General features: G+C 41.0%; 58 protein-coding genes and 1 pseudogene (1 of these 59 running past the window's edge). 54 read left to right on the top strand and 5 right to left on the bottom strand.

The genetic code is table 11. From position 1 onward, the window contains the following. Both G586_RS0113565 and aat read left to right on the top strand, forming a co-directional pair. Window positions 1-1332 carry the 3' portion of an RsiV family protein gene (locus G586_RS0113565; protein WP_026528198.1) on the top strand. It extends 531 nt beyond the left edge of the window, so 1332 of the gene's 1863 nt are visible here — the last part of the coding sequence; its start codon lies off the left edge, out of view; its stop codon occupies window positions 1330-1332. An 81-nt stretch (window positions 1333-1413) separates the two neighbouring features. Then, on the top strand, window positions 1414-2067 hold the full coding sequence (gene aat / locus G586_RS0113560) for a leucyl/phenylalanyl-tRNA--protein transferase (protein WP_026528197.1): 654 nt from the start codon (window positions 1414-1416) through the stop codon (window positions 2065-2067). A gap of 132 nt (window positions 2068-2199) precedes the next feature. On the opposite strand, the gene G586_RS0113555 is transcribed toward aat, so the two are convergent. After that, the gene (locus G586_RS0113555; protein ID WP_026528196.1) at window positions 2200-2682 is read right to left on the bottom strand and encodes a methylglyoxal synthase; all 483 of its coding nucleotides are present in this window, start codon (window positions 2680-2682) and stop codon (window positions 2200-2202) included. A 137-nt stretch (window positions 2683-2819) separates the two neighbouring features. Here G586_RS0113555 and G586_RS23130 point away from each other — a divergent pair, with 137 nt between their 5' ends. Then, window positions 2820-3710: a putative ABC transporter permease gene (locus G586_RS23130; RefSeq protein ID WP_051204804.1), complete on the top strand. Its 891-nt coding sequence runs from the start codon at window positions 2820-2822 to the stop codon at window positions 3708-3710. Between the two features lie 911 nt (window positions 3711-4621). On the opposite strand, the gene G586_RS26195 is transcribed toward G586_RS23130, so the two are convergent. Next, the gene (locus G586_RS26195) at window positions 4622-4768 is read right to left on the bottom strand and encodes a hypothetical protein (RefSeq protein ID WP_155834174.1); all 147 of its coding nucleotides are present in this window, start codon (window positions 4766-4768) and stop codon (window positions 4622-4624) included. Window positions 4769-5084: 316 nt separating this feature from the next. Between G586_RS26195 and G586_RS0113545 the strand changes: the two genes are divergently transcribed. The 4 genes from G586_RS0113545 to G586_RS0113530 all read left to right on the top strand — a co-directional run bounded on the left by G586_RS0113545 (window position 5085) and on the right by G586_RS0113530 (window position 8310). Continuing rightward, the gene (locus G586_RS0113545) at window positions 5085-5801 is read left to right on the top strand and encodes a DUF554 domain-containing protein (protein ID WP_026528195.1); all 717 of its coding nucleotides are present in this window, start codon (window positions 5085-5087) and stop codon (window positions 5799-5801) included. A gap of 210 nt (window positions 5802-6011) precedes the next feature. Continuing rightward, complete coding sequence (locus G586_RS0113540) at window positions 6012-6821, top strand: methyltransferase domain-containing protein (protein WP_026528194.1); 810 nt, start codon at window positions 6012-6014, stop codon at window positions 6819-6821. 63 nt (window positions 6822-6884) lie between these two features. Continuing rightward, the gene (locus G586_RS0113535) at window positions 6885-7580 is read left to right on the top strand and encodes an HAD family hydrolase (protein ID WP_026528193.1); all 696 of its coding nucleotides are present in this window, start codon (window positions 6885-6887) and stop codon (window positions 7578-7580) included. 175 nt (window positions 7581-7755) lie between these two features. Then, window positions 7756-8310 carry a GNAT family N-acetyltransferase gene (locus tag G586_RS0113530; RefSeq protein WP_051204803.1) on the top strand — a complete coding sequence of 185 codons (555 nt, stop codon included), beginning with the start codon at window positions 7756-7758 and terminating at the stop codon, window positions 8308-8310. On the opposite strand, the gene G586_RS25075 is transcribed toward G586_RS0113530, so the two are convergent. Together G586_RS25075 and G586_RS0113520 are read right to left on the bottom strand one after the other, a co-directional pair. Then, window positions 8311-9429 carry a helix-turn-helix domain-containing protein gene (locus G586_RS25075; protein ID WP_051204802.1) on the bottom strand — a complete coding sequence of 373 codons (1119 nt, stop codon included), beginning with the start codon at window positions 9427-9429 and terminating at the stop codon, window positions 8311-8313. Beyond that, window positions 9419-10765: an MFS transporter gene (locus tag G586_RS0113520; protein ID WP_026528191.1), complete on the bottom strand. Its 1347-nt coding sequence runs from the start codon at window positions 10763-10765 to the stop codon at window positions 9419-9421. Before G586_RS0113520 ends, G586_RS25075 begins: the two co-directional genes overlap by 11 nt. Window positions 10766-10951: 186 nt before the next feature. Between G586_RS0113520 and G586_RS0113515 the strand changes: the two genes are divergently transcribed. From G586_RS0113515 to G586_RS0113415, 21 genes are all read left to right on the top strand, one after another. After that, entirely contained in the window at window positions 10952-11206 is a 255-nt protein-coding gene (locus G586_RS0113515; RefSeq protein WP_026528190.1) for a DUF6465 family protein, read from the top strand. 15 nt (window positions 11207-11221) lie between these two features. Then, entirely contained in the window at window positions 11222-11980 is a 759-nt protein-coding gene (locus G586_RS0113510) for a ParA family protein (RefSeq protein WP_026528189.1), read from the top strand. Between the two features lie 67 nt (window positions 11981-12047). Then, a complete protein-coding gene (locus G586_RS0113505) occupies window positions 12048-12779 on the top strand; it encodes a YjjG family noncanonical pyrimidine nucleotidase (RefSeq protein WP_026528188.1) in 732 nt (243 codons plus the stop codon). Window positions 12780-12880: 101 nt separating this feature from the next. Next, a complete protein-coding gene (locus G586_RS0113500) occupies window positions 12881-13555 on the top strand; it encodes a GDSL-type esterase/lipase family protein (protein WP_242832023.1) in 675 nt (224 codons plus the stop codon). 55 nt (window positions 13556-13610) lie between these two features. After that, the gene (locus tag G586_RS0113495) at window positions 13611-14447 is read left to right on the top strand and encodes a polysaccharide deacetylase family protein (RefSeq protein WP_026528186.1); all 837 of its coding nucleotides are present in this window, start codon (window positions 13611-13613) and stop codon (window positions 14445-14447) included. An 89-nt stretch (window positions 14448-14536) separates the two neighbouring features. Next, complete coding sequence (locus tag G586_RS27240) at window positions 14537-14671, top strand: hypothetical protein (RefSeq protein WP_255346260.1); 135 nt, start codon at window positions 14537-14539, stop codon at window positions 14669-14671. A 653-nt stretch (window positions 14672-15324) separates the two neighbouring features. Then, window positions 15325-15879 (top strand): GNAT family N-acetyltransferase, encoded by a 555-nt coding sequence (locus tag G586_RS0113485; protein WP_026528185.1) that lies wholly within the window; start codon window positions 15325-15327, stop codon window positions 15877-15879. A 219-nt stretch (window positions 15880-16098) separates the two neighbouring features. Continuing rightward, the gene (locus G586_RS0113480) at window positions 16099-16911 is read left to right on the top strand and encodes an ElyC/SanA/YdcF family protein (protein ID WP_051204801.1); all 813 of its coding nucleotides are present in this window, start codon (window positions 16099-16101) and stop codon (window positions 16909-16911) included. A 105-nt stretch (window positions 16912-17016) separates the two neighbouring features. Then, complete coding sequence (locus G586_RS0113475) at window positions 17017-17559, top strand: hypothetical protein (RefSeq protein WP_026528183.1); 543 nt, start codon at window positions 17017-17019, stop codon at window positions 17557-17559. Between the two features lie 75 nt (window positions 17560-17634). Next, window positions 17635-18513, top strand: coding sequence for a GNAT family N-acetyltransferase (locus G586_RS27015; protein WP_242832022.1), 879 nt, complete (start codon window positions 17635-17637; stop codon window positions 18511-18513). A 40-nt stretch (window positions 18514-18553) separates the two neighbouring features. Next, the gene (locus tag G586_RS23120; protein ID WP_051204800.1) at window positions 18554-19072 is read left to right on the top strand and encodes a PhzF family phenazine biosynthesis protein; all 519 of its coding nucleotides are present in this window, start codon (window positions 18554-18556) and stop codon (window positions 19070-19072) included. A gap of 304 nt (window positions 19073-19376) precedes the next feature. Next, a complete protein-coding gene (locus G586_RS0113460) occupies window positions 19377-20030 on the top strand; it encodes a hypothetical protein (RefSeq protein ID WP_026528181.1) in 654 nt (217 codons plus the stop codon). Window positions 20031-20497: 467 nt separating this feature from the next. Next, the gene (locus G586_RS0113455; protein WP_026528180.1) at window positions 20498-20776 is read left to right on the top strand and encodes a hypothetical protein; all 279 of its coding nucleotides are present in this window, start codon (window positions 20498-20500) and stop codon (window positions 20774-20776) included. A 344-nt stretch (window positions 20777-21120) separates the two neighbouring features. Then, a complete protein-coding gene (locus tag G586_RS0113450) occupies window positions 21121-22701 on the top strand; it encodes a cytochrome c biogenesis CcdA family protein (RefSeq protein ID WP_026528179.1) in 1581 nt (526 codons plus the stop codon). Between the two features lie 35 nt (window positions 22702-22736). Then, window positions 22737-25091 carry a glycoside hydrolase family 95 protein gene (locus G586_RS0113445; RefSeq protein ID WP_026528178.1) on the top strand — a complete coding sequence of 785 codons (2355 nt, stop codon included), beginning with the start codon at window positions 22737-22739 and terminating at the stop codon, window positions 25089-25091. Between the two features lie 14 nt (window positions 25092-25105). Then, window positions 25106-27409 carry a glycoside hydrolase family 95 protein gene (locus G586_RS0113440; protein ID WP_026528177.1) on the top strand — a complete coding sequence of 768 codons (2304 nt, stop codon included), beginning with the start codon at window positions 25106-25108 and terminating at the stop codon, window positions 27407-27409. A 124-nt stretch (window positions 27410-27533) separates the two neighbouring features. Continuing rightward, window positions 27534-29849, top strand: coding sequence for a helix-turn-helix domain-containing protein (locus G586_RS0113435; RefSeq protein WP_026528176.1), 2316 nt, complete (start codon window positions 27534-27536; stop codon window positions 29847-29849). Window positions 29850-29880: 31 nt separating this feature from the next. Then, complete coding sequence (locus tag G586_RS0113430; protein WP_026528175.1) at window positions 29881-32343, top strand: glycoside hydrolase family 2 TIM barrel-domain containing protein; 2463 nt, start codon at window positions 29881-29883, stop codon at window positions 32341-32343. A gap of 250 nt (window positions 32344-32593) precedes the next feature. Next, window positions 32594-33550: an ABC transporter permease gene (locus G586_RS0113425; RefSeq protein ID WP_026528174.1), complete on the top strand. Its 957-nt coding sequence runs from the start codon at window positions 32594-32596 to the stop codon at window positions 33548-33550. A gap of 26 nt (window positions 33551-33576) precedes the next feature. Further along, on the top strand, window positions 33577-34467 hold the full coding sequence (locus G586_RS0113420) for a carbohydrate ABC transporter permease (protein WP_051204799.1): 891 nt from the start codon (window positions 33577-33579) through the stop codon (window positions 34465-34467). 60 nt (window positions 34468-34527) lie between these two features. Further along, window positions 34528-36327 carry a DUF3502 domain-containing protein gene (locus tag G586_RS0113415; RefSeq protein WP_026528172.1) on the top strand — a complete coding sequence of 600 codons (1800 nt, stop codon included), beginning with the start codon at window positions 34528-34530 and terminating at the stop codon, window positions 36325-36327. Window positions 36328-36415: 88 nt separating this feature from the next. Here G586_RS0113415 and G586_RS23115 read toward each other — a convergent pair whose 3' ends face one another. Beyond that, entirely contained in the window at window positions 36416-36700 is a 285-nt protein-coding gene (locus G586_RS23115) for a hypothetical protein (protein WP_051204798.1), read from the bottom strand. A gap of 94 nt (window positions 36701-36794) precedes the next feature. Here G586_RS23115 and G586_RS23110 point away from each other — a divergent pair, with 94 nt between their 5' ends. The 26 genes and pseudogenes from G586_RS23110 to G586_RS0113280 all read left to right on the top strand — a co-directional run bounded on the left by G586_RS23110 (window position 36795) and on the right by G586_RS0113280 (window position 57059). Continuing rightward, window positions 36795-37946: a cysteine desulfurase family protein gene (locus G586_RS23110; RefSeq protein ID WP_035773350.1), complete on the top strand. Its 1152-nt coding sequence runs from the start codon at window positions 36795-36797 to the stop codon at window positions 37944-37946. 133 nt (window positions 37947-38079) lie between these two features. Further along, window positions 38080-39114: a hypothetical protein gene (locus G586_RS0113400; protein ID WP_026528171.1), complete on the top strand. Its 1035-nt coding sequence runs from the start codon at window positions 38080-38082 to the stop codon at window positions 39112-39114. Window positions 39115-39215: 101 nt separating this feature from the next. Further along, entirely contained in the window at window positions 39216-39383 is a 168-nt protein-coding gene (locus G586_RS26185; protein ID WP_155834170.1) for a hypothetical protein, read from the top strand. 17 nt (window positions 39384-39400) lie between these two features. Next, window positions 39401-40435, top strand: a pseudogene (locus tag G586_RS23105) (CocE/NonD family hydrolase); the annotation flags it as partial. A 133-nt stretch (window positions 40436-40568) separates the two neighbouring features. After that, the gene (locus G586_RS0113385) at window positions 40569-41150 is read left to right on the top strand and encodes a hypothetical protein (protein ID WP_026528170.1); all 582 of its coding nucleotides are present in this window, start codon (window positions 40569-40571) and stop codon (window positions 41148-41150) included. A gap of 90 nt (window positions 41151-41240) precedes the next feature. Then, complete coding sequence (locus tag G586_RS0113380) at window positions 41241-42449, top strand: hypothetical protein (RefSeq protein WP_026528169.1); 1209 nt, start codon at window positions 41241-41243, stop codon at window positions 42447-42449. 12 nt (window positions 42450-42461) lie between these two features. Beyond that, window positions 42462-42683 (top strand): hypothetical protein, encoded by a 222-nt coding sequence (locus G586_RS0113375; protein ID WP_026528168.1) that lies wholly within the window; start codon window positions 42462-42464, stop codon window positions 42681-42683. Window positions 42684-42918: 235 nt separating this feature from the next. Next, window positions 42919-43116, top strand: a complete 198-nt coding sequence (locus G586_RS0113370; RefSeq protein WP_026528167.1) for a hypothetical protein — start codon at window positions 42919-42921, stop codon at window positions 43114-43116. Window positions 43117-43120: 4 nt separating this feature from the next. Beyond that, window positions 43121-43510 carry a DUF4342 domain-containing protein gene (locus G586_RS23100; RefSeq protein ID WP_051204796.1) on the top strand — a complete coding sequence of 130 codons (390 nt, stop codon included), beginning with the start codon at window positions 43121-43123 and terminating at the stop codon, window positions 43508-43510. Between the two features lie 39 nt (window positions 43511-43549). Beyond that, window positions 43550-43915, top strand: a complete 366-nt coding sequence (locus G586_RS0113360; protein WP_026528166.1) for a hypothetical protein — start codon at window positions 43550-43552, stop codon at window positions 43913-43915. Window positions 43916-44471: 556 nt separating this feature from the next. Then, on the top strand, window positions 44472-44900 hold the full coding sequence (locus G586_RS0113355; RefSeq protein ID WP_026528165.1) for a hypothetical protein: 429 nt from the start codon (window positions 44472-44474) through the stop codon (window positions 44898-44900). Window positions 44901-45249: 349 nt separating this feature from the next. Further along, the gene (locus G586_RS0113350) at window positions 45250-45804 is read left to right on the top strand and encodes an RNA polymerase sigma factor (protein WP_026528164.1); all 555 of its coding nucleotides are present in this window, start codon (window positions 45250-45252) and stop codon (window positions 45802-45804) included. After that, the gene (locus G586_RS0113345) at window positions 45788-46693 is read left to right on the top strand and encodes a DUF4367 domain-containing protein (protein ID WP_026528163.1); all 906 of its coding nucleotides are present in this window, start codon (window positions 45788-45790) and stop codon (window positions 46691-46693) included. Before G586_RS0113350 ends, G586_RS0113345 begins: the two co-directional genes overlap by 17 nt. Before the next feature lie 381 nt (window positions 46694-47074). Next, window positions 47075-47521 carry a hypothetical protein gene (locus G586_RS0113340; RefSeq protein ID WP_026528162.1) on the top strand — a complete coding sequence of 149 codons (447 nt, stop codon included), beginning with the start codon at window positions 47075-47077 and terminating at the stop codon, window positions 47519-47521. 33 nt (window positions 47522-47554) lie between these two features. Next, entirely contained in the window at window positions 47555-47983 is a 429-nt protein-coding gene (locus tag G586_RS0113335; RefSeq protein ID WP_026528161.1) for a hypothetical protein, read from the top strand. Window positions 47984-48005: 22 nt separating this feature from the next. Beyond that, window positions 48006-48230, top strand: coding sequence for a hypothetical protein (locus tag G586_RS0113330; RefSeq protein ID WP_026528160.1), 225 nt, complete (start codon window positions 48006-48008; stop codon window positions 48228-48230). Then, window positions 48227-48901 (top strand): hypothetical protein, encoded by a 675-nt coding sequence (locus G586_RS0113325; RefSeq protein ID WP_026528159.1) that lies wholly within the window; start codon window positions 48227-48229, stop codon window positions 48899-48901. Before G586_RS0113330 ends, G586_RS0113325 begins: the two co-directional genes overlap by 4 nt. A gap of 183 nt (window positions 48902-49084) precedes the next feature. Further along, on the top strand, window positions 49085-49708 hold the full coding sequence (locus G586_RS0113320; protein WP_155834168.1) for a hypothetical protein: 624 nt from the start codon (window positions 49085-49087) through the stop codon (window positions 49706-49708). Window positions 49709-49870: 162 nt separating this feature from the next. Further along, on the top strand, window positions 49871-51304 hold the full coding sequence (locus G586_RS0113315; RefSeq protein WP_026528157.1) for an AAA family ATPase: 1434 nt from the start codon (window positions 49871-49873) through the stop codon (window positions 51302-51304). Between the two features lie 415 nt (window positions 51305-51719). After that, window positions 51720-52388: a helix-turn-helix domain-containing protein gene (locus G586_RS23095; RefSeq protein WP_035773349.1), complete on the top strand. Its 669-nt coding sequence runs from the start codon at window positions 51720-51722 to the stop codon at window positions 52386-52388. Window positions 52389-52418: 30 nt separating this feature from the next. Next, complete coding sequence (locus G586_RS0113305) at window positions 52419-52820, top strand: DUF6483 family protein (protein WP_026528156.1); 402 nt, start codon at window positions 52419-52421, stop codon at window positions 52818-52820. A 193-nt stretch (window positions 52821-53013) separates the two neighbouring features. Continuing rightward, window positions 53014-54060 carry a helix-turn-helix domain-containing protein gene (locus G586_RS0113300; RefSeq protein ID WP_026528155.1) on the top strand — a complete coding sequence of 349 codons (1047 nt, stop codon included), beginning with the start codon at window positions 53014-53016 and terminating at the stop codon, window positions 54058-54060. A gap of 16 nt (window positions 54061-54076) precedes the next feature. After that, window positions 54077-54727 carry a hypothetical protein gene (locus tag G586_RS0113295; protein WP_026528154.1) on the top strand — a complete coding sequence of 217 codons (651 nt, stop codon included), beginning with the start codon at window positions 54077-54079 and terminating at the stop codon, window positions 54725-54727. A gap of 239 nt (window positions 54728-54966) precedes the next feature. Continuing rightward, window positions 54967-55851, top strand: a complete 885-nt coding sequence (locus G586_RS0113290; protein WP_051204795.1) for a DUF6033 family protein — start codon at window positions 54967-54969, stop codon at window positions 55849-55851. Between the two features lie 21 nt (window positions 55852-55872). Beyond that, window positions 55873-56133 carry a hypothetical protein gene (locus tag G586_RS0113285; protein ID WP_026528152.1) on the top strand — a complete coding sequence of 87 codons (261 nt, stop codon included), beginning with the start codon at window positions 55873-55875 and terminating at the stop codon, window positions 56131-56133. Between the two features lie 152 nt (window positions 56134-56285). After that, complete coding sequence (locus tag G586_RS0113280; protein ID WP_026528151.1) at window positions 56286-57059, top strand: hypothetical protein; 774 nt, start codon at window positions 56286-56288, stop codon at window positions 57057-57059. The last annotated feature ends 612 nt before the right edge of the window (window positions 57060-57671 follow it).

Here is a 57671-nt window from a genome sequence, read left to right as displayed (position 1 = left end):
GATCCGTTTTACTACAACGAAGAGATGAAAGTAATCCGCGCGGATAACACGGTTCTTAGCACAATAGCCGATATTGATGAATTTTACGGCGGATTCCACAATCTTTACACAAGACATGGTTGCACCTATGATACCGCGACCGGCAAAGAGCTTAATACAGATGATGTTGTAAAGTGCTCGGAAGAGGAGCTCAACAAGATTCTTGCAGAAGAGCTGCATGCAATAGAAGTGGATGCTACCGAGTTTAAGGGGATTGAGGACACTCTTGCTCACTACAAGTTTAATCCGACGTCTTCCGATACGGACGACTATGAGCATGCAGAGTTTCCCTACAACTGGTACCTTGCAGCTGACGGTATGCATTTTATATTCAATCCCTATGAGATAACCTCATATAACTATGGCGATTCAGATGTAGTCATTGGTTATGACGAGTATGAAGGAGTTATTGATGAGAAATTCACTCCGGACACAAGCAAGGGATATATCATTCCTAGGATTGCATTTATCCATGATGACGTGGATTTCTTAGACAGAGATATCAAGGATGAGCTGATCATAACATATACCGCAGCCGGCGAATATAAGGACGGATATATACCTGCAAAGGCGATTACACTTATTCTTCCGGACAGTTATGCAACAATTGAAAAACCCTGCAATGTAACTGTAAATTATTCGGATTATTATATTGTCCATAAAGCTGATGGCACGGAATTTGTATATGTTATCCTGTCTGAGCCTGACGACTGCTATGATCTGTTTGTCTTCGAGACAACAGGTGGCACTGTGAAGGCAGTACGCGCAGAGACATACAAGAGAAATATGATAGAGCTTGATGGCGGTTTCAAGGGTCGCTATGTATATACAAATCCGGAAGCTGAATATAATGAGCAGATGGGCGATGCCGTCACAGACTCTGTGAATGTAGACGTAGCATCTGATAAAGGCGGAGTGATTATTACAAAAGACTACGATCCTGCAGATGTTACCACCCTGCCTGATGGTTCATACTACACATCTCTTTCAACAGATACTACATTTTCTGAGGAATATGTAAACAGTGTTGAATTCATCGATGAGGGCTTATTAATTGACGGTAGCATCGCACTTAAAGAGGACGACATCAACTTTAAGCATCTCGGATCTGCCACCTACCTCATTACTACTGATTCATCCACAGAATACGTATCCGGAGGCGGAGATGAGGATAACATCCATATGAGCAGAGATGAGTTTAAGGACTATATCAGCCAGCTCATGGAATCCATGCTGGGACTTCAGTTTACTATAGAGAATGGCGTGGTTAAGACGATTGGGATATTCTCGTAAAGCGATTGGAAATTTTCTTAACACAATGTATGGGGCAAAATTAGTTTTGCCCCTTTTTCTTAATTTTTATGGCTAATAATTATGGCGGTTTATCGATTAAATAGAAACGAAATAATATTTCCGGATCCTACCCTGGCTGATGATGACGGTCTTCTCGCTATTGGCGGAGACCTCAGCCTTAAGCGTCTTCTCCTTGCGTACAGCAACGGAATCTTTCCCTGGTACAGCGAGGGTGACCCTATATTATGGTGGGCACCAAAGGATCGCTTCATCATAAAACCGGGCGATATTCACATTTCTCATTCCATGAGGAAGTTCTTCAAAAAGCATGAGGTTTTCATTAGGATTAACAGGGACTTTTCAGATACCATGCACAGATGCAGACTGAAGCGCGAAAACGAAGAGGGCACCTGGATAGACGATGACATGGAAGAAGCCTACAAAAGACTTGCCGACAACGGATTTGCCATAAGCGTGGAAGCCTTCATTGACGGCGAGCTCGCAGGCGGGCTCTACGGCGTCAGCCTTGGCCGCTGTTTCTTTGGCGAGAGCATGTTTTCCGATTTGCCAAACGGTTCCAAAGTGGCTCTAATCCTCTTTTCAAAAGTCCTCGAAGAGAATGGCTATGTCATGATCGACTGCCAGTTTGAAACCGAGCACCTCAAAAGCATGGGCGGCATCCCTATAAGTTTTGATGAGTATAGGCGGCTGCTTGATGAAGGACTAAAGATGTAAAAAAAGGTCTAATAAGGTTCAAATAAATGAAACGGCAACAAATGAATGGAAAAGACTAGCTTTGTAAAAAACCTCCGGGCAATTAAAAAAATACCCCAGGACAATTGATGCCCTGAGGTTTTATTTTTATCCTCAATTAATCTCAGTCGGTAATGTCTCCGCTCTATTAGCGATATTCTGCTTGAAATTGATGATTTCGTGGTTGTACTCTTCATCCATATAAGAAGAGTGGAGCAGGAAATCTGCTGTGGCCTTGTTGTTTGCGAAGGGAATGTCATAAACCTGCGCAATTCTCATAAGAGCCTTAACATCAGGGTCATGAGGTGCTGCTGTGAGGGGATCTGAAAAGAAAATTACAAAGTCGATCTTGCCCTCAACAATTTTTGCGCCAATCTGCTGATCACCACCGAGGGGACCTGAATTGTAGCCTCTTACCGGAAGGTTTGTTGCATCAGTGATCATGCGGGCTGTTGTTCCTGTTCCGCAAAGGAAATGATTCTTAAGTGTTTCTGCATTATCCTTGCACCACTGTATAAGCTCAGCCTTTTTGCCATCATGGGCAATAAGCGCTATATTCTTTTGTTTTCCTATGGTTAATGTAATTGTATCTGTCATTGCTATACTCCTCCTGATTTTTTGATATTATAGTCCAATTTTATGCATTTTTTCAATCAATACTTATATGATAAGATACTTATAGAGACTTATATCATCGTGATCAAACGTGAACCGGAAAAAGAGACGGAGGTCATATGCTCATAACTCAATATTTTGTCGAATTCATTTTCTATAGTTTTCTCGGATGGGTATGGGAGTCCATATATTGCACCGCGAAGGAAAAAAAGTGGGCTGACAGAGGATTTTTGTTTGGTCCTATATGCCCGATATATGGTTCCTGCGTAGTTGTCGCTTCCTTTGTGTTCAATAATATACCCGTACTTTCTGAACCGGACTTCCCCATTTGGGCTATTTTCATCATATGCTGCATTGGCAGCGCAGTTGCGGAATTTGGCACTTCATGGGTCTTGGAAAAAAGATTCCATGCGCGCTGGTGGGATTACAGCAACGTGCCCCTAAACATTCAGGGAAGAATCTGCGTGCCTGTCAGCATTGCCTTTGGGCTCGCAGGAATTCTGGTCGTGAAATTTCTTATCCCAAACATAAATAATATACATGAAGTAATACCCGCGATAGTTTATGAAATATCCGGAATTGTGCTGGCGATGCTGTTTGGCGCAGATTTTGCCCTCACAGAAGCGAGCCTTTCCGCTCTTCTTAAGGATGTTGAATCCATGCACGAGGAATTCAACATACAGGCGCAGCAGAATTATGAGAAGATCACCGCTGCTCAAAGTGCTGTTAGCGAGCGCATCCGCGCAGAAGTGACCTCCATCGAAACCAAGGTGAACATGGAAAAGGAAACCATGGAAGCCCGCATCCTCGCCACAAGAAAGAGAATTTCAGAGATTCACGCCGGCGGGCTGTCATTTAACCAGAAACGTATCCTGACAAGTATTAAGAAGTTTACATCTGAGAAGAATAAGACACTTAAGCAAAATACAGATAAACAGGCACTTATTGCAAACTTGAAGGAAGCACTTGTGAATAAGGCACAGTGCAAGAAAGAGCCGGAAGAGGAGTGATGGGCAGTGTTATTGCCTTTTCACTTTCTGGTGAGCATTTTCTCCATAGCACTGAACTCTTTCTGGTGAGCATTTTCGATAGAGTACTAAATTCCCTCGAGTGAGCAATTCTCCATATAACACTAAATTCCCTCGAGTGAGCAATTCTCCATATAACACTAAACTTCCTCGGGTGAGCAATTCTACATATAACACTCAACTCCCTCGGGTGAGCAATTTTTCAAATAAGACTAACTTTTCGGGTGACCAAACAGAGTCAGGTAAAGGGAACAGATAAAAAGGGGTCAAATAATTGAGACGGCAACAAATTTGTTTGTGAGCAAACATTTTGTTGCTGTTTTTTTGTTGTAGGCACTGAATTTTTTACTTCAAAAAATAGAATGGCAACAAGCAAGTCGCTTTGTGATGCTTTTGTTGTTTGAGAAGCAATAATTCAAGAAAAGCTTTCTTAGTTTGTTGCCATCGTAATAAACTTGAAACTCTTAATGGCAACAATTCCACATAACACACACTGGTTTGTTGCCAACAGCGCTTCTAAGAGAAACCTGAAATCGGTCCAATCGTCTCTGTTGGCAACAAACTAGCCTAAAAAAGAAATCTTGTTGCAGATTTGTTCAAATAGTTTAGTTTTGAGAGATTTCTAGTCTGCTACTATTGGGGAGATGTGGATTTTCGGCATGTGATTTAGATCCTGTTCACATGCTGTTATTTAGAAAAATGTGAATTAAGGCAGACAATCTTGATGTATCTCGTCTGCTATTATTAGAGTAAACGAGAATTGTAGCAGTCATTTTAAGTCGAATTCGCCTGCTACTAATTTGAAAATTAGAAATCAAGGCATGCGACCTATGCCGAATTCAACTGCTGTCATTTTAGAAAACAAAAATTATAGCATGTCAATTACGTTTAAACTACCTGCTGCGATCCACATATCTGCCCAAAAGAGCAGGCAGATAAACACCTGCGGGAAGAGTCTTATGGTTTGAAGCACTGGTTGGCGCGAACAAGCCTTCTCTAGTTACAAGTTTTCTATAGTTACAAGCCTTCTCTCGTTGCATGTCTTCTCTAGTTACGAGCCTTCCCTTGTTGCATGTCTTCTCCAGTTACTGGACTTCCCACGTTACTAACCTTCCCAAGTTTCAAATAGAATTATATCAAGATTAACCAAAAATTCCCCAAAACCCAAAACGCCCTGAAACAAGGCATACATTGTTTTTCACAACAAACCGAGATATCATAGCAGTTGCGAGGACAAGATACATTCCTGAAGTTACATTCCTAAAATCATTGCCATAAATATCAATGATTCAAGGATCCCTAATAAAACAAACAGTCAAGAATTCCTGATAAAACACACATTCAAGGAGAAAAGGTATGTTGGGGACGATAATAAATAGTATAGCTATCATCATTGCAGGGCTATTGGGCAATATCACAGGGAAGCTATTTTCACAGGAACAGCAGGATGCACTGTGCAAGGTATGCGGAATAAGTACGCTTTTCATAGCGATATCCGGAGCCATTGAAGAAATGATGAAGATAGAGAATAATGCTCTTGTCGGAAGCGGGTCGATGCTGATAGTTATCAGCCTTGCCGTTGGAACCATCATAGGAGAGCTTGTAGGAATAGAGGCTGCTTTTGAGCGATTTGGGGAATGGCTTAAGATAAAATCCGGTAATGGCAAGGATGCTGAATTTGTAAATGCATTTGTGACTGCTTCACTTACGGTTTGTATCGGCGCAATGGCGATTGTAGGAGCAATTCAGGATGGAATTAGCGGTGATTATTCCACGCTTGCAGTCAAGGCGGTTCTGGACTTCATCATCGTTGCCATAATGACGGCATCTATGGGAAAAGGTTGCGCATTTTCTGTAATTCCCGTGTTCATTTTGGAAGGAACGATAACCCTTCTGGCAAAGCTTGTATCTCCGATAATGACCGATGCGGCGATTTCCAATCTATCACTTATCGGATCAGTGCTGATCTTTTGCGTAGGCGTAAATCTTGTTTGGGGCAAAAAAGTAAGAGTTGCAAATATGCTCCCGGCACTGATTGTCGCAGTAATTGCAGCGTATATTCCATTTTTGTGACGGCCCCCAAGGGACGAGGTTTGCGGTTCATTTTTCAATAGCCCCAGAAACTTGGGTTTGCGGTTCATTTTCATTATGACCCACTATCCCCGTCCTTAGGACTATTTTTTAACTCAACTACTGGTAGAATTTGCAAGCGAAACTAAGCAAGCAAGTTATAGGAATCGCATAATCGTATGCTTAGAATATATTCATGGAGGAAAAAGACTTATGAATATAGGGAATGTAATCGTTACAAAAAGAAAAGAACTGGGGTTAACGCAACAGGGGTTAGCTGATAAGCTTCATGTGAGTTATCAGGCTGTTTCAAAATGGGAAAATGAATCCAGTTGTCCGGAAGTATATTTATTGCCACAGATTGCAGATATATTGCATACTTCCGTTGATGCGCTGCTTGGATATGAATTTAAAACCCATGGTTATTATGATGACAGGTACAAAGAAGAAGAGTACTTCTGGGGATTGCAGCCTAATGAAACCTGCTATGAGATCATGAAACTTAAAGCTCCAACTAAGCCATTGAAGGTACTTGATATTGGATGTGGCGAAGGAAAAGATGCAGTATTTTTTGCCAAAAATGGTTACCAGGTGACAGCATTTGATCTATCAGCTGATGGTATCGAAAAAGGAAAACGGTTATCTGAAAAAGCCGGAGTACATGTGGATTTTTTCCAAGCAGACTTAAATGACTACAGACTTCAGGATAACTATGACATCATTTTCAGCAGTGGTGTATTTGACTATATGAAGCCGGACTTAAGAGAGGGCATCATTGACCATTTAAAAGAGCACACCAATGAAAATGGCCTAAATGCAATTAAGGTATTTGTTGATAAGCCTTTTATTGAGGTGAGCGATAAAAAGAAAAAGTCTTATAGATACTCCTGGAAATCAGGAGAGATTTTCACTTATTATCACGATTGGGTAATATCTCAAATGAATGAGGTCATATATGATTGCAATAGCGGTGGTGTACCGCATAAACACTGTATAGATATTATGATTGCTACAAAACCATGAAAATATCAAAATATACAATATCCCAGGCCGAATTATGAGAAGTAATATGCTTTCACGAAAGCTATGATGGAACAAAGGATGAAAATGGGACCAATAAAAGCAATAGTATTTGATGCATTTGGAACTCTCTTTAAATTCACAAGGGGAGGTTCCGCCAGAACAATTATGAAGTATATAACAGATCTTGGAATAGAGGTCGATGAAGAGGCATTCCTGAAAGAGTGGAAACCTTTTTATGTTGCCCATACTGTGGGCTATGATACGTTTATGACTGAACGGGAGATATTTACTGCCAGAAATCAGATGCTTTATGACAGATATAGCGTGGATAGGGACGCCAGAGCAGACGCAGACGAGCTCTTATCAGAGGCTTCAAACCGTATAGCTTTTCCGGAGGTCACAAGTGTGCTTGATGAGTTAAAAAATCACTACAAGGTCTTTATTGGCTCGAATACAGATGATGATGTCCTTGAAAGCGTAATGAAAAAGAATAATGTTTCTGTAGGTAAAATCTATACTTCAGAAAATCAACGATGCTATAAACCTGAACTCCGCTTCTATGAGAGAATTGTAGCGGATAATGATTTCTTGCCGGAGGAATTTTTGTTTGTAGGCGACACAGGAAATGATGATATCATTGGCCCCAAGACAGCAGGCATGAAGACGGCCTTTGTCGACAGGGAGGGCGCCGGCACTGATTGCTGGCAGGATTATACCATTGCTGATTTATCAGAACTTCTAACACTATTGAAGAAATAAAAACATAAGAGGAAATGAAAAATGAGTTTTGTTTTAGTGGCGCTTGGAGGCGCACTTGGAGCAGTAGGCAGATATGCGTGAAGGGGATTCGGATATAACAGAGTGAAATTTGCCTGCCTATTCAATAGCGGATATAATACTTGAAAATCCAAACTATTTTACCCGGGAGACATCAATGATTAAGCTTGAAACAGAAAGATTATGCCTTAGAGACTATGTGGAATCTGACTTTGAAGCATATTACAAATTGAAAACCGATGATGAAACTATGTACTATATGCAGGACATCAAGCTCGATGATCGCGAGTCGGCCAAGGCTGAGTTCGAGGATGTGCTTGCTGACATGAAGAGTGATCATCGGCAATTTTATTTTCTTAACATGGAATTAAAAGATACTCATGAGCAGGTGGGAAGCATAGGCTATACACTAGTTGACGATACACCTGTAGGAAAAATTGTTCATTTGGGGTACTTCACTTACCCAAAATTCTGGGGAAATGGATATACTTCTGAGGCGCTACAGAAGGTTTTGGAATTTGCATTTACTGATAACAACGTGTACAGGATTACAACCGGATGCCTTAAAGAAAACTCCCGCTCCGAGCGCGTCATGCAAAAGAACGGCCTGATAAAAGAAGCGGAGCATATCGATTACGAATGGCACGATGGTCGTATGAAAACACGCATCGAATACAGACTTCTGAAAAATGAATGGAAGCCAGGTCTCTGATCATTTTTTCACCTCATTCCAGTATTTTTCAGCAGGTTCCATCATCTTAATAATCTTATCAGGCATAGGGCTGATGGGATGCGGAGCCTGCGTGAATAAAGAGTCTATACTCTGAACTGCCCCGGAACCGAGTTCATCGTATATAAGGGGCTTGTAATCATCTGCAGCATGCCAGAATCTGATTTTTCCGGCAATGCCGTTGGCAGGGGATTTATCAAACTTAAGTGCAAGCTTGTAGGCGTCATCTATGCACAGACGCATGTTTTCATAATCTCTGAGGCATGAAAAAATCATACCCTTCAGAACAAGTAAAACAGCAATCATCTTTGTGAGATAGCTCACATTTTTGTCAGCTGTTGCTTTATAAAGCTTGATGCACCAGTCCACGATATCACGGGCCTCCATGAGGTTGGCCTTTTTACCTGTCTTAACAAGGGCGATAGCTACACTGCTTGAATACTGCAGGCTTTTTATGAGGATAGACACCAGGACTCTTGTGAATCTGTCCATGCCCTCATCATAGCTGCCTGTCTCCATCAGAATCTTTGCGATATTTATGTCTGCAATTCCCATGTAGTTGATTTTTTTGAATTCCTCGAGAGCCTCTTTAGGGTCATTCTGGCTCTTTAATTCAGCTATGCATAATCTTATTGAAAACTCATCAATGTCAGGATTCGTGTTTTGAGATATCAGGCGAAGTGCTGATTCATACAGTTCGATTGTCTTATTCAGGTACTTTTTATATCCGCACGCAGCAGTGACTACGTTGTAGGTTTTGGCGCCTTCAATGATGATATTAAAGTTCGCGGGATATCTGACCAGCGCCTTGTCCGTTTCGGAGATCGCCTCATCATACTTATTTTCCTTGAGAAGCGTATTTATCTTTTTGGTTATGTCGTCTATGCTTTTCGAGGAAATGCTGCAACCGAGCAGGACATCGACAGATATATTGAAAAAATCGGCCAATTCCACAAGAGTCATTATGTCGGGGATAGTGCTTCTGCTTTCCCATTTTGACACCGCACCTACCGTAATTCCGAAGGCTTCAGCAAGCTCCTCCTGAGTAAGTCCCATTTCTTTGCGATATTTCTTTATGTTTTCACTTAAATTAAGCTGCATGAGTTATTTCCTCTCTTTTCTCCAGAACCGGTCGTGAGATCAGCGTTACAGCTAAAACAATTCCGGCAAATATTGATCCGAATAGCATAAGCCTGTCCGTTGCTATACGTGACACCAGAACGCTGACGAGAAGTGATCCTATCGGCATCGCCGCCGTTGAAAATGCATTGAATACTGCGGATGCCCTCGCCATATATTCGCTGTCGACCGATTTCATAAATTGAATTCCTATGATGCCTCCAATAAGCGTAGCTGCAAGTGTCATGCCAAAAAAGCATGCGCTGACAACAATGTAGCATAGGATGGCTTTACCGCTTACTATACTTCCCATGGCAATTCCCATAAGTCCCATACCCAGGACACTTGTTCCGCGACAGACTACCTGTAAAGGTGAGAGCTTTTTCGAAAGCGCCGGTAGAAGAGCAGCTCCTGCGATTCCTCCAAGCGAAGCAAATATGCCGCCAAAGCTAAGGAGTTCTCCGCCCATCCTGAAGATTTCTTCAGCCATAGGCGCCTGAAGAGCATTTATCGGAACCAACATGAAGTTTAGGGCAACGCACAGTATGCAGAAATTCCTGACGATCGGAGTTTTTGCTACATATCTTATTCCGTCTGTAAATAGAGCAATGAATTTTTCGGAGGAATTGTCTCTTGATTCGGTTTCCTCATAGTTGTCCTTTGCTTCAGCTTCCTCTGAAAACATACCTACTTCAATTTCATCTGTGACCCTGGCATCCGAGGCCTTTTCATTTTTCATCAACAAAATAAACATCGCAGCAATGATAAAAGTAGATATATCAATGAGCATGGCAGGAACGGCGCCCCACGCGGCAATGATCACACCGGCGATTCCTGTACCTATCATGGTCGCTGCACTTGTCAGCATTTTTGAAAGACTAAGTCCACAGGTCAGATGTTCTTTCCGGATAACCTGCGCGGTGAAGGCGGAGTTCGCAGGAAGACTGAAGGATTCAATTGTTGTGATAAGGAGCGTTAAAACCGCCATTACCGGTGCATTTACGCGCCCAAGCACATACAAAACTGCGAATAGCGAGATCACTATAGCTCTTAGTATGTATGTGAGGATTATTACCTTCTTTTTGTCCTGTCTCTCAACTATGGCTCCGGCAAAGGGCTGCACTATTACATTTGGAAGCATGTTAAGTGCAAACACAATCGCAGACCACATGGCGCTTCCGGTTATCTGATACACAAGCCATGTAAATGCCAGAGCATCCACTGAATCACCAAAGCGGTCGATCATCTCTGAGAGTAGAAGATTCCTGTAGTTGCTGTCACTAAAAATGTTTTTATATGTAATGCTGTTCTGTTCCATATGAAGCCTCCTTAATATCTCTATCTGGCTTCATTTTATATGGGACCTTTACTAATTATAATACACTGATAGTACCACTGGTAAAATAAAATCTTTCCTGTTAAGAAAGTATTTGAATGAAAGCTTTTTTTCAAGCAATCTGAGTGCTAAAATAGACAGAAAATAATGTTTTTGAGGGAGGACATGATGGCTAGAAAAAGTAGTGTTGAAAGAGCAAATGAAATCATTGGCGGTTTTGCTACTGCCCAAAAGAATGTTGTGATTCAGTTTGGCGATAAAGAGCGCAGAACGAATGACCTTCTGAATTGCATTAAAGAGGATCTTTTGTCAAAAGGCGTAGCCGATTCAGATATTGAAAAGGTTGATGTTTATGTAAAGCCTGAGGAGCATAAGGTATTCTATGTTGTTAATGAGAAAATAAATGGCAGCGTAGAATTTTAATGGGGGAGGAAAAAAATGGCAACTGTATTCGTTGTAGCTAATCAAAAGGGAGGAATCGGCAAGAGCACTACAGCAACCAATCTTGCAGGAATTCTTGGACAGAAGGCTAAAACACTTTTAATAGATGCGGATCCGCAGGGGAACAGCTCAAGCACCTATGATGCTAAGATCGACGACGCAGCAACACTTTATGATGTAATGATCGACTCAGAAAAGCTGCCAATTTCCGAAGCTATCCAGCACACTGAAAACGGCGATATTGTAGCGTCCGATCCGCTTCTTGTTAAAGCGGAAAAAATGCTTGATGGGGATGTCGAAGGCTTTTACAGACTCAAGGATGCGCTTGAAGGACTTGAGGGCTATAAATATGTCGTGATCGATACTGCGCCATCCTTGAATATCATTCTATACAACTGCCTTATCGCAGCAGACAAGGTGATCATTCCCGTTACCGCAGACGCATACGCACTTCAGGGTATTTCCCAGCTTTATGACACCATTATGGCTGTAAAACGCAGACAAAATAAGGATCTTTCAATCGCGGGACTTCTTCTCGTGAGATACGCAGGCAGATCCAATCTTGAGCGCGATACCAGAGAGGACATCGAGAAGACAGCTAAGCAGATGGGAACAAAGCTCTTTAAGACCGTCATAAGGGAATGTGTTAAGACCAAAGAGGCCCAGGAAAATAAGAGACTTCTGATAGATTATGCACCTAAGTGCAATACTTGCCTGGATTATATCGATTTTTCAAAGGAACTTCTGAGAAAGTAAAACTTATAAATGCAAAAGACGCTGAAACTGCATTTGCAGAATCAGCGTCTTTTAAGATGGAGTACAAATGCATAACAATTTCCTTTTTGACTTAGATCAGACTTTACTTGATTTTCATGCATCAGAGTACATAGCCCTTGGAAAAGTGCTTCAGGAAAATGGCTTATCCTATTCAGAGGATATTTATAAGCTTTTCAAGGCATATAACAAATCACTTTGGATGGAGCTGGAAAAGGGCCATATTACGCGGACTGAGCTCTTTACAATGAGGTTCAACTATATATTTGAAAAGTGCGAAGGCGATTCAACAGGCTTGGATCCCCTTAAGCTCAACAGCGATTTCATAAGGACTATGTCGGAAAACGGCGTGCTTCTTGATGGGGCGCTGGAATTTTTGGAAAAATTGAAGGCGCAAATCAAGGATGCAAGAATATATGTGATCACTAACGGCGTTACCATAAACGCCAGGGGAAGGATTGAATCCACCGGCATGGACAAATATTTAGACGGTTTATTCGTTAGCGAGGACATGGGCGTGAACAAGCCTTCAGTTGAGTATTTTGACATGGTCCTTGATAAAATTATGGAGCCAAAGGAATCCTGCATTGTTATAGGGGACTCACTTTCTTCAGATATGCTTGGAGCTAAAAATGCCGGCATGGCTTCGATGTGGTTTATGCCGGAGGGAGATGTTGAAACGGCGATGAATGAGTATGCTATAGACTATACCGCAGCGTCATTTGATGAGCTGCTACAGATATTGGAAAAGTGGGCTAAGGAACATACTGCAGGAATCTAAGGAGAAATAAGCAATTAGGATGAGTGGGCCAAGGATTACATTGCAGAAGTCTAAATAGAAATAATCAATTAAGAAGTTAAAAAGGAATGGAGGATAATTATATGAGCAATATGAAACCGGAGGATATAATTTTTGAGTTTTTCCAAAAAGAAAAGATGGATAAGCTTGAGAGGTACAGACATCTCAATAAATATGTTAAGAAGGGACAGATTCTTTTTACAGGTTCATCCCTTATGGAGCAGTTTCCGATTAATGAGATTGCCATTACCGATGGCGTTAACGCTGTCATCTATAACCGAGGTATTGGTGGTTATACAATTCCTGAGATGCTTGATGCTATGGACGAGCAGATATTTGCCCTTGATCCCTCAAAGATTTTCATCAATATCGGCACAAATGATATCAGCCGAGAGGATGAAACTCTTGAAATGCTGATAAAGGACTATAGAAAGGTGCTGTCGCAGGTTAAAGAAAGACTCCCTGAAGCCAGGGTATATCTGATGGCATATTACCCTGTTAACGTAAGCGTCGCGGAAAACCAGCCCTGGGAAGGTGCTAAGAGAGCAGCAGAGTTAAGGCTTGAGAGACTTGAAAAGGCCAATGCGGCCGTAAAAGAGCTCGCTGCCGAGTTTGGCTATTTTTTCATAGATGTAAACGAAGGCCTTACCAATGAGAGCGGACAGACCAAGGAAGAGTTTTCAATAGACGGAATCCATATGTGGTCCGATGCTTATGAGATCATTTTTAAGAACATGAAGAAATACATACTCGAATGAAGAGGTCGAGTACTGAGATACTAACTTAAACATAACACAGGAGATACAAAGAAATATGGCAAACATGATAATGCGTTTCCCGGGAGGTCTTCCCAAGGCGCTTACTTTAAGTTATGACGATGGCGTTGAGCAGGACGAGAGACTTATTGAAATCGCGGAGAGAAACGGCATAAAGGGAACCTTTAACCTGAACAGTGGCCTTTTTGCAAAAGAGGGCTTTAAATATGAACCCGACACAATACACAGGCGTATGTCGCTAAGTCATGCCAGGGAAGTATATAAAAAGAGCAGCTGGGAGATAGCGGCACATGCCTATACCCATGCTTCTCTTGTCGGACTCCCGGGAAATATCGCTACTAAAGAGATATTCCAGGACAGGAAAGAACTGGAGGAGACTTTCGAAACATTTGTGAGAGGATTCGCTTATCCTTATGGCGCGTTTGATGATGCAAGTGTAGAAATCCTTAAAAATTGCGGAATCTGCTATGCAAGAACCGTGCATTCAACGCACGACTTCCATCTTCCAACTGACTGGTTACGACTTCCGGCCACATGTCATCATGCAGATCCGCAGCTTATGGATCTGGCAAAAAGATTTGTTGAAACGGAGAATTGGTGGGATCCCATGCTGTTTTATGTTTGGGGCCACAGCTACGAATTTGAGCAGTTCGATAACTGGGGAGTGATAGAAGAGTTTTGCGAGTATATGGCAAAGAGAGATGACATCTGGTACGCCACAAATATTGAAATATACGATTATTGTAAAGCCTTTTCAGAGCTCATTTTTAATACAGATATGACCGCGTGCAAGAACCCTACTTCAAGGGAATTGTGGTTTACATATGGTGAAAAGGATGTTTATGTTCCATCAGGAAACACCGTGACATTTTAAGATACGACAAAAAATGATAATGCCTATTCCAAAGTCTAAGAGGATATAACTGAAAAAAGTTGTTAGCATCGGGTTACAGTTATATTTACATGGCAAAGGAAGAGGATATCCCGAAGCTTGTTGATGTGCTTTGCAGAGGAGATGGAAGAGACGGCACAATTTCAGGATTCGTGACACTTAATGAAGATGACTGCACAAAGATTTACAAGATGATGTGCGAGTGAAATAGTCAACGAAATTGAAATCAATGATTTGCTAGTAAAAGCGATGTGAATCGATGATTTTCTAGTAGAAAAAGCGATGGAATTGATGATTTTTCCTGCTTGAAAGTTATAGATTCAGCATAAAGGTAAGTAGTCCCGGCTAAAATGAACCCCATAAAGTGGGCACAAAGAATAATACACGGCATAAAGCTAAAATCCAAAAAGATCGTGTATCATTGAGCCATTCCGGAAGGAAGTACGGCACGTCATATGGCTGAATTCCATAAAATGCCGTGTATTCTAGGCTCATCCTAAATTTCCCTACTACACGTCATAAGCCATAAATCCGCAAAATGCCGTGTATTCTGGGTTCATCCTAAAGGCCACTACTACACGTCATATAGCCGAATTCCATAAAATGCCGTGTATTCTAGGCTTATCCTAAATTTCCCTACTACACGTCATATGGCCGAATTCCACAAGATGCCGTGTATTCTAGGCTCAAATCCATAAAAGTCGTGTTGTTTTAACAAAAGCAGCCCATATTCGTTGTATTTTTGACATCGCTGATTTATATTTGAAGCTAACGATGCAGAATAGTTCTAAGACTCGGACAAACAATATAGAAGAAGTAGTATGAAACATTGTGGGACATACGATATGGGAGAAGTGGTATGAAACATTGCGGGACAAGGACAATTGAAACTGAAAGACTCATTTTGAGAAGATTTACGATAGAAGATGCAGCCTGCATGTATAAAAACTGGGCTTCTGATGAAGCTGTCGTAAAATACCTCACATGGCCGGTGCATGAAAATGAAAATGCAACCAAGGAAATTCTCAAGCCCTGGGTGGAGTCTTACAAAGAAGATAATTACTATCAATGGGCGATTGTCCTTAAGGAGATAGATGAGCCTATCGGAAGCATCTCTGCAGTAGGAATGAAAGAAAGCATCGATATGGTTCACATCGGATACTGTATCGGAAGTCCCTGGTGGCATCAGGGAATTACATCGGAATCTCTGAAAGCCATTATTGAGTTTTTCTTTGATAAAGTTGGGGTAAATCGTATCGAAGCAAGGCATGATCCCAGAAATCCACACTCCGGTATGGTCATGAAAAAGTGTGGGATGAAGTATGAAGGCACGATGCGAAGCGCGGATAAAAACAATCAGGGAATCTGTGATGCCTGTTGGTATTCCATATTGAAATCTGACATTACTGACTGACAAATAATGAAATATCTGTATAGAAAAAGATGTAAACGCTATTATTGAAGTTGACTAGTGGTAAACTTTGTCATTGATGTTTGCAAAAAGCTGGCTTAGTTCAACACATCCCAAAAATAAAGAGTGAAAAACAGGTCTATATCTGTGTAGGATAAGGCCTGTTTTTGTTTTGTGATATTTTATTATAAAAACAAGCTCTTATACTTCAGGAGGTTGAAGGTGGAAAACAGAACCGAAGGTGACATTCAGACAGCAATCAATACGCTTGGCCGATTTTGCGGAAAAAGAGATATCCGCACTCTTGACCGTGACCAACTATATGATACTTATGGAATTTACAAGGCAGATGTGATGGTTCTTTTTGGAGGAAGCATACTGGCGGGAGGAGATGTGTTTGCCAAGGCTATCAAGGATGAGCTTGCAGAGACATTCATTATTGTCGGAGGCGCCGGACACACTACCGATACGCTGCGGAATCGTGTGCACTCTGAATATCCGTTTATCAAAACAGCCGGGCTGACTGAGGCGGAGATTTTTCAGCAGTATCTGCAAAAAGTCCATAACTGTCAGGCTGACTTGTTGGAAACCGAGTCTACAAATTGCGGAAACAATATCACAAATCTTCTTTCTTTGCTGAATGAAAAGCATATCCATTTCCAAAATATCATCCTTTGCCAGGACGAGACTATGCAGGCGAGAATGGATGCCGTGCTTCGTAAATACACATCCGACTCAGTAAAAATCATCAACTATGCCGCGTATGCAGCAACGGTTTGCGCATCTCAATCCGGATTAACCTATACAGAAGATATCCATGGGATGTGGGACATAGACCGCTATATAGAACTGCTCATGGGCGAAATCCCAAGACTGACAGACGATGAAAACGGATACGGACCAAACGGTAAGAGGTTCCTTGCTCATGTTGAAATCCCGGATAAAGTAAGGCTTGCTTTTGAAAAATTGAAGACAACCTACGGTAAACAAGTAAGAGAAGCAAATCCCTTGTTTGCCTCAAAAGAAACAGTTTGAAGAATGTATTCAAAATTTAATAAGGCGCAATTATTGAGTATTTAATGCTATTCTCTTCTGATATGATTATGCTAGGGAACATGATAAATAGGAGGAGAGACCATCATGATAGCTGAAGTCAAAAATTATATAAAACAGATAGAGAAAAATGAAAGCCTCAGTGAATATCTTGAATCTGAATGCGATTTTTATTTAGAGGATGAAGCTCAGCTCAAAGACGATCTTGAGGCATTACTTGTAGGCGGAGAGTCCAATTACAACTTAGTTCCTTTTGCCTGCGATGGCGGTGGCGGGATTTATGCACTATTGGACAATGGATGCGTGGGCTTTATAGATTCTGAGGGCTCTGCGGGAATCGTAGGTAACTCGGTAAAGAATTTCTTTAGTATTATACTGAGCTGCGGTTATATCACAGATTTTGGGAAGTTCGGAGCACTTGAGAGCAAGGAAGCTTTTTTGAATTATTACAACGAACTGGAAATGCCAAGAGACGAGGCATCCGTGAATGATTTTATCAGGAAAAATGATCTCGTAACGGATCCGGAGCAAATATATACCATATTCAAGGATTCAGTCATGGCGGAGCCGCGACTAACCATCAAAGCCACCAGCGACGAATATGTAGATTCAGAACAGTTCTTCATTTAGGCTGCCCTATTTTTGGGCCGACTTGTTTTGAATCATTGTTGAAGGAGAAATTTAGCGCAATAAACACAAAATAGTATGAATATAAGACGAATGACAGAATCGGATCTGATGGACCTATACGGAACTGTATCTGATCCGGAAGTAATGAAATTTATTGAAGATCCATATGATTTAGATAAGACTAAGGCATTTCTGAATAAGGCTGCACTAACAGAGACACCTCTGATATACGCTGCCGAAGACGATTTGGGCAATTATATAGGTTATGTTATTTATCATGAATATGAACAGGATTCTATGGAAATAGGATGGGTTCTGAATAAATCTGCCTGGGGTAAAGGCTATACCAGCAAACTGACAGAAGAATTAGTTAAAAAAGTAAGACTACAAGGGAAGAACGCCGTTATTGAATGCAGTCCAAATCAAAAGATAACAAAACATATAGCTGAAAAAATCGGGTTTGAATATGCAGGAAAAAGGGATGAACTCGATGTTTATCGGCTTGAATGTTATAGGATAATTGACGATGACGTAGTACTCATTCCGTACTATCGAAATGATGAGGAGTCCTTTCCCTGGTATCAAGACCAGGATGTTTGTAAGCAGGTGGATAATATAGACCATGTTTATGATATAGATACACTTCATGAGATGTACGATTTTCTTAGCAGTAGAGGCAATTGCTACTACATTCAATATCAAGGAAAACTTGTAGGAGATGTATCTCTCCGGGATAATGCTGAGCTTGCAATTGTTATCTGCAAAGAGTATCAGAACAAACATATAGGCAGAAAATGCATCCTTGATATGATAGCTCTCGCCAAAGAAAAGGGAATGGATAAGATCAAAGCCAATATCTATTCCTTTAATACGCAGAGCCAGCGGATGTTTCAGTCTGTGGGATTTGTGAAAACGGATGATGAATGGTTTGAATACTGTATTAAGGGTGTTTAATGGCTTGCAGTAGTATTTGTGACGATAGTATTAGCTTATTATGAAAACCAGGTTTGATACGCGAAGCGGAAATTTGACTGTCGTAAGAAAAGATAATCTATATGAGATGAATTTTCCTATACATGAGCAGCATGAAGTTCCGGTGACAGATGATATGGAGAGTGCATTTGGCATAAGACCTGTAAAGGCTATCCTTGGAACCGATTTGGTCTGTGTATTTGAATCTGGGGAGCAGATTCGGAAAATGAAACCTGATCAGAATAAGTTAACTCACCTTCCGGGGCGTGGTCAAAACGTTACCGCGAAGGGAACAGCTGTAGATTGTGTATCTAGAAGTTTCCTTCCGGAACTAATGGTTCCCGAAGATCCTGTTTGTGGTTCTGCTCACTGTCAGATAGCTGATTACTGGTCAAGGGAGCTTGGGAAAAATACGATTCATGCTTACCAGGCATCAAAAAGAGGCGGACATCTTTACTGCGAATTGCTTGGTAATGGGCGTATAAGTATAAGCGGAGAGGCCACACTGGTAGCCATCTCAGATGTTGTTGTGGAGTTTTGATATTAAGGAAGTCTAGAAACTTAAGCGGTTTGATATTATTATATTTCAAGAAAAATACATACATCAAATAATCGTAATTATTACGTATTTTATAACGATCTCATCTGATAAAATTATGTAAGAGGAACATAATAAACAGGGGACGATATTTGGGGATGAAAACATTATATTGGTTATATTTATTCTGATTTACACAGGCTGCCAAATCTGTTTTGGCTGTCTTGTTTTGATTAATACGCAACAATTGATTACATACATATAAGCAGAAAAATTGAATGAATAACAAACACCGGAGAATAGGTATATGGAAGTTGAAGATACAGGAATCATAGGTGGGGCCGATGGCCCTACAGCCATATTTTTTGCGAATGAAACATATAAGCCGGCGCTAACGCAGAGAATACAGCGATTTATCAACAAGACAAAAAGACATTTCATAGAGAAAACAATAGTGCCGGGAACGCATACTATTGAAGAAGTCGAGGAGTATCTGAAAATCAGGTACGGTTTTGTTGAAGCGGACAGGACAGCTCCGGATTTTATCGTACAGTATGAGCAGATGCGCACAAGTTCACTTTTCGAGCACAGACCTGATCTGGTAGAAGGACAGGAAATCGATTTTGATATCGATCCATCTGAGGACCATGAGGTGATTTTAAGAAAACTCCGTGAGAAAACTGATAAAGAGCGTGAAATCGCTGCGAGTATACCGAGGGAAATATTTGATATAGATTACCATGAGTATATCAAGACAGGAAAAGACATCAATGATTCTATGAGTATCATCATTGAGCGAAACTACGCCTATTTTGGCGGTGGTGCCCAAGGCAGTAAGTTGTCTATCAGGAAGTGGAACAAAATCTTTAAGGATGTCTATCGATTCTATGGCGTTTCAGAAGAAGACATCAAAAATAAAACTGAGAGATATAAGGATCTGGTCTTTGAGCTTAGTTTGTAAGGAAAATGGTAAATCACTAAAAAGACGTGTAGTAATGACTAGAGCCTAATATAACGGTACTACATGTCAAATGCCATATTTTTCAGAAAGACATGTAGCAATGACTTAGCAAAAAAAGAATCCTACTTGTCAAAAGGTCAATTCAATAAAAAGACTAGTAACAATTACAGACCCCAAGGCAGAATCCTACTTGTCAAATAAAGCAATTTAAATAAAGACAAGTAGAGAAGTCTTTTTCACAGAATAACGACGCTAACGTTTTACCATTTCCATAGATTAGTTAACTTCAACAGCAAACATCACATCCATACAAACCGCACAGCGCCTAAAAATGACATTTCAGCCGCCAATCTGCATATTTAAAGAAAAATGCATTCCTTTTAACAGATAAAGCTTTATCATTTTCTTTAGAAGGTAGTCATAAAACTCTTCATAAGCCACAAAGATTACAGCCGGAGGAAAACTACATGCTAATGCCCTGGAACAAGACAAAACTTATTACAGATTCATCATCTATGGAAATAGCAAGAGTCACTGAAATTCTAAAACAGAACAGTATAGAGTATGAGTGCGTTACCAAGAAGAACGAGTCAACGCTGGGCAACCTGATACACGGTTCAATGGGAGCCAGTGTAGGCGGAGGCGGTGCATTTACTTATTCTCAGTCCGCAGGGCCTATCACTTATGTTTACCATGTTTTTGTTAGTAAAAAGAATCTTGAACTGGCAAAAAATCTGATCGATTAGTCAATTTGAAAATTTCCATGCAATTAGATTTCTTGAACTATTCAATATCTTCTAGAATTCTCCAAGAATCTCTTTAGGGTTATCCTGCCCCTTTATTCAGCTACACATAACCTCAAATGACAAATAATGATAATTATCATTCCAAAGTCTAAGATGTTTACCTAGTAATAAATTGATAATATTCAATATAGTAACTACAGGTCTGTTTCCGTGCAGGAGAAGACCTGTTTTATTCGGCCATCTTAAGAAATGAATAATTATAAAAAAGCAAGTGGTGATTTACTTCTTTATTTGGATATGTGAAATTGAAAAGGACAGAAGAAGTATGAGTGGTGAGGATAGATATGAGTATGAAAAAAGGGCAGATAAAGGTTTTCCTTGTCATAGCACTTATTGTTGTTGGGCTTACAGTGATAGGCGGCATATCCAATAAAGTGATGAAGACAACAAGGCTCTCTGCAAAAGAGCGCGCGGCAAATACGACTATAGAGTTATATGTTATTGCCCCTTGCGAGAGCTGCCATGAAGAAGATAAGTTTCGTCGGGAAATATCAAACCAGCTGACGCTTGCAGGGTATGAAAGCAATAAAATCACCGTGAATAATGTCTATAAAGAAAGTGGAGCAACGCATTTCTCGGATACGGTGGACAAGTATCAGCTTGATATTACAATGATGGATCTGCCGGCGGCCATCGTTGATGGAGTGGTATATCAGGGAACCTATCAGGAGATTGGCAGGGCTCTGGTCAGCCATTTTGAGAATGGGGCAAAAAACGAGGGAAAGAGCCTTGTTCCAGGTAATCATGCGGATGATTCCGCAAGTAGCAGTAATGATCAGGCGGCAGATTCTGAATTCTATCGTGCTGTCCTTGATGTCGGAAAAGATGATACGGCGCTGGTTTTGTTTGTGACTAGTGCATGTGACAGCTGTCATGATGCGCAGACTTTTCTGGAAGAAATCCTGACGGATCGATCCAAATTGTATGTTTACAATATTTTAGATGATGGAAATATCACCCTGTATCAAAGTCTCGTCAGACTTTATGGCGTGCCGGAAGCAAAACAGAAGGTTCCGATTCTATTTACCAAAGCAGATTACCTTCCAGGAGATGAGGCAATAATAAATGGCGCGGAAGAAGCAATTGAAAATGTAGAGGCAAGGGGACCGTGGGATAAGAAGGTACAAGGTCTCTCAACGAAAAAAGAAAATCATTCGATATCAAAACTTCAGCTTATTCTAACGGGATTAATCAATGGTCTTAATCCCTGCGGAATTTCCATGCTCCTTATGGTCTTGTCTGTCTTACTTGTGTCAGACTGCAATTTCTTTGGTGGGAGCTTCATTTTTATATTAGGAAAATTCCTGACGTATCTGCTACTTGGATTTATGATAGAAACATTTATTGGCGCGATTGAGAGTACTACCTTTGGAGCGGTGCAAAGAGTGTTAAAAATTGCTTTTGCATTGCTGGCGTTTGCTTTTGGAACCTTTTACCTCATTGATTTCATTCATGTTGTAAAGAAGGATTACGGAAAAGTAAGATTGCAGCTTCCGGAACGCCTTCGCAGATGGAATCATGAAATGATAGGTAAACTCACCAATATCCCCGTAAGACTCTGGTATCCTGTACTGTTTCTTTTGGGAATCGTGATTTCCGCAGGAGAATTTCTTTGTACAGGACAGATCTACCTGGCAGAGCTTTTGTATATGGCAAGACATAATCCAGGTATAGGACCAGAGCTTACCCTAAATCTGACACTTTATCTGGCAGCGATGTGTATACCGATGATATTGCTCGTTTTATTGGTATCCAGAGGGAAAACTGTCATGTCGGCATCTCATCTGTCGGTAAAGGCACTTCCTGCCATCAAGCTGATATATAGTATCTTTTTCTTCGCTTTATTCATCACATTATTCTTTTGATATATGAAAAAAGGAATGTTGAAGGGGGAATAATTATGACGCAGAAAAATCATCTACTTTATTACAGCCCTGCATCCAGATGGGGAGATGCGCTGCCACTTGGAAACGGAAGACTTGGTGCCATGGTCTATGGCGAGACAGACATGGAGCGTATAACGTTAAACGACGACTCTCTTTGGAATGGTCTTTCGATGGACCGCAATAATCCGGCATATCGGGAGAAACTTCCGGAGATACGAAAACTGATATTTGATGGAAAAATGCATGAGGCGGAGGTTCTTATCGCACAGTACATGGCCGGTGTTCCGTACTCACAGCGCCCATATTCCTTTGTTGGACAACTGAACATGGCATTAAATCAGAAAATGCCATTTGCCATGGGCGGAAGAGAGGACTCTAAGGAGTGCGAAAAATATGAAATGGATCTGGATCTGATGACAGGTATCCTAAGGGTGGATCACAAGATGGACGGGATTTCCTATCACAGGGAGATGTTCATCAGTAATCCGGCACAGATTTTATGCATCAGGCTTACTGCAGATACCTCAAAAGCAATTCGCTTGGAACTAAAGCTGGACCGAGTCACGGTATCCGATACCTTCATAGAGGATGATCGCCGTCCCGGAATGAAAGCAAGAGGCGGCGGATGGCCGGGAACAAAAGTGGATTTTTCAAGAACAGTAGATAAAAACACCTATCTGATGGCAGGAAATGACTCCGGCGTACAGTTTGCGGCGGCATTTCGCGTAGAATGTGACGGAGAACTTATCAATCCTATATCCCAGCTGACGGCTTCAGATAGCAGTGATGTGACTATATATTTGACATGCGCTACATCGAATCGGTTCGAGAATCCAAAAGAAGAAGTGCTTAGGGTTCTGGATGAGGCGCAGAAAAAGGGATATCAAACCCTTAAAGAAGAGCATATCAAGGACTTTTCTTCACTTATGGAGAGATGTCAGCTTGATCTTGGGGAACCCGCTGAGGGAAGTATAGAGCAAAGACTAAATGCCTTCCGCGAGGGAGCAAAGGATCCTGATCTGGCAGCGCTGTATTTTCAGTTTGGCCGCTACCTTATAGTTTCAGGAAGTAGGCCCGGCAGCGCGCCACTTAATCTTCAGGGAATCTGGAACGCTGAGTTTATGCCAATGTGGGACAGCAAATATACCATCAATATAAATCTTCAGATGAATTATTGGCTTGCCTTAATCGGAAATCTTACGGATCTCCAGGAGCCATTGTTTGACCTCCTTGAGACTATGCATGAACCGGGAAAAAAGACAGCAGAGGTAATGTATGGCATGAGAGGCATGGTATGCCATCACAATACAGATTATTACGGTGACTGCGCACCACAGGACATCTATATGGCGTCCACTCCATGGGTAACAGGAGGAGCATGGCTTGGAATGCATGTGTGGGAACAGTATCTTTACACCGGAGAAACGAGCATATTGGAGCGCATGTATCCGATACTGAAGGATATGGCTCTGTTTTATCAGGACTTTTTGATTGAGGTGGATGGGCAGCTCCTTACCTGTCCATCGGTTTCACCGGAGAACCGATATTATCTTCCGGATAGCTCTGATACGCCGCTTTGTTTCAGTCCTGCGATGGACAATCAGATTCTTCGTGAATTCTTCGGGGCATTACTTGAGATACAAAAGCTTCTTGATATGGATTTAGAGTATGGAGAAACGCTGAAATCCATGATAGAAAAGCTTCCAAAGGATAGAATTGGCTCGAAGGGACAGCTGATGGAGTGGCATGAAGATTTTTCCGAGCAGTGTCCCGGCATGGGGCACGTCTCCCATCTATATGCGGTTTATCCCGGATGCTCCATAAATTGGCGAGATACGCAGGAGCTCATGAAGGCAGCCGAGGTTTCGCTAAAACGCCGTAAGGCCCACGGAGCCGGAGAAAATGCATGGCCGCTTGCCTGGTATATTTGCCTGGATGCGAGATTTAAAAATGGTAGGAATGCGGATGAAGAAATCGCACGTATGCTTAAGAATTCTGCTTCCCGTAGTTTATTGAACGCAGGATTTGTTTTTCAGATAGATGGGAATCTCGGAGCCGCGGCAGGAATTGCGGAATGCCTTCTGCAAAGCCATTTGGGTCTTGATTTTCTACCGGCACTTCCGACCTCCTGGGAAAATGGCAGCTGCAAGGGACTTCTTGCAAGAGGTGGACATGAGATTGATTTGTATTGGGAAAACGGAAAGCTAACACGTGCAGTTGTAAGACCGAAGACAAACGGCGTAATCTCCGTAATTGGGCAGGAATACGTTGTTACCTGTAAAGGAAAGTCCGTTGATAAAAACAAAACAGAAACAGGATTTTCATTCATGGGGCTTGCGAACGAAGAATATGAAATCAAACCGGAATAAAAGGATAAAAATCTATGAGCAGATTATGGTATAAACAGCCGGCCTGGATATTTAATTGGGAAGAGGCGCTTCCTGTGGGGAACGGACGTCTCGGAGGCATGGTTTTTGGCAGAACCGACTATGAACGGATACAGTTAAATGAAGAAAGCATCTGGTACGGCAAGCCGATCGATCGTACTAATCCGGATGCACTTAAAAATCTTGACAAAGTAAGAGAGCTGATATTTGAAGGAGAACTTGAAAAGGCAGAGAAGCTGATGACAACAGCGTTTTCCGGCTGCCCCAATACTCAGCGAACCTACCAGACACTGGGCGATCTGTACATCATATCGGATCTGGATAAGGAACTTGAATGTAAGGATTATATGCGGGAGCTGGATCTTGATAATGCTATATGCCGTGTTTCATTTACTCAGGGAGATGTCCTATATTCACGGGAAGTCTTTGTTTCAAAACCGGAAGACTGCATGGTTATCAGATTATCCTCCGATAAAAAGGGAATGATCAGCTTATGTGCAAGGCTTGAGAGAGATCGTTTTTTGGATGGAGTTAAAAAGCTCTCCGAGAATACTATTTCTTTGTATGGAAATTTAGGTGAGGGTGCTACGCACTTTGTAACTGTTCTAAAAGCGATTTCAAAAGGTGGCAGTATATCCGTGACAGGAGAACATATCTGCATTGAAGGAGCAGATGAGGCCATACTGTATCTTACGACCTGTACGGATTTTTATGACATAAAGAGCGGAGTAACTACTCATGGCACGGGAGCTTTGATCTACGATAAGCTATCTGAAGAAGCCGCTACCATTCTTCAAAAAGCAATAATGGATGATTATGAAGAAATAAAGAAAAGGCACTGTGAGGATTATCATTCTCTATATGGGAAGGTATCCCTGCAGCTTGGATCAGAGGCGTTTGATAAGCTTCCTACAAATGAGAGGTTAAAGGCAGCGAAAAAGGATATCGGTCTTTCAAAGCTTTTATTCGATTACGGAAGGTTTCTTTTGATCTCATGCAGCAGAAAGGGTGGTCTTCCGGCGAACCTGCAGGGAATCTGGAATAAAGAGTATCTACCGCCCTGGGATTCTAAATACACGGTGAATATCAATGCCGAAATGAATTACTGGCCGGCAGAGACATGCGGATTATCAGAATGTCATGAGACACTCCTTGATTTTATCGGCACTCTTGTCAAAAATGGCAGGCAGACCGCAAGAAAGATGTACGGCTGCAGAGGCTGGGTGATGCATCACAACACGGATGCTTTTGGAGATACCAACCCGCAGGATATCTGTATTACTGCCTCCTATTGGGTTATGGGTGCCGCCTGGATGTGTACGCATTATTGGGCGCATTATGAATACACATGTGATAAGGAGTTTTTGAAAAAGGTATTCCCTGTCATGCTGGAAGCTGCACTGTTCTTTTTGGATTTTATGGTGGAAAAAGACGGATTTCTTGTGGTATGTCCCACTGTTTCACCTGAAAATTCTTACCGCCTCCCAAACGGGCATAAAGGTGCTGTAAGCTACGGCGTTACAATGGACAACCAGATTCTAAGGGATCTGTTTTCACAGTGCATAAGGGCAGGAGAGATTTTAAAAGAAACCGACTTTTCAAAACAGCTATCTGAGATGGAGTATTCGAAAAGTCTGCAAGATTTACTTGGAGAAATCAAAGAAGCTTGCGACAGGCTTGCACCTACAAGGGTAGGAAGCGATGGGCGGATCATGGAGTGGCTGGAGGAATACGAGGAATGTGAACCCGGGCACAGGCATATGTCTCATTTGTATGGGTTATTTCCATCACGACAGATTTCCTTTGATAAAACACCACTTCTTGCGGGGGCTGCCAGGAAGACACTGGAGGCGAGATTACGCTCAGGTGGTGGACATACAGGCTGGAGCAGAGCCTGGATTATAAATTTCTATGCAAGGCTGCACGATGGAGACGAAGCCTACCACAACATAGAACAGATGCTTGATATTTCCACCTATACCAATCTTTTTGATAAGCATCCGCCATTTCAGATTGACGGTAATTTCGGGGTAGTATCCGGTATTGCGGAAATGCTATTGCAATCTGATGAGGATACTATCTGTTTGCTTCCCGCGCTTCCAACGGCGTGGAAGGATGGCAGAGTGGAAGGGTTGCGGGTTGTCGGAGGAGGCACTGTTTCCATGGAATGGAAGGATGGTCATCTTTGCTACTGTCAGCTTGATGCAACGAATCCAATGAAACGTATCATGCGTTATGGAAATACTTCAAAAGAGGTGGTGCTGGAAGCCGGAAAAATGCATATTTTGTTCTCGGAATAACAGATGAAATCTATGACATGTTAAAAAATGAATATCGTGATAAAATGATTGAATATATATCATAGGTGGACATTCTGCCATACTGATAATTAGTAAGAGGGTTAATTGGGGAGGCATCAATAATATGTGGGGAAAAAACGAGGATAGAATTTTCAAACGTTATTTCAGCATGTATTTCATTGCAATTCTTGTCCCAATGATCATCTGCTGTATTTATTATTCTTATGTTCTACTTGTGATCAATTCTGATGATATTTCCGAGCGAAAAACCGATCTGGTTCATGCGGCCTCAAGATTTGATGTCGTAACCTCCGAAATTGAATATCTTGGAGACTGTCTTGAATCCAATGCCGAAGTGAATATATTCAAGAATCTGGAAAATGTGATGGTTTATCCTAATACGCACCGAATTCATGAGCTGCAGACATCTCTTCCGAATCTGCATCTTGTGAACCAGGCTGTGTATGATTATTTCATTTTCTTTGACAATTCGGAGGTTGTAATCAACCCGTCGATAGCATACACATATGAGCAGTTTTACTCATTATATATGCGCAAGCAGGATATGAGTGGTTTTGATGAGTGGAAAGCGGAATTGGTTGAAGACGGAAAGTGCGACGGTTTTATTCCGATGGAAGAATATGATATGCACAAATTCCGTGCCAGTACTCCCAAGAAGAATCTTATTGCCTATACCAGGCCTCTATCTGTATATGGTTCTGCAAAGTCAGGCTATATATACATTTTCATAGATGACAGCCTTATTGAATCTACCATGCCAATTCCTGAGGAAAACAGCATTCAGGTGATTCAGGATTTTAATGGAAATATTTTGTATTGCAGGGGATATGACAGCCCTGAGGGAGAGATGACAAAGCTCCTTGAAGATTTGGATTTTAAGCAGTCTCCGCTCCAGAAAAAGGTAAGGCTCAATGGAATGAAGTATATGCTGATATCCTACAGATCGGAATCTTCAGGTCTATGCTATTCCTATTTCATTCCAAATAACATTATCAATGAGAGACTGATGAACTGCATCTATCTACTGGCACTGTTTATTATTCTCGGCCTGTTTGCGAATGTGGTCGTAAGCTATTACATATCAAAAGAAAATGCTGTTCCGATCAATGATATTTTGAATAAGATGTCTATCAGTACGGAGTCTTTAGATGTTCATGGAAATGTTTTTTCCAGCATAGTAAATACAGTAAATGACCTTGTTGAGAACAATGAGGATTTGTCCAATGCTATCAGCATGCAAAAGCCTTATTTAAAAACCGCATTTACGAACAGACTCTTGTATTCCGGATATCAAAATGACAAAGAAATTGCAGGTATAGCCGATTATCTTAAGTGGCCATGGGAAAACAGGCTGTTCTGTGTCCTGATTTTCAGACTTCATATGATGACGGACTGGTCAGAAGAACCGGAGCAAAGATTTTGGGGTACATTTGCAGCATCGCTTTCTGAGCTGATAGAAAAAAAAATGCCGGGCAGTTTACTGACGGATATCGGAGACGGACAGATTGCGCTTATCATGAACATCCCCGATGATGACCCGAAGGGGGTACAGGCAAGGGCAGAGGAACTGGTTTACTTTATTAAATCGGAAATGACTGATGTTATCGCCAGAAAAGTGCTTGTATTTGGCGGAAGTATTGAGAAAAAAGCAGACCGGATTGTAGATTCATACAAGAACGTATCGTACCTTTGCTACAGCGATGCCAAGGAGATCGAAAATGAGATTATCTGGTACAGCAAGGATAATCATCATTCAATAGACTATCCTACAGGTGATATGCAGGTAAAACTGACTCATTTTGTTACTTCCGGTGATGAAAAGGGCCTTCATGACTACCTGGAAAGTATTGTCAGAGAGTTCTTTGTGGAAAAAGATTTGCCTGTTTACATGCAGCATATCCTGATAACGGAGCTTCAGATTATTTTGTTCAGGCTCCTTGGAATCATTAAATTGGAAGAGAGTGAATACGCGGCATATTACGCACAGCTTGAGAAAAACGTCAACATGCCTGTATTAAGCCAGATTACGATTACGCTGAATCTTTTCCGGGAAATATGCGGATATATGAACAGACAAAAAAATATGCGTGATGTGGATATGATCGCAAACGGAATCATTTCCTACATTGATGCAAGGTATGGTGATCCCAATCTGTCGCTTGCCCTCTTGGCAGATCAGTTCGATATCAGCCATCCATACTTGTCCAGTCTGTTTAAACAGACGCAGGGAATCAATCTATCGACTTATATTGAAAATATTCGCATAGAGAAGGCAAAAGATTTTCTTAATTCGACTGACCTGACAATAAGCAAGATAAGTGAGATGGTCGGTTATGGTTCTACCAACTCATTTTGCCGTGCATTTAAGAGAGTAACCGGTGTCAGCACATCAGAATATCGCAAAAAAGAAGCTATTTGACAGAAATTTTAGTAAAGGGGAGACAAGTCACATGCAGCAGGTAAATATTAATGATAAGTGGACTTTTCGAAGAGGTGTGCTTGATTCAATCGGAATGTTAAAGACTGATCCGGGTGTCACCGTTGATCTGCCACACGATGGAATGATCAGTACAAAGGTCAGTAAAGATGCTCCCGCAGGTTTTGATTCCGGGTATTTCGGGGGCGATATATGTAACTATTCAAAGAACGTCTTTATTCCCATGGAATGGATGGATGAGTCTGTAAAACTCCAGTTTGACGGGGCGATGATGCACACATCTGTGGATATTAACGGATGTAAGGTTGGTGAACACCATTATGGGTATTCTCCCTTCGTAATCGATATCACAGATGTCGTGACTTTTGGCGAGGAAAATCGCATCACTGTTAACCTGAATACAGGCACACAGCCAAGCTCCAGATGGTACACAGGTTCAGGTCTTTTCAGAGAATTAAAGCTGCTTCACGGGCCTCTGGTGCATATTGTACCTGATGGAATCTATGTTTATACGAAAGAGATTACAGAAGATACCGCTTTTTTACAGGCAGAGATAGATGTCGAGAATAAATCTCTGCAGAATAAAATTGTTGAAGTTAGCTGCTCGTTTGTAAAAGAAGGAGAGAAAGAAGAAGCTGCTTTTTCAAAGCAGGTGATACAGATAAATCCGGGAAAGAGTGAGACCGCCAGAATGGTAGTTACTGTGAAAAAACCGGGGCTTTGGAGTATCGACAATCCCAATCTTTATACAGTTAAGACGTCGGCGAAGGTGCTTGGATCCTTCCGCTCGCATTTCATCCCGGATGAGGTTATTGCAGAGGATGAGCAGTGTGCGCTGTTTGGAATCCGTACCATCACTACTGATGCCATCCATGGACTTCGCATAAATGGTAAGATGGAAAAGCTTAAAGGCGGATGCTTACACCATGACAATGGGCTTCTCGGCGCAGTAAGCATCTATGAGACTGAGGCAAGAAAAATTAAAAAGCTAAAGGAAGTCGGATTTAACGCGATCAGAACCGCACACAATCCACCCTCTGCAGCTCTTGTTGAAGCTTGTGACAGACTTGGTATGTATATATTTGACGAGGCCTTCGATGCCTGGGGAATGTCAAAGAGGGCAGGCGATTACAGCCAGTATTTTGTATCAGAGTGGGAAAAGGATCTTACAGCTTTCGTGAGGAGAGACCGCATCCATCCATCCGTTATCATGTGGTCAACCGGAAATGAGATTCCGGAACGCGGCGGCTTGAACAATGGATATACCCTGGCTACGAGACTTGCAGACAAGATACGTTTCCTTGACAGATCAAGACCCATCAGCAATGGAATCTGTTCTTTCTGGAGCGGACTTGATGATAAGATGGCTCAGAATGCTGATCAGAATCAAAATGCCAAAGAAGCTTCAGATTCCACCCTTTGGGAGAGATATACGGAACCCTTTACCAACGGCCTTGACGTAGTGGGCTACAACTACATGGAAGATATTTATGAAAAGGATCACGAGATGTTTCCTAATCGCGTCATCTTAGGATCCGAGAACTTCCCGCAGGAGATTGGATTCCGCTGGCCTATGGTGGAAGCACTACCTTATGTAATCGGTGATTTTACCTGGACAGCTTGGGACTATATCGGAGAAGCTGGTATCGGCAAGGCGCTATATGTAGACAAAGATGATTTCCTTGCAGACAAGGGACCATGGTTTATCATGCCGCCTTCCACCACATACTATCCCTGGAGACTTGCAAATGACGCTGACTTCGACATCACGGGTCGCATGCTTCCGCAGGGAGCCTATAGAAGCGTGGTTTGGGGGAGTGATGAAACATTTATCTACAGCCTGCATCCTGATCATTTTGGCAAGATTGAGAAGACGAGTATGTGGGGCTTCCCGGGCGTAGTTTCTAATTGGAACTATGAAGGATATGAAGGAAAAAGTGTGCAGCTTGTGGTTTTCTCAAGGGCTGACGAAGTGGAAATCGTATGTAACGGATCGTCTATAGGGAAAAAGGCCGTAGTTAAGGACGGCAAGCTTCCAAACAGTGTTCGTTTCGACACAGTGTATACACCGGGAAAAGTGGAAGCGATAAGCTATAAGGACGGCATGGAAATAAGCAGAGCAGCGCTCATTACTTCCGGAAAACCCGCAAAACTTATTGTGACACCTGAAGAGTCCAAAATGAATTCAGACGGACGCGAAATTGCTTATATAAATATTGATATTGTTGATGCTGACGGTCTTGTGGTGAACGATGCCAAAATAGCGCTTAAGGCTGAGGTATCAGGATGCGGTTATCTGGCAGGTTTTGGAACAGGAAATCCCATTACTGAAGAAGATTATACAGACGATCTGACCGTAACCTTTAGGGGACATGCGCAGGCGATTATCCGAAGCACTCACGAGAGCGGAAAATCATCCCTTATGGTTTGCGGTGAAGGACTTGAACCGGTTACTGTAACAGTAGACTTAGACTAATCATATTAGAGTGAAAAAGAGCTCGGCGATATGTCGGGCTCTTTGTAATTTCAAAGGGAAACATCCATAATTCTCATTTCTGAAATATTGATAATTTGCAAATAAGAAATGAATACACGCTGATTTTCCGCCCTTTATGGCTCTTAAAAAAATGAATAGCAAAGTAAGGGAACTGTATATTTACTTTGCATTTTGGGTGAGAGTAAAGTGAGTTACAAGAAAACACAAACAACAAGGAGGATCTTTAGAAATGTCAAACAAGTCTAAGGTTCCCAAAATTTCAACCGGGCATAGAAAGACATTTCGCCAGTATTTTAGAGCACACTGGCAACTGTATGCGATGATGGTACCGCCTATCGTAATGCTTCTTATCTTTGCTTACGCACCAATGTATGGAGTGATTCTTGCATTTAAGGATTACAAGGTGAGTTTGGGAATATGGAACAGCCCCTGGGCGGATAATTACGGCTTCAAGAACTTTATAAGGTTTTTTAACAATTACAATTTTAAAGAGTGTCTTCGCAATACGATTGTTCTTTCTATTTATTCGATGTTAGTCAGTATGCCGTGTTCAATATTATTGGCTCTGTCACTGAACTATGCGAAGAACGTTGTTTATAAGAAGTTTGTACAGATGATAAGCTATTGCCCGTACTTTATTTCTACCATTGTATTTGTTGGAATCATCAATATGATTTTTGATAATCGTTCGGGTGCTATTGGAAGCTTTCTTTTCAATAATTTTGGCATTAACGTGCTTGGTAATTCCAGCCTGTTTGCATCACTGTATGTCTGGTCAGGCGTTTGGCAGGGCGTCGGATTCGGAGCGATCATTTATATAGCAGCCCTTGCCGGAGTGGATCAGGAGCAGCATGAAGCAGCTATAATTGACGGCGCAACGCTTTTGCAAAGAATCTGGTATGTGGACATCCCGGCTATTATTCCTACAGCGGTGATCATGCTCATATTAAATATGGGCGGTACCCTGAATATTGGTTACGAAAAGATCCTGGCGATGCAGAACCAGAATAATGTAGCGATGTCGGAAGTTATTAACACCTATGCCTATAAGGTGTCGCTGGTTTCCACCTTCCCGGATTTTGCATATTCCACGGCAATTAGTCTTTTTCAGTCACTGGTTGGACTCATTTTGATTCTGATTACAAACAAAATCGTGGATAAAATCTCAGGAAAAGGATTCATGTAAAAAAGCAGAATCAGAAAGGAGAGACAGTGAATTCTAAGAAGATATCGCAGGATACAGTAGTTTATTTTATAAACTATGTTTTGCTTACAGTTTTTTTGATCATAGTGCTATATCCTATCATTTATATCATCAGCTGTTCGTTCAGCTCAGGAGATGCACTTATGAGCGGTAAGGTGAGATTATTACCGGTCGATCCCACACTGCAGAGCTATCGTGCAGTATTTAAGTACAGCAGCATATGGGTAGGATATAAGAATTCTATTATTTATGCATTTGTCGGAACGGTGATCAGCATGGTACTTACCCTGTTTGCGGCTTACCCGCTTTCACGAAGTGACTTCAGGGGAAAGAAAATATTTATGGTGCTTATCCTCTTTACCATGATGTTTTCAGGGGGACTTATTCCTAACTATTTGCTTATTAAAAATCTCCACCTGTTAAATACCATGTGGGCGGTAGTCCTTCCGGGTGCAGTAAGTGCCTACAACATTATCGTGGCGCGGACCTTTTTTGATAATACTATTCCAAAAGAATTGCAGGAAGCAGCAGAAATGGATGGATGCTCGGATTTTAAATTTTTCCTTATGGTTGTAATTCCGTTATCTGCTCCGATCATTGCCGTGCTGTCATTATGGGTAATCGTCGGACTTTGGAATTCCTATTTCGTACCAATGATTTATCTGGATTCACAGGAAAAGTACCCGTTACAGCTGGTACTAAGAAGAATCCTGCTCCTTTCCCAGATCAATCTGAACCAGACTAATATTGATCCTGAAATGATCCGAAGAAATCAGTATTTGGGAGAGATGCTAAAATATGGAACCATAATTGTCAGTACATTGCCACTGATGATCGTGTATCCGTTTGTACAGAAGTATTTCGTAAAGGGCGTAATGATCGGCTCGGTGAAGGGCTGATCTTATAGAAAAATGAAATGCAGTAAAGATATAAAACAATGAAAAAGAAAGGGGAAATGTATGAGAAGAAGTATGTTACAAAAGTCAGTAGCAGTAATGGCTACATTGACACTCCTGACAACCTCATTAACCGGTTGTGGATCAGGATCTCAGCAAGGTGATACGGTACAGAGCGGTACCGAGGAAGGCCAAGGTGCAGAAGTAGCGGGGGCGAATCGGGATGATTCATCAGATCCTTTTAAGTTTGCATCCCCGAAGGATGTGACATTCCCTTTAAAGGAAAAGCTGACCCTCACTGTATTTGTTAATAACCCTGATCAGGGTGTAACAAGCTACAAGGATAACTGGGTTACCGACTGGATCGAGGAACAGACCAACATTCATCTTGATTATATCTATGATCTAACCGGAGATGAGGCCACACAAAAACTGAATCTTATCATGACAGATCCCGATTCAATGCCTGACTTCTTTTTACGTACCGGATGGTCTAAGGCTGAGACTCTGTCATATGGAACACAGGGGCTTATAATTCCTCTCGAGGATATGCTTTCTCAGATGGATAACTGGAATAAAATGAATGAAGAAAGCCCCATGAGAAAAGCAGATCTTACTATGGGTGACGGTCACATTTATACATATGGCGGACAGAACGAATGCTTCCACTGCATGTATCAGCATCGTATGTACATTTATAAGCCCTGGGTTGAGAAATACTTAGGTGGTAAGAACCCTGAGACCACAGAAGAGCTTTACGAATTCCTGAAGAAGGTAAAAGAGGATGATGCCAACGGAAACGGCATAGCAGATGAGGTTCCCATGACAGGTTTCATCGGCGGTTGGGCGAGTGATCCCACTGTATGGATGATGAACTCCTTTACACAGTGCGTGAATCCTATCAGCAACACCAATCCTACCGTAGCAGGCGGACTTGTAGTTAATAACGGCAAGATTGAATATGCTGTTATGAAGGATGAATACAGAGAAGGTCTTAGATACATGCATAAGCTGTTTAAGGAAGGCCTTTTGGATAATCAGACTTTCTTACAGGACAACACGCAGTTTTCAGCGACTATGGATCCTACCGAGGGCAATAAGGTTGCTGTTTATGCAAATGGTGGCGTAGAGAATTCAGAGTTCTGGCAGCAAGTAGATGGCGAGTGGCAGAACTGGGAAATCCTTGCTCCTGTTGCAGGTCCTGACGGTGTCAGATATTCAGGACGCTGCATCCAGACATATTTTGAAGGCTGCCTTGGAACAATATCTTCAACATGTAAGTATCCTGAGGTTGTAGTTGCACTGTTTGACTGGATGACATCTGAAGATGCAGTTCACCACATCGGTGGCGGCCCTGAGGGCATTGGCTGGAATTATACAAGCGAAGGTGTTTCACTTAGTGGCGGAACACCCACATACGAGCAGTATGCTATTCCTGAAGATTATGACTATGTAAAAGATGGTGGTTTGTCAAAGACATATGCAAACTACAGGTACACACCTGATGCAATGCTTCAGCGTGGTTCAGCTGAGTATAGAGGAAACCTTAGAGTTGAAGATCCTGATCACTCTACTGAGTACTTCTTCCAGCAGTGTGCAGAAGTGTACGATAAGTATTCTCCGCCAATCGAGACATTGGTTCCCAATATGTCCTTTGAGGAAGATGATGCAAGGGTCGTTACAGAATCTACATTAACTATCGGCGGTTATGTTAACCAGGCTTTAGTACAGTTTATCGATGGCAGCATGGATATTGAGAAGGATTGGGATTCCTATATTGAAAAGCTAAGAAGCATGGGCGTGGACGAATATATCGCAGCATATCAGCGTGCCTATGACGCATATATGGAAGCAGCTAAATAATTAAACATACAAACAGAGGCCGGTACGATCTGTAAAATGATCGGCCGACCTCTTTTTATTTAATTAAGAAAATCCGCTTGAGTTCTCATTATTTTTCTGAGAATTCTGTTTCGCAATCTTTTGGAAAATTAGTGTAAAGGCAAAAAAGATCCTGAAAATCCGGCGTAGAAAACAGCCCCTCAAGCTCTGCTAAAAGGCGCATATGCACAGCACCTCTATGAATTGCACAGGGTTCATTGTCATTAAAGAATTCAATGCTTTTTTTTATGATGATTTCTTCAGCAAACGGAGTATCAGCCCAATAGCCTTCATAAAGAGTAGAACCATCATGTTTTACGGTAAGATATCGTTTCTTTTTTGCATTAAAAAACATAGCATGTCCTTTTAAATCAGGTTTATTTGCGATACGATTAACGCATCTATAGATAGCATATCATTGATTAACTGTATAGAAAACAGGAGAGTGTATGGAAAAGATATATGCAGACCATGCTGCAACAACACCAATATCAGACTCTGCACTTAAAGTGATGGTGGATTGCATGAGGAATTTTTACGGCAATCCTTCAAGTGCACATCAGCATGGGCGGGAAGCAGCACACATTTTGGAAGACTCCAGGGAGAAAATTGCAGCATGCATTGGTGCAGACAGTGAAGAAATCTATTTTACATCCGGAGGAACTGAGGCCGATAATCAGGCTATTTTTTCTGCGGCTGCTTTCGGCAAATCAGTTGGAAAAAAGCATATGATCTTTTCAAAAATAGAGCATCATGCTGTTCTTAATTGTATACCTGCGTTGGAAAAAGCAGGCTTTGAGATTACACTCATTGGAGTTGATAGCAGAGGGAGAGTTTCCCTAGAGGAGATAGAAGAGGCCCTAAGAAAAGATACTGTTCTTGTGGCTGTAATGTATGTGAACAATGAAGTGGGAACAATAGAGCCCATTGCAGAGATTGGGAAGCTATGCAAGGATCGGAACATCCTGTTTCATGTAGACGGTGTTGCAGCAGCCGGTCATGTTCCGATTGATGTAAAAAAACTTGGAGTAAGTACCCTTGCCATATCCGGTCATAAGTTCCATGGACCCAGGGGAATCGGAGCTTTGTACGTCGACAAAAATGTTCCGGTTACAAATCTTATGTATGGCGGAAGTCAGGAGAGGAACAAGCGTCCCGGCACGCAGAATGTCCCTGGCGCATCCGCTATGGCAAAAGCACTAAGCGACGCGATGATGACATTAGATGAGCAAATGAATAAGCTTGAGCAGCTTCGCACGCGTCTTTTGGAGGGACTTAAAGATCTTGATGGAATGTGGGTAAATGGCGATCCTGAAAACAGAGTGCCGGGAATCGTGAATCTTGGATTTAGAGATGTATCAGGCGAAACGCTTTTGTTACTGCTTGACCTTAGAGGATTATCCGTTTCTACAGGCTCTGCCTGCAATACCCATTCAGTGGAACCAAGCCATGTCCTTACTGCAATGGGCCTTCCAAGAAAGGATGCAGGGGGCTGCATACGCCTTTCATTTTCTGCTGACAATACGGAAGAAGAAATTGATGAGATATGCACTATTTTGTATGAGGAAGTAGAAAGAGCCCGTGGATCCGGAGCTTCTTAATGAGGCTGCGCAGGAGGCAATCAGCAGATTCCCGTATTTTGCAGTGAAGGTTTGAGTAGATAACGGCGGCAATTATGTACTGGATCATAACGACAATCCGATTTCGGTCCTTCCGGAAGAGAATAAGAGAATAATGCTGGGGTCTGCTAAAACCGGAGGGCATCTGTATGTCATAACCTATAGGGGTAACTGTGTATGGTTCAATTTTTCCCATTCACCAAGTGGTGCACCGGGCGCATTGTTCTGGGTAAAAACCACTTTATATCAGTACCTTACAAAAAAGTATGGGCCTATTAAGGCTCCGGCAGACATTAAACTGCCGGGCACACCGGTATCCCAGAAGGAGACAGATCTTCCGGATGCATCAAAGCTGCCGGATGATGAACCTTTAAAGCGCTATGACGGTCAAAGCACAAAGATCGGACTTGGAAGATTCCTGGCTTACCTGCTCAATCCCTTTGTCAAAGATAATTACTATTATGAGATTACAATTCCGTCTGACAGCTTCATGGAATATGCAAAGAAGGTTGATGGAAGTCCCAATACAGTGTTTGCAGCATTTTTGTATAAGGCAATTGCCGGATATTTCCCATCAAAGGGAGATGACCAGTTATCCGGAAGAATCGCGGACGATTACAGAAATGATATAGGTGCCCAGGAGTCCTACCGCGATTTCACCAGATTATTGCATGTTAAATTCACCAGAAGTATGGAAAATGATTCGATAGAAAAGCTGATTCGTATAGCGAGAGGTGCAGTCATCCTTCAGATGCAGCCTGAACTCAGCTGCGAAAGGTTCAGACAGATTGAAGAAATACACCGGGGAATCGATGCTCAGCCGGATTTAAAGAGCAAAAAGAAATATGCCGCTTCCCATAGCCTTTTCAGATCTGATGCAAGAGATGTTTTCAATGTAAGCTATGCGGGTCAGACTGACTGGGGACAAATGACAGATTATATCGATGAGGTTCATAGCATAACTGACGGCGATTTTATGCTGGAAGTAAATGCACTTCCCGATAAGTTCTGCCTGACATTCCAACTGATAAATAGGGATCGCAAACCTCTTGACCTCTTCTGCAAGGTTATTGATGAGGAAGGCTTGCCATACACTGTATCAGAAATGAAAACCAGATATTTACCTGATATTGAACTGCCCAATGGGTGATATTAATACTTATAAAAACATCATTCAGATATTTTTATATCATAGGATTAAAAGAGCCCCAGATTCTGGGGCTTTTGTGGTAGGAGGTATAACTAACTTATATGAGTGACAAAAAACCAGACATGGAACAGCTGTACAAAGCATATATGGAACACATGAAGAAGATACTCAGTGAACAGCCGCTCCCTGATGTTGCGGAAGAGGGTGAGATGGAAGAAATCATGCTTTCCTCCGAAGACGGCGTTAAGCTGAAAAGCTCTGGGGCGTAAAGCTTCCCTGGTACAGAGACTGGATAACACATACAGATGCTGACGATCCCTACTGGGATGAAGGCTTCTGGGGACAGCTCAAGGAAATCCCGAAAAAGGTCAATATTCCTGTTTTCGTGAAGGAAGGCTGGTACGATCATCATCTTGGAAGCGCCATAAGAACCTGGGAGATTCTTCCCGAAGCCACCAAGCAGAAGAGTGTATTTGAGATAGGACCCTGGAATCATGCCTACATGCCCTGCATAGATCATCAGTGCACAGACAGCCTCAAGGATACTTCCATGTCCACACCGCTTTTATGGTTCGACAAAGTACTCAGAAAGGAGAAAGTGCCTGAGGGTGAGGTGCGACTTTACCGCATCGGAGCTGATAAATGGGATATTTTGAAGGAATTTCCTTATAAAAGCGACAATGCTCTGAAATTCTACCTCGACAGCAGAGAAGTTGCAGGCGAAAATAAGAAACAGTTGTTATTAAATCCCTCGTCAGTAGGCGGAAATGCAGTATTTACCTATGATCCCGAGGATCCACTTTTCTCAAAAGGTGCTGAGTCAACTTTTCATTCAATGTCTGAAAATGGCTCTCACCTGCAGGAAGGTGCGGACTATCGCCCGGATGTCCTTACCTTTATATCTGAGCCATTAACCGAGAATGTTAAGGTTTGCGGAAAAATCAAAGCAAAACTCTTTGTTTCATCAGACTGCGAGGATACTGCATTTTCCGTCAAAATCTGTGAAGTGTTCGCGGATGGAGAGGCCTATAACGTAAGAGGCAGCATTACAACTTTGGCCTACAGGAATGACACTCCTCACAGGATTACCTATAATCCCGGCGAAAAGGTTGAAATTGAAATAAACACATGGGATATCGACTGGGAATTCAAGGCCGGAAGCAAAATAAGGCTTGATATCAGCTCCTCCGATTTCCCGCAGTACAGCGCACATTCCAACTATCCCGGCGTTTGGGCTCTTCAGGAAAAAACGAAGAAAGCACATCAGACGATATTTACCGGTGGGGACTACAGCTCTTACATAGTTTTTCCCAGGTTCTGATGCTCAAACAGAGCATGAACAGCGCATTCTCAGGGCGAAGTTAAAGAAAAAATGATATACTTATGGAAATGATAGGTAAATCCATCATATAAGTTAAAAACATCGAAGAAATAGCGGGAGCTGCGGAGATTCTATGGGAATTGATTTAAAAGAACTTGAAGAGAAATATTCGAAGAATAAGCCAACTTTTTCACCTAAGGAGTTATTGATATGCATAGCTCTGATAGTTGGTGGATGCGTTATTTTTTCTTTTATGCCTGCAAAAATGGGGATTTTCGGCTGGATATTGTTTGCAATAGGCGCTTTCCTTAATATTGTTGGAATATTCAGACTTGCTGCGATGACCTCGGAGGTAAAGGATGAGCCCGGCAAGAGAATAGTATTGATGATATCGCTTGTTGCTGCATTTATTATACAGTTTATCGGATTATTATATCTATACACCAGCCGCGGAACAGGAAAAGCAATGGCTATTACTACATTCACTTTATGTGTCAGCCTTGGTCTTGTAGTATATGCGGTTGATTTTGATGATGAGAATATGAAGAAAAAGATAGTAATAGCATCCAGAATAATCACTGTTTGCCTTATTGCAATCGCCATACTTCTCAATGTCATCAATGGCTTTTCCAAACCCAGTGTTTATGTGGGAACAATATTAGTGATAGAAGCCGTGATCACCGGACGAATTGGATTTAGGACATCCAATAAATAAAATGGCTTTCTAAGTTAAAATAGATTTGACCTGGCCCCTGGGGCTTAGATTATCATGATGATGGCATAGGAAATAGAGGAGAAGCGGAGAATGCCGGAATTCTACGAACCAATCTTGAATCTGTCTGATGCTGAAAATCACAATACCATGGGCGTAAACGTGACCTTAAAAGAGCCTGTGGATGGCGATATTCTTCGGGATACGGTGGAAAAACTTCGCGTGCGCTTCCCTTATTTTTACATAAAGGCAGCACGCAAAGGCAACGATCTGATCACCGTCCCGAACGAACTTCCCATGACTGTACGGAATACCTGGGAGCCGATCAATTTTAACTCTGAAGCTTCCAATTATCACCTTGCGGCCTGGAAGTACGAGGGCAATAAACTTGCATTTGAGCTTGCGCATTCCCTTACAGACGGAGCAGGACTTCTTCCCTATATCAAAAGTGCGATGTATCTGTATTTGTCAAAGGCTACAGGCAAAACCTTTGATTCAACAGGATTCAGACTTCCGGGAGACGTTATTCCGGAATCAGAGTCAGGGAATCCTTTTAAAGATATTGATTTCGATGCTATAGAGTCTCCGCTCTACCAAAAGAAACCAATCGATGATTTTTTCAGACTGGTCAGAGGAACATATGGCGATAAAAAAGTGTTCTACCTGAAGTTTTCAGAATCACAGATAATGCAGTATTGCAGAGATAAAGATGGCAGTCCTAATGCGATCATGGCGGTACTGTCTGCGAGAGCAGCGAGACGTTATGATCCGGATAGCACGAAAACCGTTACTGTTTCAATCTGCACTGATAACAAAGCGATTCTTGGCAACCATGACAATTACCGCATGTTCGCGGGTGCCGTAACTCTTGATTTTCCAAAGGATCGATGCCTTGATGATATAGGAAAAGCTTGTACCATCGCCCGCGGGCAGATAATGCTGCAGATTCAGAAAGAGAATTCTCTCTGGGATATAAAGAAGCTAAAGGACGGAGAGCCTCTTCCGGATCCTAATATTGCGCTTGCGAGCATCTGCGTATCTTACCCCAACAGTAGGAGTTTTGGCCCATTAGATCCATATATCGAAGAATTGTTTTACGTAACTTCCTTGTCAAAGATAACAGATGTATTTTTTATAATAGCGTGCATCAATCACAGCCTTTTCATATCATTTCTTCAGCCGTTTTCCTCGGATGAATACTTCCGGTGCTTTCTGGAGGAACTGCATTATGCAGGGATTGATTACGAGGAAATGGGCAGTGAACCAATTCGCATGTGCGGAATTGACGTGACCACTTTTTAAAAGGAGGCGCCCATGAAATCGATTCTGATCAAGGACACAACAAAGGAAGAACGTGAGCAGATCATAAAGTCCTCACTTGACTGTGGCGGTGGCTGCGAAAACTGCTCATCGTGTTGGCTTGGCGGCGGTAGCCCCTGGGATATTTATCAGGACTTCATAGACGGCAAGAAGGAAATCCGTGAGATAAATCAGGAATACATGGAAAAATATCGCCAGGACAGGCAGATACATTAAAAACAAAGGACAGAAGAAGCAACTGTGAACTTCTTCTGTCCTTTTTCACATCTGTATGAATGTTTTTTCGTTTTAAAACGCCGAGAATGGAAAATACAGTCATGTTTTTTGCTCTACTTGATATGTAACAGATGGAACTTTTTGCATACAATATGATCATAGACAAGCAACAGATGTTGGTACATATAGAAGGATGGTGATGATAATGTTACTGACAATGTTATTTATGATTTGTATGTTTGGTTTTGTAGGAAAACTGATAGGATTTGCTTTTGAGTTTTCATGGAGCATGATCAAGGTGCTATTTAGCGTTGTGTTCCTTCCGATCATTCTTATCGCATTGGTATTCGGAGGACTTCTTTCCATAGCATTCCCGATACTCATCGTAGCAATCATTATTAGTTTGATAGCAAAAGAAGGTAAGGAGGTTTAATACTATGAAAATCACACTTGAAGAAATTGAAAAGGTAATGAATCAGGCAGGAGTTGATTATGCAGCTGCTAAGGAAGCACTTTTAAAGGCAAGCGGCGATGTAGAGAAGGCGATCAAGGATCTCCAGCCGAAGGTTTGCGAGCTAGAAGATGATATCGAAAAGCTTGCCAACAAGGTTAAAGAAACAGTAAAGGACGGAAATGTTGACAGGATCCAGGTAAAGAAGGGCGATGAGGTACTCATCAGCATACCTGTAAATGTCGGACTCATCGGTGGTGTCCTTGGTTTTGCAGTCGCACCCAGTGTTCTTATCGTAGCTTGTGCAGCAGCTTTCGGACTTGGATGCAGACTCGAAGTAGTAAAAAAGGACGGCACTACTGACGAGGTTAAGTAAATAGTAGATCCCGGATATTCGCATGGAGGATGACTAATTATGAAAGGCTTGGATGGGGAAAATAAAAAGCTATTGCTACTTAATTTATTACCAATCCTGTTCTGGATGTCATCCGACGATATATTCGTATTACTGCCATTAGTTGTATTATCTATAATGCTTGTTGTAGCAAATGTACGTGCAAGCACAAGTTTGAGGAAATACTTATCCTTAAGTGCAGTTAATCTGATTTCGAATATCCTTGGCGGGATCATCTCAACTATGATCTTACAAAATAGCAGCCAGGAATGGCTGGATGCTATATATGCAATGTTTTTTGCAATAGTATGTGTTGGCGGATACTTAATATTTTTAGTATTCGCCATACTAATTGGATTTGGAGCAACAGCTTCCAAAGTTTTGTAATTAAGGGGAAAATATTGCCACGGGAACGGGGTTATAGAGGCGAGAGGATTTCATGGTCAACTACCCATCACCTAAAGGTAATGGGCTTGCATCTACCCTGTAGTTTGTTGCAATAACTCCTACATTTTAGCGGTGTGACTTCCGTGGTGATGCATCATAGGGTGGTTGACAACACCCTTTACAGACAAGATATGCTCATCTGTAACTGTATCAGGTACTCTGTATGTAAACCTCACGGATTACATATTCCCATGCCATACAGTATACGCAAACGCTTGAGTATATTTTACGCCGTTGCAAGTCTTATAACGGCAACCTCATATATACTTGCCAATGTACGAAAGAGTGCCTTTGGCGAACAGCGCGCCTAACGGTTTTCTCTTGGAACTTGCTGTTATGTATATTATAGCACATATGTTCTTGGATAACAATTTACAAGGCTCCTCCCACCACGCAAGCGTAGTGGGTTTCCGCCTACGATAAACGAAAGGATTTTATTTATGAAGATATTCTGGAACAACAAAAAAAGTATGATATACAGTACCATCATTTAGTTATGGAAAATAGCAATGAATCACTTTCCGCATCATTAAACGATTATGAATATGAGAAATGGCAATATGAAGACTTTGATGGTCGAACAGTATATAGTCGCTGCGTTTTTAGACAAGCTGAAATAGACGAGAACGGAACTATTATCAACAAAAAAGAATATACACCTTCACCCAAAGACAGCGTAAAAATACAAAAGAAAGATGATCGTTACATATTTGAAATGGATGAATCTGAAGAGTTATATTTTATTCTCTATGTACCTGAAGGTGACGAGTTACTAAAACATAATTATTTAGAAAACGACCCTTCAGGTAAAATGTCGGATGAGGAGTTATTCTGGCAAGAAACAGAACATGGGTGGACACTGGTAGATGATATGGGAAACAATTGCATGTATTATAGAACCACTGAGTTGGTAATAAATGACTAAAATGAATGTCAGATTAACCTAAAAGTGTAAAATAAGAAATTCGTGGAAAGCCCATGTTTCAGGGCTTTCTTTTTTTGTCTTTTTACAAAAAATGTTATTTAGCTTAAATTATTTAAGCTAGAAAGTGTAAACTATATTTACAATATCAATTATTCAAAAAGTTAAAATTCCTCAAAAATCATGTCCCTAAATGAATCCTTCAAACGTTATATAGTTGTAATGATAATTCTTAAAGCAGAAAATGGCTTGGAGGACTGCAAAAAATGCGAAAGGACATGCTTCTGAATAATGGTTTACATAAGCTTAATTATGTTATGATAAATCAAAAAAGCAGGGGATATTATACGATATGCTTTTCCTGGTTCTATCTGTTCTTGAAGACGATCAGCGGAGATTAGTCGAAAAAATCTATAGGGATAATCATCAGCTTTTCCTGAAAATAGCCAATAGAATAACCGGTTCTGAAAGAAGTGCTGAAGAAGCTTTAAGCGAGGCGCTATTAAAGATTTCGCTGAATATACAGAGAATATCAGAATTACAGAGAAATGAGCTGACAGCATTCTGTGTGACCATAGTAAAAAACTGTGCCTATGACCTGCTTAGAAAAAGAAGTCACTTGGTACCAGCGCCTGATGAAAGTATGCAGGATGTAAAATCTCATGAGCCTACACCGGAGGAAACGGTGATACAGGCTGAAGAAAAGGCTTCTATAAGAAAACTGCTTGAGACATTGTCCCTTGAAGAAAAGGAACTGCTGGAAATGCGCTATACATATGAAATGCAGTACTCTGAAATTGCCAGAAGATTATCTATTACGGAAGAAGCAGCAAAGAAACGAGGACAACGAGTAATCCAGAAACTGAGAAAGATATATGAGGATAAATCAGATGAATACAACGTTTGAAGAAATGCTTTCATATACTGTACGTGAAGAGATGATATCCATACTTGCACCGGATATCGAAAAATGGACAGGTTCTGTGCATGAAAAAGTTCTAAGAAGAGCAGAAATAAAAAAGCTTGCGGACATTATCCTGAACCTTCCACAAAAGGGGCAGGAGATACTTCTTGGAAGATATGCCTTTGATCTGACTCCCGAAAATGTTGAAATAATCTACGGAATCTCTGAGGCGGATATACGTAGGGAATTTTTTGAAAGACAGCTTGCACATGAGATGGGACTTGAAGCAGGAGAACGTATTGCAGAAAATTCCCTGTATGAAGCTTGTAGAAAGGCAATGCGTAGCTTAACAGAAGATATATTAGAGCATAAAAAACAGAAGAATATCATTTTGATGTTCGCTAAGACAGCAGCTGCAATACTTGTTGTGGGGCTTCTGGCATTTGGAACAGCTATGGGTGTTAATGCAGAATTCCGAAATAGTGTAGTTAGTTGGTTAATGGAGAGCACGAAAGCATATACCCTTTTCCACATTGAGGAAAGTGAAGATGCGCAGTCTAGCAATCTTGGTGATTATGAACCAACATATATTCCTCAGGGATATCATTCATATAGCAAAGATGTTTTGACAGGGTTTGCCACATATACCTATGAGGATGAGAATGGAGATTTGCTGGATATTAGCATCTGCATGCCAGAAGCTAATGCATACCTGAATACTGAAGGAATGAAGAAAGAAGTCATTACAATAAATGGTCAGCAGGCATTTTTATATCATGACGGAGTACATGGAAGCCTTGCCACAAGTATTGATGGTTATGCACTTTATGTGACTGGAAAAGCCAACAGGGATGACTTTATAAAAATTGCTGAGAATGTTGTAAAAAAATAGAAAAAATATGTCCCGAAAAGGGAGGGGTCAGCGTTATTAATATGTAACATGTATTAAGCCTTAACTTATGGAGGTCATTTGAAGGTGAAAAGAGTATTTGGAACAGTAATATTTCTTTATTTTTGCTGGGGCTGGCGCTTTTATGTGGTGTATGTGCAAGGAAGGATGATGTTATTCTAAAACAGAATACAATAGAGCTTTCATAGGAGGAATAGTTTATGCACTTTGTTTCTTGGTGTATGGAATTGGCACAGACTTACTTGATGATGGAAGAATAATTTGTATTTTATTGCCACCGTTTTATGGATTTATTATTACTGCGATTTTGCTTACTATTAAATTTCGTTTGGCTTAATTTGAAAAGATTAAAGAGACAGAAAAATGATTATAGATTTCAATGGGACAGTTGTAGATATTGATGTAAAAAGAACCAGGAAATTTTACTATTCAGACAATTCCGTGGAGATAGACTGTATGTGTGATGGATGCAGAAACTTTATAAAATTTTGTGATGCAATGCCACAAGAAGTCGCTGCATTTTTCGAGAAGATAGGGGTAGTTCCTAAGAAAGTATGCGAAACATATTGGTTTTGCCAAAAGAATGGAGGAAAAAGTATTTTTGGTGGAGGCTTTTTCCATGTATGTGGGGGAATAATTGAGAGGGACAAGGAGCAGAAAGGAATAGAACTGGCTCCGGACTTTAATGTATATGTGGAAGGGGAAGTTGATCTTGTTGAAGATGGGTTCCCTGATCCTATAGTACAGATAGGAATGGTTTTTATACTTCCGTGGCTGCTTGATACCGAGAATACATATCAGGCTGAATAAAGTACTTGTGAAATGCGGATGGAGAAAATCACAGTGTTTAAGCCAGATCTTGCAAGATTTGCAGCTTCCCTAATAAGCGGAGTATATAGCTCTCTTATGTTTGGCTGGTGCATCTTAAAGATCATGCATGGTGTGATGCCTTTTGGTATGGAGCCTGTGCAGGTTGGGCCATTTATTGAAAAACAGTTTCTTGTAGTTTTTCTATTGAATCTTCTGATCATTTCAATTGAGATTTTCAGGAGCATAAAGGATGACGTGAGCTTTCCGGTTACTGCATATGCCTCACTCGTAGTACTTAACCTGGAGCTGGTATATGAGGCGCTACTTAGTGAGCTGACTACTGGGGACGTATTTATTTATGTTTTTGCCAAGTATACAGCGTTTCTATATTGTGGGTTTATATTAGTAGTGGTGGTTCTAATGGTCTTGGATAAAAGAAATATAAGTAAAACTGATCGATAATTTGAATGTAAAGGAGAATGAAATGAAAAAGAGAAAAATATTTAATACTATAGTGCTATCATTATCCATTTTAATTATATCTGGATGTGGCTCCAAAATGGATAATAGCACGTCAAACATTATTGGCTTGCAAGTTCATAAATCTGAATTGCCTAGTATTAAACAAAAAAAATTGAAGGGCTTGAGGATGCCGAAGGATATGGGCATGGTATATATACTCGCCAAGGCGAGTGCTTACATGACATGATCAATTATGTAAAAAGCACAGATGATTTATCGGTATATTGTCACATAAGCAATGATTTAGGCGATACATATACTTTTACTGTAGTTGCGCTTGATAATTATCATCAAATACCTTTCATGGTAAATGGGAAGGAATGTATGAATTATACTATAGAGATTCCCAATTCTTCAGAAACAGATATTCCTATTGATTTGGGTAAGTTTCTACCTGGCAGACATGATCTTGTTTTTTTAATGACTATTAATGCAGGCATGAAAGTAAGCGAGTCTGATCCTATGACAGATGGATTTATGGATGGCTCTATGAGAAGCACCTTTATTGTCGATGATGATACAGAATTGAATAATCCTATAACTTATCAGGCGGATACCAGTGATACTAAATATACCAATATAAGTATTGAAAAAAAAGATGATGAATCATATGAATTATCTTTTGCCGGTAGTTATGATGATGATAAGTACATTTCGGCCATTGTTTTCGATAATTACGAAGAAATAGAAAGCTACACTATGGAACTGGGTGCCAATAAGAAAGTAACGATACCTTTTAAATACTCTCCGGATAATAGTGTAAATCATGAATTAACAGCTGTGATATTATATCAAACTGATGGCAATGACCCGGAAGAACCTATGAAGTCACATTTTTCAAACAGAGTTCAGTTTTGATTATGTTATTGTAAGCAAAAATACCTTTGTAAAAAGAGTCCTACGTCGAAAGGGGTAGGATTCTTCTTTCTGCCAGAGGACGCTATGCTGTAGGTCATATTCGGATGATTTTTAGTAAAGAGGGTGCGTAATTCTGAACTTTTACCAGGTATTGCTTTGATACTTATTGGTATTTTTATGTTTTTGAGTGTTAGAAAAAAACTTCTTAGGGCACTTGTTTGTACCATTTATGGAGTTATTATCATCGTGGCAGGATATGGCATATTCCATGGACCGTCGATTTTCCCACTTTATGCAGATTTTTATCCATTAATCCTTGCTATCATGGCTGCTATGGTCATATTTATGATGATTTCTTCGAGAGGGAAGCCCTCAATGAGGATTCTATCCAGGCCAGATCTTGCAAGATTTGCAGCTTCCCTAATAAGCGGAGTATATAGCTCTCTTATGTTTGGCTGGTGCATCTTAAAGATCATGCATGGTGTGATGCCTTTTGGTATGGAGCCTGTGCAGGTTGGGCCATTTATTGAAAAACAGTTTCTTGTAGTTTTTCTATTGAATCTTCTGATCATTTCAATTGAGATTTTCAGGAGCATAAAGGATGACGTGAGCTTTCCGGTTACTGCATATGCCTCACTCGTAGTACTTAACCTGGAGATGGTTTATGAAGCGCTACTTAGTGAACTGACTACTGGGGACGTATTTTTACATGTTTTTTTCAAGTACACAGCGATATTATATTTTGCGCTCATATCAATAGGGGTAATTCTAATGGTTTTGTATAAAAGAAATGCTGATAAAAACTGATTTTGAACATGTACAATGATTGGGCATGGAATAATAAATATAATTATCCTAAAAATAATATTTTTATACATTACAGGACAAATAAAAGACTTAAAATGCCGTTTATTTGTCCTGTAATGCAATATAAATTGACTTATAGGACAAATAAGATATAATTAAAGTATGATAGGAAGAATAAAAGAACAGGAAGAACTAAATAGACTATATGACAGAAACCAGTCAGACTTTGTGGTTATTTATGGCAGAAGGCGAGTAGGAAAGACGTATCTTGTAAACAATACGTTCAGGGGACGGTATGCTTTTCATCACACGGGGTTGTCACCTGTCAATGAAAAAGGTGAAAAAGTTACATTAAACGACCAGCTTGAAAGCTTTTATTTGTCTCTGCAAATGTACGGAATGAAAAAAAGTGCAAAACCATCCAGTTGGCTTGAAGCCTTCTTTATGCTTAAGAAACTGCTGACTGAAAAAGACGATGGCTCAAAGCAGGTAGTTTTTATCGATGAACTCCCCTGGATGGATACAAAAAGATCCAGATTTATTACTGCGTTCGAAGAATTCTATAATGGCTGGTGCAATGAACGCGGAAATATCATGCTGATAGTATGCGGAAGCGCTAACTCGTGGATTCAGAATAAGCTGATAAGTAATAAAGGTGGTCTTTATAATAGAATTACCCACAAGATTAAGTTGTTACCGTTTACACTAAGAGAGTGTGAAGAATACTTCTTAAGTCAAAATATCCAGTTTTCAAGGTATGATATTACGCAAAGTTACATGGTGTTTGGTGGAGTTCCTTATTATCTTGGATATATGGACGGAAGGTTGAGCCTTGCTCAGAATATTGACAGGATATTGTTCGATGAAAACCCTTTGCTAAAAGGAGAATATGATAATCTCTTCACATCAGCATTTGATAAGCCTACAAAAACCAGGGAAATTGTTGAGTTCTTATTTGAAAAGGGTATTGGATATACAAGAAGTGAAATAGCCGGAAAGTTTAAAGATGTCTCGGGCAGCGAGCTTAACAAGATATTGGCATCACTAGAAGAAAGTGACTTTTTGATAAAGTACATCCCATTTGCAGACGGCAAAAGAGAAGAAAAATATAGATTGTCGGATCCGTATTGCCTGACATATTTAAATTTTATCAAAGGGAAGAGGAATAGAGAAAATTTCTGGCAACACAATGTTAATTCAAGCGTTTTAAATATCTGGAGAGGTTTGGCTTTTGAGAATGTATGTTATCTGCATTATCCTCAGATAAAGAAAGCCCTTGAGATTAATGGCGTCGAAGCAAGTATGTCTATGTGGATAAAAGAAAAAAGTGATGATTCCGAAGGGCCCCAAATAGACTTGCTGATAGATCGTGCAGATAATGTGGTGAACCTCTGTGAACTGAAATTTTATAGTGGTGAGTTTTCAGTTGACTACAATTATGAAGAAAAGATGCGAACAAGGGACAGGCTTGTTATGGAAAAGATTTCCCGAAAAAAAGTAGTCAGGAACACACTTGTAACGACTTATGGTTTAAAGAAAAATTCATATAGTGGGATATTTGTTAATGTAATAACTTTGGATGATTTGTTTGCATAAAAAGGGTAACTGATCTACCTGATGCAGGTAGAAGGATTCATTTTCGTCTGTCTGCCAATAGCCTGCCTATGTATTTCGGCGTTGCTTATAGCAATTAGCATTCATAGAAAAAGACAGAAGCTTACCTATGCAAAGACTTTAGCTTTAGGCATTGGATTATTGATTTTGCCAATTGCTGCTTTGATGGTGCTATATTTCTCAATGGTGCTTGGTGGACCAGTACCAAACTAAAACAGATATAACATATAGTGAATGCATACATGGCAGTACATGATTTATTAAATTGTGTACTGCTATTTTTATGGCTATAATGTATTAGACAAGTCTGTCTAATAGCATAAAAACGGCATTTCTCGCTTTGTGTCGTGTTTGTATTAGACAGCTTTCTATATTCTGTGAGTGAAAGGAGGAGCTAATGGATTCACAGAAAATTGGAGCATTCTTACGGGTACTTCGTAAGGAGAAAAACTTAACACAGGAGCAGCTTGCTGAAATATTAAATGTTTCTGGCAGGACTGTATCACGGTGGGAGACGGGAACAAACATGCCGGATCTTTCTATCATGATAGAGCTTGCAGATTATTATGATATCGATGTCAAGGAGCTTCTAAATGGAGAAAGGAAAAGCGAGATGGATAAAGAATTAAAGGAAACACTTAAAACTGTAGCAGAGTATACTGATGAACAGAAAAAGGCAGCCGTAAAAGCAAGTAATTATGGATTTGTTACCATCTTTATCATAAGTGCGATAGCCATATTGATTCAGATGATTGCCTTCATGGATATGAAATTGGTTATAGGAGAGACGGTTGCAGTGCTACTTGGCGGGATGGCTTACCTGATGCTGATAGTAAGAGCCGGGGCATGGAATTATCCTAAGAGCAACGGGGATACATTAAAAAAAGACGTTATCAGTAGCTTAGCATGCACAATAGTTTTTACCGTTGCATTTTTCTTTATGTTAAGTAAGGCTATTCCCGGGCAGGAACTGAAGTACTCTCTGTTATTCTTTATTGTAATATTTGCAGTTTCATTAGGCGTTCTGAGGCTGTTATCATCAATATCGTCAAAGCATACCAAGTAATGCAGCTCCGACTATTAACGGAGGTGACCTATGACATTTGATGATGAAAAAGACTATATCATGAGGATTATCAAAGAAGTAGCAAGAGTCCTCTTCTCATTGATGCTTGGCAAAAAATATGTTGCGGTAGAAATGGAAAAAGATAATGGATATGAAGTTTCAGGGAAAAAGCTTGAGGATTTCCTAATGATGATTGATCAGGGAATGATAAACGAAGCTGAAAATCAGCTCTTGGATAATATCGATTATTCCGATAAAGAAAATGTTGCTGCTGCAGCCTTGTTCTATCAATATTTATCAGAGAAAAGTGAAAGCTTCCTGACAGAACATGACTTTTCAAAGGAAGAGGTCCTGGATGGAATGAACCGGTTGGTTCAGAAGGCTGGATATGGAGATCTGCTAAATATAGTTGAGGGATTACAGGTACTATAAGCATGTTATTGGAAGATTAAAGGGTGTGTGCCTTAAATAACAGGCACATGCCTTTTTATATATGAAGAATCAAGAATTTCTCATTGATTAAAAATATTTCCAAATGATTAACCTGAATTCAATAGCAAAATCAGATCCTCTTAGGTATCATTATTATTGAACCGGTTCCAATACTGTTTGGAGGATATAGCAGATGACTATTGGAAAAGTTATAAGAAAGTACCGCAAAGAAAAAGGGTTGACACAAGAGGAAATGGCTATCCGGCTTGGAGTGAGTACTCCTGCGGTAAATAAATGGGAGAAGGACAATACCCTTCCGGATATCTCGCTATTAGTGCCTATTGCAAGATTATTTGGCATTTCTACTGATGAACTACTGTCATTTAAAGATGATTTCACTGATAAAGAGATCGATATCTTCATCAAGGAATTGGATAGGAGATTGAAGCAGGAGCCATTTGAGGATGTCTTTGCTGATGCTAAAAAGAAAATTGAAGAATATCCCTGCAACGAGAAGCTGAAGTGGCAAGTAGCTGTTGTACTCAATGCGGCGAGACTTCTTAATGAAGTAGACAACAGCGGCCAATATGATGAGGCAATCCGTTCATGGTTTTCTGGGTTGTTGGGATCAGAGGATTTATCAATCCGGAAATCGGCAGCGGAATCGCTTTTTCATTATTATTGCAGAAAAGAGGATTATCAAACTGCAGAAAAGTATCTCCAATACTATTCAGAGGACAATCCGGAACGCAAAGTGCTCCAGGCAAATATATTTACGAAAACAGGACGGATTAGCGAAGCTTATGTAGCATATGAAGAGCTGATGCTTGCAGAAGTTAATCGGCTTCGCATTATAATGAATGCGTTGCAGGTTCTGTGTGAGGAAGACGGCAATTTGGAACAGGCTCATAGAGTAGCTGATGCCAATGAAAATGTAGCAAAATGTTTTGACATGGGTGTTTATCAGGAAAAATCAGTACAGTTAGAACTTGCTGCATATGAGAAAAATGTCGATGAAACAGCCAGGATTATGGAGGCTCTGATTGACAACTGCGCGTCTATATCAGACTTTACCAAGTCAAATCTGTTTTCACACCTTACATTTAAGCAGTCGGGTAAGGATTTTTATGCGGAGTTACAGGCTGAACTGATTAAAAGGTTCTGCGACGAAAAGACTTTTGGATATATGAGTGGTAATATTTATTGGGAATCTTTAAAAGATAAATCTCATGAAGTTTAAAGGTGGGAATAATTCTATGAAACGAGTATTGTTGGCAATTACCATATTATCCTTGAGTTTAGGACTGACTGGATGTGGAAAGAATTTCTCACTATCAGCAAATGCTTCTGAAGATGAACAGGTTCAGTGTCCAAAAGTACACAAATGCTCATTTGTATCACTGACAGAAGATTATGATGAGGAAGAGCAAGAGTGGTATTTAGATTCCAATACATTCAGGCATACCATGAAATATGATTTAAATGATTTTTATCGCCATAATGACAACTATGAAGCAATATATCGAACATATAAGAATGTCAAAGGAAACAGTTCGAATTATTCAACCAGTAGTGTAAACCAGGGCCTGGATGGGCTTAAGGAGCAAGCTGCCACATTAGAACACTATCACTTCATTGTACTTGATCTTGCGGGTGACGATTTGCTGCCTAACAGCGGAAAGGAGTATCAGACACTGGTATTTGATGTGGAAACAGGAGATTACTGGACTGGGAATAGTAGCGATGAATTAACTGTATACGGGAAATGCATCGATGATGAGTATAGCGCTGATTCGGATCTGATTGAGTATGTTGAGGGAAAATGGCCTGTTCCGGAATACATGACTTTTTATGAATACTTATGTTCTATGGATTGGATGCGAGGTGGAAAGACAGATGATCTGTGATTTATGGGCTGGTATTACAGTAATATGGAAGACCTTCAGGAATTGTTTTCTGAAGGCCTTTTTTCGTACAACAATAAGGGTACAAAGAACTTTATACTTTTTTTACAATTTAAGGGTGTATTCCTGCAGAAGTTAAGACGATAAAAGATATATAAGAAATGGATAAGTGTCTTACTATGCGTTTTTAGATATAAATGAATGAAAAGGATGTCGGCTTTTTTACAAGGAGGTAGATCAGTATGACAGGAATTAATGGCATTTCTGCATATCAGCAGATAAATCAGAGTGTCTATAACGAGAAATCGGGAGTGTCTAAGACTCCTGATACAGGTAGGGCAGATCAGGCTGGTTCAGCAAAAAATTCTCAGCAGGCAAAAGTAGAAACAAAAGCGTGGAGTCCGATAGATACCACGAGTTCACTTGTGCCCAGAAAAACTGAATATGGGATGACTATTGGAGATGTGCAGCTTTCCGATAAGGCAAAGGACTACTATCATTCGCTGAAATCAAAATATCATAATATGGAGTTCATTGCTGTCAGCAAGGATATGAAAGCACAGGTCCAGCAGAATGCTGCCTCCTATGGCAATGCCAACAAAATGGTAGTCCTTATAGATGAAGAGAAGCTTGAGCGGATGGCGACGGATGAACCATATCGCAAAAAATATGAGGGAATCATTGCCATGGCACAGACAAAGATGTCAGAGGCTAAGATGGGACTTGCCAGCAGCGGCGCAAGTGTAAAGAATTTTGGGATGAGTGTTGATTCTAATGGTAAGGAGAGTTTCTTTGCCACTGTAAATAAATCTTCAGATCTTCAGAAAAAGCGTACAGAAAAGAAAGCAGCAGAGAAGAAGGCTCATAAACTTCAGGAGAAGAAGAAAGCGGAAAAGAAGGCGCAGGAGGAACGTATCCAAAAAGCCAGGGATAAAAAAGCTGAAAAGGAAGATACTGATAAAGATGATTCCAGGATTAAAGATGACGAGGAATATGTAACATTCGAAGCAGATTCCATGGATGAACTTCTCTCCAAGGTGCAGACATACTCATATAATAATGCATCCGGAAAAGTTATGACTCAGGCCGAGCAGATGGTAGGAACAAAGATAGATTTCAGAGGCTGATGGAAAAGAGCGGGGTACGGCATGAATATATCATTTATTGCGAATAATCTATATAGTTCACAGTACATGAAGAATGCCCAGGGGAATCTCTATGCTCAGAAGACTGACGGAGCCATGAAGAATACAATTATGGGAAAGATGCCGGTAAATCCTTTTGTATCAAGCTTTGACAGAAGAACAGACAATGAGGTTAATGATCGAAAAGGATTATCACAGCAGATGCGGCAGATGATACGCTCACTGAAGCAGGATTCTCAGCAAGATCAGAATAATAAAAAATAAATGATTTTCTGACATCATCCGGTTCCCCGGATGCAGCAGAGGAAGAGACAGCGCCTAAGCCGACCTATAATTATAAAGAGGTTGCATCCAAAATACAGAGTGCCAAGACATCAAACAGTGCCGGGCAGGCAGTACTGGCAGCAAAAAGAGCTGTGACGCAGATAAAGAGAAAGATTTCTGCGGGGGATGGTGATCCTGAGGAACTACAGTTTGCTTTAACCCATGCAAAGCGCATGGAAATGGTGGCAAGGAAAAAGAAACATCATCTGGAACTGGAAGAAATGGTGGCTCGTGCTCAGAAGCAGGATGAGCGCCTTGACGAACAGGAAGATGCTGTTCGGGGTATTCAGAGTGCCATAACACAGGCAGAGGAAGAAAAGATCACTGAGAAAGAAGACCAAATCTTCGATGAGCGCGAGGAGATGTTGGAGGGAGTCACCATCCGCGAAGCGGATTTAAGATGTGACGACCGAAATGCCGCCGAACAAAGTGAGGGGGCGGTTCAGTTGCAGGAAGCTCTCTCGCAGATAGAAGAAAGCGGAGCTAATGTTTCGGATGAAATGATGGCTGATCTGAACAAGATGATCTCTGAATTTGGCAAAGAAGAACTGGAAGAGCTGGAAGAAACCATGGAGATGCTTGAAGATATGGAAGTAGTAGATCCGCATATGAGCAAAGAGGATTTTGAGGATCTAAAGCGGAAGCATAGGGCTTCGGAAAACAAGGCTATTGTAAAAGCAAATATGGAATACCTTAAAGATATGATCAAGCATGAGCTTGGAAAAGCCGGAAGTATTCCCGGTATGGGAGGTGGACAGTCAGCTTCTGCAGCGGTTGGAAGCCCGGTAGTGCAGGGGGTAACCGTATCAATGCCGGCAATGGCAGCTCCGGTTTCAGATGGGGGTTCGATTGATGTTCAGATTTAAACAGTATGGTTAAAAGTTATATTGTTAATGTAAAGTCGGATGGAAAAATATTTCTATCCGGCTCTTTTTTGCCCTTTCAGATATGAAAAAGGTCGTTTCGTGATCAAATCATAGTATTTCTTATGTGATTATGATACGAATAACTTGGAGGAATATTGCCTTGTCAACTACCACGCACCTAAAGGTACGTGGCTTGCGACTCCCCTGTAGTTTGTTGCAATAACTCCTACATTTTGTCGGTGTAACTTCCGTGGGGTCGCATCATGGGACGGTCGACACCGCCCCTTACAGACAAGACATGCTTATCTGTAACTGTATCAGGTACTCTATATATTAACCTCACGGATAATATATTCCCATGCCGTACAGTAAACGCTAATGCTTGAGTATATTTTACGTAACACCAAGACTTATGTGTTACAACCTCATATATACTTGCCAATGTACAAAGAGTGCCTTTGGTGAACAGCGCACCTAACGGTTTTCTCGTAAAACTTGCTGTTGAGTACATTATAGCATGTATGTTCTTGGATAACAATTTACAAGGCTCCTCCCACCGCCCAAGGGCAGTGGGTTTCCGCCTACGACAACCGAAAGGAATTTATTTATGAA

Source organism: Butyrivibrio sp. VCD2006 (assembly GCF_000423925.1).
Lineage (GTDB): Bacteria > Bacillota > Clostridia > Lachnospirales > Lachnospiraceae > Butyrivibrio.
This window is presented reverse-complemented; position numbering and strand designations above follow the sequence as displayed.

What these genes read in the sequence shown, in the direction of transcription:
- G586_RS0113375 (WP_026528168.1), top strand. Translation starts at nt 42,462, where the DNA reads ATGAAATCGATTCTGATCAAGGACACAACAAAGGAAGAACGTGAGCAG.
- G586_RS0113425 (WP_026528174.1), top strand. Translation starts at nt 32,594, where the DNA reads ATGTCAAACAAGTCTAAGGTTCCCAAAATTTCAACCGGGCATAGAAAG.
- G586_RS0113505 (WP_026528188.1), top strand. Translation starts at nt 12,048, where the DNA reads ATGCATAACAATTTCCTTTTTGACTTAGATCAGACTTTACTTGATTTT.
- G586_RS0113300 (WP_026528155.1), top strand. Translation starts at nt 53,014, where the DNA reads ATGACTATTGGAAAAGTTATAAGAAAGTACCGCAAAGAAAAAGGGTTG.
- G586_RS0113370 (WP_026528167.1), top strand. Translation starts at nt 42,919, where the DNA reads ATGTTTGGTTTTGTAGGAAAACTGATAGGATTTGCTTTTGAGTTTTCA.
- G586_RS0113380 (WP_026528169.1), top strand. Translation starts at nt 41,241, where the DNA reads ATGCCGGAATTCTACGAACCAATCTTGAATCTGTCTGATGCTGAAAAT.
- G586_RS0113355 (WP_026528165.1), top strand. Translation starts at nt 44,472, where the DNA reads ATGGAAAATAGCAATGAATCACTTTCCGCATCATTAAACGATTATGAA.
- G586_RS0113455 (WP_026528180.1), top strand. Translation starts at nt 20,498, where the DNA reads ATGCTAATGCCCTGGAACAAGACAAAACTTATTACAGATTCATCATCT.
- G586_RS0113500 (WP_242832023.1), top strand. Translation starts at nt 12,881, where the DNA reads ATGAGCAATATGAAACCGGAGGATATAATTTTTGAGTTTTTCCAAAAA.
- G586_RS25075 (WP_051204802.1), bottom strand. Translation starts at nt 9,429, where the DNA reads ATGCAGCTTAATTTAAGTGAAAACATAAAGAAATATCGCAAAGAAATG.
- G586_RS0113295 (WP_026528154.1), top strand. Translation starts at nt 54,077, where the DNA reads ATGAAACGAGTATTGTTGGCAATTACCATATTATCCTTGAGTTTAGGA.
- G586_RS0113330 (WP_026528160.1), top strand. Translation starts at nt 48,006, where the DNA reads ATGAAAAAGAGAAAAATATTTAATACTATAGTGCTATCATTATCCATT.
- G586_RS0113545 (WP_026528195.1), top strand. Translation starts at nt 5,085, where the DNA reads ATGTTGGGGACGATAATAAATAGTATAGCTATCATCATTGCAGGGCTA.
- G586_RS23100 (WP_051204796.1), top strand. Translation starts at nt 43,121, where the DNA reads ATGAAAATCACACTTGAAGAAATTGAAAAGGTAATGAATCAGGCAGGA.
- G586_RS0113440 (WP_026528177.1), top strand. Translation starts at nt 25,106, where the DNA reads ATGAGCAGATTATGGTATAAACAGCCGGCCTGGATATTTAATTGGGAA.
- G586_RS23115 (WP_051204798.1), bottom strand. Translation starts at nt 36,700, where the DNA reads ATGTTTTTTAATGCAAAAAAGAAACGATATCTTACCGTAAAACATGAT.
- G586_RS0113315 (WP_026528157.1), top strand. Translation starts at nt 49,871, where the DNA reads ATGATAGGAAGAATAAAAGAACAGGAAGAACTAAATAGACTATATGAC.
- G586_RS0113285 (WP_026528152.1), top strand. Translation starts at nt 55,873, where the DNA reads ATGAATATATCATTTATTGCGAATAATCTATATAGTTCACAGTACATG.
- G586_RS0113385 (WP_026528170.1), top strand. Translation starts at nt 40,569, where the DNA reads ATGGGAATTGATTTAAAAGAACTTGAAGAGAAATATTCGAAGAATAAG.
- G586_RS0113555 (WP_026528196.1), bottom strand. Translation starts at nt 2,682, where the DNA reads ATGACAGATACAATTACATTAACCATAGGAAAACAAAAGAATATAGCG.
- G586_RS0113510 (WP_026528189.1), top strand. Translation starts at nt 11,222, where the DNA reads ATGGCAACTGTATTCGTTGTAGCTAATCAAAAGGGAGGAATCGGCAAG.
- G586_RS0113540 (WP_026528194.1), top strand. Translation starts at nt 6,012, where the DNA reads ATGAATATAGGGAATGTAATCGTTACAAAAAGAAAAGAACTGGGGTTA.
- G586_RS0113430 (WP_026528175.1), top strand. Translation starts at nt 29,881, where the DNA reads ATGCAGCAGGTAAATATTAATGATAAGTGGACTTTTCGAAGAGGTGTG.
- G586_RS0113345 (WP_026528163.1), top strand. Translation starts at nt 45,788, where the DNA reads ATGAATACAACGTTTGAAGAAATGCTTTCATATACTGTACGTGAAGAG.
- G586_RS0113520 (WP_026528191.1), bottom strand. Translation starts at nt 10,765, where the DNA reads ATGGAACAGAACAGCATTACATATAAAAACATTTTTAGTGACAGCAAC.
- G586_RS23120 (WP_051204800.1), top strand. Translation starts at nt 18,554, where the DNA reads ATGAAAACCAGGTTTGATACGCGAAGCGGAAATTTGACTGTCGTAAGA.
- G586_RS0113475 (WP_026528183.1), top strand. Translation starts at nt 17,017, where the DNA reads ATGATAGCTGAAGTCAAAAATTATATAAAACAGATAGAGAAAAATGAA.
- G586_RS0113450 (WP_026528179.1), top strand. Translation starts at nt 21,121, where the DNA reads ATGAGTATGAAAAAAGGGCAGATAAAGGTTTTCCTTGTCATAGCACTT.
- G586_RS0113435 (WP_026528176.1), top strand. Translation starts at nt 27,534, where the DNA reads ATGTGGGGAAAAAACGAGGATAGAATTTTCAAACGTTATTTCAGCATG.
- G586_RS26195 (WP_155834174.1), bottom strand. Translation starts at nt 4,768, where the DNA reads ATGCAACGAGAGAAGGCTTGTAACTATAGAAAACTTGTAACTAGAGAA.
- G586_RS23095 (WP_035773349.1), top strand. Translation starts at nt 51,720, where the DNA reads ATGGATTCACAGAAAATTGGAGCATTCTTACGGGTACTTCGTAAGGAG.
- G586_RS0113415 (WP_026528172.1), top strand. Translation starts at nt 34,528, where the DNA reads ATGAGAAGAAGTATGTTACAAAAGTCAGTAGCAGTAATGGCTACATTG.
- G586_RS0113290 (WP_051204795.1), top strand. Translation starts at nt 54,967, where the DNA reads ATGACAGGAATTAATGGCATTTCTGCATATCAGCAGATAAATCAGAGT.
- aat (WP_026528197.1), top strand. Translation starts at nt 1,414, where the DNA reads ATGGCGGTTTATCGATTAAATAGAAACGAAATAATATTTCCGGATCCT.
- G586_RS0113515 (WP_026528190.1), top strand. Translation starts at nt 10,952, where the DNA reads ATGGCTAGAAAAAGTAGTGTTGAAAGAGCAAATGAAATCATTGGCGGT.
- G586_RS27240 (WP_255346260.1), top strand. Translation starts at nt 14,537, where the DNA reads ATGGCAAAGGAAGAGGATATCCCGAAGCTTGTTGATGTGCTTTGCAGA.
- G586_RS0113460 (WP_026528181.1), top strand. Translation starts at nt 19,377, where the DNA reads ATGGAAGTTGAAGATACAGGAATCATAGGTGGGGCCGATGGCCCTACA.
- G586_RS0113340 (WP_026528162.1), top strand. Translation starts at nt 47,075, where the DNA reads ATGATTATAGATTTCAATGGGACAGTTGTAGATATTGATGTAAAAAGA.
- G586_RS0113305 (WP_026528156.1), top strand. Translation starts at nt 52,419, where the DNA reads ATGACATTTGATGATGAAAAAGACTATATCATGAGGATTATCAAAGAA.
- G586_RS0113485 (WP_026528185.1), top strand. Translation starts at nt 15,325, where the DNA reads ATGAAACATTGCGGGACAAGGACAATTGAAACTGAAAGACTCATTTTG.
- G586_RS26185 (WP_155834170.1), top strand. Translation starts at nt 39,216, where the DNA reads ATGAGTGACAAAAAACCAGACATGGAACAGCTGTACAAAGCATATATG.
- G586_RS0113360 (WP_026528166.1), top strand. Translation starts at nt 43,550, where the DNA reads ATGAAAGGCTTGGATGGGGAAAATAAAAAGCTATTGCTACTTAATTTA.
- G586_RS0113400 (WP_026528171.1), top strand. Translation starts at nt 38,080, where the DNA reads ATGCTGGGGTCTGCTAAAACCGGAGGGCATCTGTATGTCATAACCTAT.
- G586_RS0113350 (WP_026528164.1), top strand. Translation starts at nt 45,250, where the DNA reads ATGCTTTTCCTGGTTCTATCTGTTCTTGAAGACGATCAGCGGAGATTA.
- G586_RS0113445 (WP_026528178.1), top strand. Translation starts at nt 22,737, where the DNA reads ATGACGCAGAAAAATCATCTACTTTATTACAGCCCTGCATCCAGATGG.
- G586_RS27015 (WP_242832022.1), top strand. Translation starts at nt 17,635, where the DNA reads ATGAATATAAGACGAATGACAGAATCGGATCTGATGGACCTATACGGA.
- G586_RS0113325 (WP_026528159.1), top strand. Translation starts at nt 48,227, where the DNA reads ATGATCAATTATGTAAAAAGCACAGATGATTTATCGGTATATTGTCAC.
- G586_RS23110 (WP_035773350.1), top strand. Translation starts at nt 36,795, where the DNA reads ATGGAAAAGATATATGCAGACCATGCTGCAACAACACCAATATCAGAC.
- G586_RS23130 (WP_051204804.1), top strand. Translation starts at nt 2,820, where the DNA reads ATGCTCATAACTCAATATTTTGTCGAATTCATTTTCTATAGTTTTCTC.
- G586_RS0113495 (WP_026528186.1), top strand. Translation starts at nt 13,611, where the DNA reads ATGGCAAACATGATAATGCGTTTCCCGGGAGGTCTTCCCAAGGCGCTT.
- G586_RS0113535 (WP_026528193.1), top strand. Translation starts at nt 6,885, where the DNA reads ATGATGGAACAAAGGATGAAAATGGGACCAATAAAAGCAATAGTATTT.
- G586_RS0113530 (WP_051204803.1), top strand. Translation starts at nt 7,756, where the DNA reads ATGATTAAGCTTGAAACAGAAAGATTATGCCTTAGAGACTATGTGGAA.